Origin of the sequence: Trujillonella endophytica (assembly GCF_900110555.1) — a bacterium.
In the GTDB taxonomy this organism is placed as follows: Bacteria; Actinomycetota; Actinomycetes; order Mycobacteriales; family Geodermatophilaceae; genus Trujillonella; species Trujillonella endophytica.
This window is the reverse complement of sequence record NZ_FOEE01000001.1, coordinates 1-54669: the sequence shown is the minus strand read 5'-3', so window position 1 is coordinate 54669 and position 54669 is coordinate 1. Positions and strand designations below refer to the sequence as shown.

The following is a 54669-nucleotide window of genomic DNA, read 5'->3' as shown; positions in this document are numbered from 1 at the left end:
CCGACATCGGCACGCACCTGCACGTGCCCGCGGAGCGCATCGAGGTGATCCCGGTCGGGATCGACCCCGACACCTTCTCGCCCCCGCCGCCGGGCCGGCCGCGCGACCCGCAGTCGATCGTGGTCGTGACCAGCGCCGACGTGCCGCTCAAGGGCCTGGTCCACCTCCTGGAGGCCGTCGCCAAGCTGCGCACCGAGCGGGCGGTCCACCTGACCGTCGTCGGCAGCGCCCGGCCGGGCGGCCCGGCGCAGACCGCGCTGGAGCGCCTGGCGCTGCACGACGCCGTGACCTTCACCGGCTCCGTGCCCGAGACCGAGCTCGTCCGGCTGCTCCAGCAGGCCGCCGTCGTCGCCATCCCCTCGCTGTACGAGGGCTTCTCGCTGCCCGCGATCGAGGCGATGGCCTGCGGCACCCCGCTGGTCACCACCGACGCCGGCGCGCTGCCGGAGGTCGTCGGCACCCAGGCCGGCCTGCGGGTGAAGGCCGGCGACGTCGGTGAGCTGACCGCGGCCCTGGAGCTGGTGCTGGACTCCCCCGGCCTGCAGGAACAGCTGGGCCGGGCCGGGCGGCGGCGCGTGCTGGCCGCCTACACCTGGCGCTCGGCGGCCGAGCGGACCGCCGCCTGGTACGCCGAGGTGCTCGACCGGAAGAAGGCCGACTCGTGAGGACCGCTGCGTGCTGACCGTCGACTACGACCTCCTCGACCTGCGCCCGGGGATGACGCTGCTGGACCTCGGCTGCGGCGAGGGGCGGCACGCCTTCGAGGCCTACCGCCGCGGCGCGCGCGTGGTGGCCCTGGACTGGGGTGTGGACGAGGTCGCCACGACGCGGACGTGGCTCACCGCGATCGGCGAGGCCGGCGACGCGCCGGCCGGAGCCTCGGCGACGGCCGTCCGGGGCGACCTGCTGGCGCTGCCGGTGCCCGACGCCAGCGTCGACCGGATCATCGCCGCCGAGGTGCTGGAGCACATCCCCGACGACCGCGCGGCGATGGCCGAGATCGCCCGGGTGCTCAAGCCCGGCGGACGGGTCGCCGTGAGCGTGCCGCGCTGGCTGCCGGAGCGGATCTGCTGGGCGCTGTCCGACGCCTACCACGCCAACGAGGGCGGCCACCTGCGCATCTACCGCGGTGACGACCTGCGGTCCCGGCTCGCCGCCGAGGGGCTCCGGCCCGGCGCCGAGCACCACGCCCACTCGCTGCACGCGCCGTTCTGGTGGCTCAAGTGCGCCACGGGGGTGGAGCGGGACAACGCCGCCGTCCGCGCCTACCACCGGCTGCTCGTCTGGGACCTGACGACGCGACCGTGGGTCACCCGCACCGCGGAGCGGCTGCTCGACCCGGTCATCGGCAAGAGCCTGGTGGTCTACGCCGACAAGCCCGCCGTGCCCGGCGCCGCTGCGGCGCCCGCTGCCCCCGCCGCGCGCCGGTGGGCCGCCGGGCCGGGCCGGTCGGACAGGGAGCGGACCGCTGCGCGCTGAGCCGGTGCACCTCCCGGAGCTGCCCGGAGTGCTGTCCGGCGATCAGGTGCGCCAGACGGTCGGCTGGATCGCCGACCAGCAGGACGCCGACGGCGCGCTGCCCTGGTTCCGCGGCGGCCAGCTGGACCCGTGGGACTCGGTCGAGGCGGCGATGGCCCTCGACGTCGGCGGCCGGCACGACCGGGCTGCGGCGGCCTACCGCTGGCTGGCCGCGCGGCAGCGCCCCGACGGCTCCTGGTCCGCGGAGTACCGCGCCGTCGCCGGGACCTACACCGAGACCTCACCGGCGGTGGAGAGCAACCACGCCGGCTACCTCGCCGTCGGCCTGTGGCACAGCTGGCTGACCACCGGGGACCACGGCCTGGTGAGCGAGCTGTGGCCGATGGTCCGGCGGGGCCTGGACCTGGTCACCCGCATGCAGTTGCCCGGCGGCGCGATCGGCTGGGCGCTGCGGCCGGACGGCGCCCCGGACGACCTGGCGCTGCTCACCGGCAACGCCAGCCTGTTCCAGGCGCTGCGCTGCGGCGTCGCCCTCGCGGCCGCGGTCGGTGAGCCGCAGCCGGACTGGGAGCTCGCCGCCACCGACCTCGGCACTGCCCTGCGGACCCGCCCGGACGCCTTCGCCGACCGCTCCCGCTACTCGATGGACTGGTACTACCCGGTCCTCGGTGGCGCCCTCACCGGCGGCGCCGCGGACGACCGGCTGGCCGAGTACTGGGAGACCTTCGTCGTCCCCGGGCTGGGCATCCGGTGCGTGTCCGACCGGCCGTGGGTGACGGGCGCGGAGACCTGCGAGCTCGCGCTCGCCCTGACCGCCGCCGGCCGCCCGGACGACGCGCTCGAGCAGGTGGCCGCCATGCAGCACCTGCGCGACGACGACGGCGCCTACTGGACGGGCCTGGTCTTCGCCGACGGCAAGCGCTGGCCCATCGAGCGGACGACGTGGACCGCCGCCGCCGTCGTCCTGGCCGCGGACGCCCTCTGCGGCACGACCGGCGCCGCCGGCGTCTTCGCCGACCCGGCCGCCCTGCCGCCGGTGGACGCCGACGAGGAGTTCGAGCCCCGCCCGGGCTGAGACTCCCCCGCGGCCCGCGGCCTCCGGTGCGGGAGGCCGCCGGAGCACTGGGCGCGCACCATGGACGCGTGGCCTCGACGGCGTCCAGCGCCGCTCGTCGGCCCGCCGCTACGTCAGCTAGGGGCTCTCGCGCGCGAGATGCCTCTCAGCGGGCGCAGGTGATGCAGGTCCGCGCCGCCGGTCGGGCAGCCAGCCGCTCCTCGCCGATCGGGCGGCCGCAGGTCTCGCAGATCCCGTAGGAGCCCTCGGCCCGCCGGGCCAGCGCCGCCTCGGCGTCGGCCAGCCGGCGCCGGGCCGCCTCCAGCAGCGCGGCGACCTGCTGCCGCTCGAAGGCGATGGTCGCGCCCTCCGGATCGTGCTCGTCGTCGGCGTTGGACGCCTTCGAGGCCGCGACGACGGCGTCGAACACGCCGGTCAGCGCGGCGATCGAGGCGAGCGCCGCGTCCCGCTCCTCGACCAGCCGGTCAGCGGACACGGCGCAGGAGCCGCAGCGACCCGGCGCCGGGCACCTCCTCGAAGTCCCCGGAGCCGACGACCCGCTGGTAGACCCCGTACGGCGCCTGGCCGCCGTCGGCCGGGTCGGGGAAGACGTCGTGGATGGCCAGCGTGCCGCCGACGGCGAGCTTGGCGACCCAGGCGTCCTGGTCGCGGCGGGCCGACTCCTCGGTGTGGCTGCCGTCGAGGAAGAGCAGGGCGAGCGGGGCCGTCCACAGCGGCGCCAGCAGCTCCGAGCGCGTGACGATCGCGATGACGACGTCCTCGGCGCCGGCCTCGGCGATCTGCCGGCGGAACCGGGGCAGGGTGTCGACCAGCCCGACGTGCGGGTCGACCAGCGCCGGGTCGTGGTACTCCCAGCCCGGCTGGTGCTCCTCGGAGCCGCGGTGGTGGTCGACGGTCACGACGTGGCGGCCGGTCTCGCGGGCGGCGGCGGCCAGGTACAGCGCCGACTTCCCCATCCAGCTGCCCACCTCGAGCAGCGGGCCGGGCACGGCGACGACCCGGGCGGCCTCGTACAGGGCGCGCCCCTCGTCGGCGGGCATGAAGCCCTCCGCGGCCTCGGCGGCCGCCAGCAGCGCGGTGGCCACGGTCGACGGCGCGCTCATCGGGCGAGCCTCGACCGCAGCGCGGCCAGCCCGCGGCCCGGCGTCCCCTTGTCCGACATCGCGTCGTCCGACATCGCGTCCGTCTCCGTTCCCGAGGCCGTGGCGAAGAACGCCCCGACGGCTGTCGTCACCGGCACCGCCAGCACGAGCGCGACGCCGCCGACCAGCGTACGGATCACCTCCTCGGCCACCGCCGAGCTGGTGAGCGTGATGCCGGCCGGCCGGGAGTAGAGCTCGAACAGCAGCAGGAGGGGCAGCGCGGCGCCGGCGTAGGCGAACACGACGGTGTAGACGGTCGACGCGATGTGGTCCCGGCCGACCGTCATGCCCCGGCGGTAGAGCCGGCCCCAGCCCATCGCGGGGTCGACCTCGTGCAGCTGCCAGATCGCCGAGGCCTGCGTGATGGTGACGTCGTTGAGGACGCCGAGCCCGGCCACCACGATGCCGGCGATCACCAGGCCGGAGAAGTCCAGGCCCGGGTCGTAGCCCTGCAGCTGCACGGTCTCCTCGCTGGTGAGGCCGGTCAGCCGGGCGGTGCGCACCCCGATCTCGCCCAGCACGGCCACCAGCGCGAGGCCGAAGAGCGTGCCGACCAGCGCCGTCGTCGTCCGTGCCGAGAAGCCGTGGGCGAGGTAGAGGACGGCGAACATGATCGCCGCCGACCCGACGAGGGTGACCAGCAGCGGCGACTCCCCGGCGAGCAGCCCGGGCAGCATGAACTGCAGCAGGACGACGAAGGCGAAGGCCAGGCCCAGCAGCGCCGCCACGCCCCGGAGCCGGGCGACCGCGGCGACCACCACCGCGAAGAAGATCGCGAACAGCACCATCGGGGTGGTCCGCTCGTAGTCGGAGAACGAGTAGGTGGCCCCGCCCTCGGTGCCGCCGTCCCGGGTGAGCACGAAGACGTCGCCGACCTCGACGCCGGCTGCGTACACCTCCGGGAGGAGGTCGAGCTGCTCGTACTCGCCCGCCCCCTCGCCCTCCAGCACCTCGACCACGACCGAGGCGCAGGTCAGCTCCCGGACCTCGCCCTCGCCGGCGGGCTGCGAGCAGTCGTAGGGGTCGACCGAGACGACGCGGCCGTCGGCGTAGGTGGTGCCGGCCGGGAACTGCACCTCGACCGCCTCCTGCGCCGCGGAGGTCTCGCCCGAGGGCCACAGCACGACGAGGCCGACGATCGTGGCCAGGCCGACCGGCACCAGCAGGAACAGCATCAGCTGCACCGCGCGCCGACGACGGGCGAGGACCTCGGGCGGCGGTGGCGGCGCGTCCGGGTCCGTGCCGTGGGAGTGGCCGGCGGAGTGCGAGTGGCTGGGCGGCACCCGGTCAGAGTAGGGACCGCGTCCCCCCACCCCTCGCAAGCTCGCGGCGGTACCCGGACGGGGCCGGGCCGGTCAGTGCTCCGCGACCGTAAAGCGGTGCCAGAGCCCCGCCAGCTGGAGCGGGCGGGTGACCGTGGCGCGCGGGCCGACCAGCACGATCTCCACCCCGCGCGGGGCGGTCATCCTCAGCAGCTGCACCAGCACGGCCATGCCGGCGGAGTTCATGAACGTCACCTCGCCCAGGCGCAGCTCCACCCGGCGCAGCGTCGGAACCTCGAGCAGCGCGTCGGTCAGGGCCCGCACGAGGGGTCGCCGGGCCGCCTCCGTCAGCTCCCCGGCGAGGGTGAGGGTGCACGTCCTGCCGTTGCGCTGCTCCCGGACGTCCAGGGCGCCCGCGCCGGCGGGAGCTGCTGGGCTGGGGGTCTCCTCCACGTCCACCTCCTGCGCCAGTTCCTACCGCGCCGGAACCTGCCCTGACCAGTCCGACCGCCGCGGTGGAGCGCCGAGAAGAGAGTCCGCACGAGGATGTTTACAGACTCCACCGTGCGAGGTAATCTCTAGTTGCCACCAGAGGTTCTACCTCAGGCCGCGAACACCGGACACCGCACACCAGGAGGTTGACCAGCCATGATGCTGACCGCCTACGACCCGTTCGCCGCCACGTCCGCCGCCTTCCGGGCGCTGGACCAGCTGACCGGCCGCGGGGGCTCGACGACCGCCCGCCCGCTGTCGGGCATGCCGATGGACGCCTACCGCGTCGGCGACAACTTCGTCGCCCACTTCGACCTGCCGGGCGTCGACCCGGGGTCGATCGACCTGTCGGTCGAGGGCAACACCCTCACGATCTCCGCGGAGCGGTCGGTGCCGCAGGTCGAGGGCGCCGAGTGGTCCGTGGCCGAGCGTCCGTTCGGCAGCTACACCCGCCAGCTGGTCCTCGGCCGCAGCCTCGACACGGATCGGCTCGAGGCGCACTACCACGACGGCGTGCTCACGGTGAGCATCCCCGTGGCCGAGAAGGCCAAGGCCCGCAAGATCACGGTGACCCGCGCCGACACGCCCGCAGCCGTCGAGGCGCGCACCATCGAGGGCGAGCACGACGGCGAGCCGGCCGGCGAGCAGCGGGCCGTCGACGCCTGACGGCGAGGGCGGCTGCCGGACCCGGCGGCCGCACACAGGGACCGGGGGCCGGACCGCGAGGTCCGGCCCCCGTCGCCTATCCGAGGAGGGAGCACGGTGAGCACCAGCCACGGCGATCCAGGCCCGGGCGATCCGCTGCGCCGGCTCGACGACCCCGACTTCCCCGCCCTCACGATGAGCCAGGCCGCCGACCTGCTGGGGGTGCAGGCCGCCTTCCTGCGCAGCCTGGACGGCTCCGGCGTCCTGCAGCCGCACCGCTCCCCCGGCGGGCACCGCCGCTACTCCCGGGTGCAGCTCGCCCTCGCCGCGCGGCTGCGCGCCCTGCTCGACGAGGGGCACTCGCTCGCCTCGGCCGAGGTCATCACCGGCCTCGAGGACGAGCTCGCCGACGCACGGGCCGCCACGGCGCGGCTCCAGGGCATCCTCGACCGGCTGCGGTCGGACCGGCCCCGGCGCGACGGGGGCTGACCGCGCATACCCGTTGGGGGTATGCTCAGCACATGGACGACGGCACGGCGCACGCCCCCCACGGGTACATCTCCCGCAAGGACGACTACCTCAAGCGTCTGCGCCGCATCGAGGGCCAGGCCCGCGGCCTGCAGCGGATGGTCGAGGACGAGAAGTACTGCATCGACATCCTCACCCAGGTCTCGGCCATGACCAGCGCCCTGCAATCGGTGGCCCTGGGCCTGCTCGAGGAGCACATGTCGCACTGCGTCGTCGCCGCGGCGCAGGCCGGCGGCCCCGAGGCCGAGGAGAAGGTCCGCGAAGCCTCGGCCGCCATCGCCCGCCTCGTCCGCAGCTGACCCCGAACCCCCGCCTGGAGCGACGACCATGACCACCAGCACCTTCACCGTCACCGGCATGACCTGCGGCCACTGCGTCTCCGCGGTGTCCGAGGAGGTCGGCGACCTGCCCGGCGTCACCGCGGTCTCGGTGGACCTGCCCACCGGCGCCGTCACCGTCACCAGCCAGACCCCGATCGACGAGGCCGCCGTGGCCGCCGCCGTCGAGGAGGCCGGGTACCAGCTGGCCGGGCGCTGACCCCGCCGTGAACACCCCCGCCAAGGTCGCCGCCTTCGCCCTGGGGCTGGCCGCCGTGTTCGGCGCCAGCGTGGGCGTGGGCGCGGCGGTCGGCCCGGTGGACGCCGAGCCGGCACCCGCCGAGCACGCCGACGGCGGGCACGTCGACGAGGAGCACGCCGCGACTCCCGACCCGGAGACCACGACGGCCGACCCCGGCGTCGGCGGCCTGGCGGTCAGCGCCTCCGGGCACACCCTCGACCTGGTCGACGACGTCCTGCCCGCGGGGCGCGCGGTCCTCGCCTTCCGCGTGCTCGGCCCCGACGGCGCGCCGGTCACCGCCTTCGACGTCGTCCACGACGAGGACCTGCACCTCGTCGCCGTCCGCCGGGACCTCAGCGGGTACCAGCACGTGCACCCCGAGCCCTCGCCCGACGGCACCTGGAGCGTTCCCCTCGACCTCTCCCCCGGCAGCTGGCGGGTCGTCGCCGACACCACGCCCACGGCCCTCGGGGAGGCGCTGACGCTGGGCGCCGACCTGTCGGTCCCGGGCGAGTTCGTCCCGCAGGAGCTGCCGCCGCCCGCGGCCGTCGCGGAGGTCGACGGGTACACCGTCGTCCTGACCGGGTCCCTGACCGCCGGCGTGGAGAGCGAGCTGACCCTGAGCGTGAGCCGCGACGGCGTGCCGGTGACCGACCTCCAGCCCTACCTCGGCGCCTACGGACACCTCGTGGTGCTGCGCGCCGCCGACCTCGGCTACCTGCACGTGCACCCGGTCGAGGCGGTGCCCGGCGCGGCGCCCGAGCCCGGTCCGCACGTCGTCTTCGCCACCACTCCCCCCGCCGCCGGCACCCACCGGCTGTTCCTCGACTTCCGGCACGGCGACGTCGTCCGCACCGCGGAGTTCACCGTGGAGGTGTCCCGTGCCTGAGTCGGCCCCCGCCCGGCTGGAGCTGCTGATCGGCGGGATGACCTGTGCGTCCTGCGCGGCGCGGGTCGAGAAGAAGCTCAACCGGATGGACGGCGTGACCGCCACCGTCAACTACGCGACGGAGCGGGCGCGGGTGACCGTCGAGGGCGACGTCAGCGCCGACGACCTCATCGCCACGGTCGAGAGGACCGGCTACACCGCCGCGCTCCCCCGGCCCGAGCCCGAGGTGCCCACCGGGGCCGGCGACGATCCGGACGGGCCGCTGCGCACGCGACTGCTGGTCGCGATCGCGCTGAGCGTGCCGGTCGTGGCGATGGCGATGGTCCCGGCGCTGCAGGTGGAGTACTGGCAGTGGCTGTCGCTGACCCTGGCCGCACCGGTCGTCGTCTGGGGCGGGCTGCCGTTCCACCGCGCCGCGTGGACCAACCTGCGGCACGGCGCGGCCACCATGGACACCCTGGTCTCGCTCGGCACGCTGGCGGCCTTCGCCTGGTCGCTGTACGCGCTGTTCTGGGGCACCGCCGGGACGCCGGGCATGACGCACCCCTTCTCGTTCACCGTCGAGCGCGGCGACGGCGGCGCGAACATCTACCTCGAGGCCGCGGCCGGGGTGACCGCGTTCCTGCTGGCCGGCCGGTACGCCGAGGCGCGGTCCAAGCGGCGCGCGGGTGCGGCGCTGCGGGCACTGCTCGAGCTCGGCGCCAAGGAGGTCTCGGTGCTGCGCGGCGGCACCGAGCGCCGGGTCCCCGCCGCGGAGCTGGCCGCCGGCGACCTGTTCGTCGTCCGGCCCGGGGAGAAGGTCGCCGCCGACGGCGAGGTGACCGAGGGCTCGTCCGCCGTCGACGCCTCCATGCTCACCGGCGAGCCCGTGCCGGTCGAGGTGGCCGTCGGCGACCCCGTGACCGGTGGCACGGTCAACGCCGGCGGGCGCCTCGTCGTCCGGGCGACCCGCGTCGGCGCGGAGACCCAGCTCGCGCAGATGGCGCGACTGGTCGAGGAGGCGCAGAACGGCAAGGCCGACGTGCAGCGCCTGGCCGACCGCGTGTCGGCGGTGTTCGTGCCGATCGTGCTGGCGCTCGCGGTGGCCACGCTGGGCTTCTGGATCGGGGCGGGCGCCGGGCTGCCGGCGGCGTTCACCGCAGCCGTCGCCGTGCTGATCATCGCCTGCCCGTGCGCGCTCGGGCTGGCCACGCCGACCGCGCTCATGGTCGGCACCGGCCGGGGGGCGCAGCTGGGCATCCTGGTCAAGGGCCCCGAGGTGCTGGAGTCCACCCGCCGGGTCGACACCGTCGTCCTGGACAAGACCGGCACCGTCACCACCGGCCGGATGGCCCTGCACGACGTCGTCCCGGCCGCCGGGGAGGACGCCGGCACCGTGCTGCGGACGGCCGGGGCCCTGGAGGCGGCGTCGGAGCACCCGATCGCGGCCGCGGTGGCCCGGGCCGCCGCCGACCGGCACGGCCCGCTGCCCGCGGTCGAGGGGTTCGCGAACGTGGCGGGCCTGGGCGTCACCGGGGCCGTCGAGGGGCGAGCCGTCGTCGTCGGGCGGCCGCGGCTGCTGGCGGAGGGATCGATGCCGCTGCCCCCGGAGCTCGAGGCCGCGCGTGCCGCCGCCGAGTCCGCCGGGCGCACCGCTGTCGCGGTCGCCTGGGACGGCTCGGCCCGCGGGCTGCTGGTCGTCGCCGACACGGTCAAGCCGACGTCGGCCGCCGCCGTCCGGCAGCTGCGCGACCTCGGGCTGCGGCCGGTGCTGCTGACCGGCGACAACGAGCGGGCCGCCCGCGCGGTCGCCGGCGAGGTCGGCATCGACGAGGTGATCGCCGAGGTGCTGCCGGCCGACAAGGTCGACGTCGTCCGCCGGCTGCAGGCCGATGGCCGCGTGGTGGCCATGGTCGGCGACGGCGTGAACGACGCCGCCGCCCTCGCCCAGGCCGACCTCGGGCTGGCGATGGGGACCGGCACCGACGTCGCGATCGAGGCGAGCGACCTCACGCTCGTCCGCGGTGACCTGCGCGCCGCGGCGGACGCCATCCGGCTGGCCCGCCGCACGCTCGCCGTCATCAAGGGCAACCTGTTCTGGGCCTTCGCCTACAACGTGGCGGCGATCCCCCTGGCCGTGGCCGGGCTGCTGAACCCGATGATCGCCGGCGCCGCGATGGCCTTCAGCTCGGTGTTCGTGGTGACCAACAGCCTGCGGCTGCGCGGTTTCGTGCCGCTGCGGGAGAACCGGGACGCCGCTGCGCCGCTGCCCGAGGGGCGATCGGCCGGCGCCGCCTACGCTCGGTCGGCATGACGACCTCCTGGACGACGGCCGACATCCCCTCGCAGGCCGGCCGCACCGCGGTCGTCACCGGCGCCAACAGCGGTCTGGGGCTGGAGACCGCCCGCGCCCTGGCCGCCGCGGGAGCGCACGTCGTGCTGGCCGTGCGCGACGTCGCGAAGGGCGAGTCGGCGGCGGCCGGGCTGCCCGGCTCGACGGAGGTCCGCCGCCTCGACCTGGCCGACCTCGCCTCGGTGCGCGACTTCGCCGCCGGCTGGAGCGGTCCCCTGGACGTGCTGGTGAACAACGCCGGTGTCATGTGGGTGCCGGCCGGCGAGACCGTCGACGGGTTCGAGCGGCACATCGGCACCAACCACCTCGGCCCGTTCGCCCTCACGAACCTGCTGCTGCCGCACGTGACCGACCGCGTCGTCACCGTCTCCTCGGCGACCCACCGGGCCGGCGGCCTCGACGTCGACGACCTGCACTGGCGCACCCGGCCCTACTCCCCCATGGCCGCCTACTCCGCCTCCAAGCTCGCCAACCTGCTGTTCACGCTGACCCTGCAGCTGCGGCTGACCGCGGCGGGGTCCCGGGTGCGGGCGCTGGCCGCGCACCCCGGCTACTCGGCGACCAACCTGCAGGGCAACACCGGCAACCGCACCTGGAACGCGGTCATGGGCGTGGCCAACCGGGTGGTCGCCACCAGCAGCGAGCAGGGGGCGCTGCCCACGCTGTTCGCCGCGACGGTGGACCTCCCCGGCGGCGGCTACGCGGGCCCCAGCCGCCTCGGCGAGACCCGGGGCGCGCCCACGCTGGTCGGCCGGACGCCCGCCGCCAGCGACCCGGAGCTCGCCGCCCGGCTGTGGGCCGCGTCCGCCGAGCTCACCGGCGTCGACCTCCCCGCCGCGCTGTCGGCCTAGCGGGACCACCCCGCCGGCGGGTTCCGGACGTTGCCTGCGGGATCCCGCCCGCAACGTCGGGAAACGGCCGGCAGGGTCGGCGGCTGACCGGGCGGGACTCTCGCGCGCGACACGCCCTCGGGCGGCGACCCGGGCCTACGCGACGGCGGGGAGCAGCAGCAGCGCCGTCGGAACGGCGAGCAGCAGCCCGGCGGCGGCGAGCACGGCGGCCCGGACGGCGGGCGGCAGCGGCGCCGCGGGCCCCAGCAGCCGGCGCACCCGCGCGGTGACCGCACCGCCGCCGGCCGCGAGCGCCCCGGTGGGCACCCCGCCCCCGCCCGACGCGCCCGCGGCGACGATCGCCCGCGCCAGCGTCCGCCGCGGGTCGGGACCCGGCACCGCGGCGAGCGCGACGTCGTCGGCCCGCATCTCGACCAGCGTGCGTACCGCGGCGTGCGCGCGGGCCGCGGCGGGCAGCACCGGCAGCGCCGCCTCCCAGGCCACGAACGGCAACAGGTAGAGGTGGTGGTGCTCGCGCAGGTGGGCCCGCTCGTGGGCGACGACGGCGGCGAGCTGGGCGTCGTCGAGCTCGGCGACCATGCCGGCCGACAGCACCAGCAGCGGCCGGGCGCCGGGGATGCAGAAGGCCACCGGGGCGGGGGTGTCGAGCAGCCGCGCGTCGGGGACGGCGGCCGCCGGGCGGACGACGACCTCGAGCAGCGCGCGGTGGCGGCGGCGGGTCCGCGCGGTCCGCCACCAGGAGAGCGCGAGCACGCCGAGCAGCTCCGCGGCCAGGGCGCCGGCGAGGGTGAGGGTGACCCAGTGGTCGCCGCGGACCTCCCCGGTGGCCGGCTCCCCGGTCAGCACGTGCCAGGTGGCCTCCGGCAGGGAGTGGCCCCACGGCGCGAGCCCGTGCACCAGCAGCGCACCGATGATCGACAGGCCGCCGGCGAGGCCGATGGCCTGCCAGCAGACGAGCGCGGCGAGCGGATCGCGCCGAGGCCAGCGGGCGCGGCCGAGCAGCGCCGGCACCGGCCACGCCAGCAGGGCGGCCAGCACGGCGAGCGCGGCCGCCGTCGCGGGCAGCACGTCAGGCCGGCGGGGGCGACCCGACCCCGGGGGCGGGGCCGTCGAGCAGCCGGCGCAGCAGCGCGGCCTCCTCGGCGTCGACGCTGCCGACGAACCGGGCCAGCACCGCCTGCCGGTCGGCGGCCTGACCGAGCACCTCGTGCATGAGCCCGGCGGCGTGCTCCGCGCGGCCGGCGGTCGGCCGGAAGCGGCGCGGGCGGGCCTCGTCGTGCGTGACGAAGCCCTTCTGCTGCAGCCGCCCGAGCACCGTGTGCACGGTCGTCAGCGCCAGGCCGCGATCGGCCAGGGCGTCGCGCAGGTCGGTCGCCGCCAGCGGCCCGTCGGCGGACCACAGGTGGTCCATGACGACGCGCTCCAGGTCGCCCAGCGAGGCCATCCACCGCTCCTGTCCGGCATCTCACAGCCGCTTCTTCTACGTGTCGTAGAACTTTGTCTTCTACGTGACGTAGAAAGAATACGTCGCATCGACCGAGAAGAGGAGCCCCGGTGGACGTGGTGGCGCTGGACACGCTGGACGTGGCCCGCTGGCAGTTCGGGATCACGACCGTCTACCACTTCCTGATGGTCCCGCTGACCATCGGTCTGGGGATCCTGGTCGCGATCATGCACACGATGTGGGTGCGCACCGACAAGCCGGAATGGCTGCGCATGACCCGCTTCTGGGGTCGCATCTACCTCATCAACTTCGCCCTCGGCGTGGCCACCGGCCTCGTCCAGGAGTTCCAGTTCGGCCTGGCCTGGAGCGAGTACTCGCGCTTCGTCGGCGACGTCTTCGGCTCGCTGCTGGCGCTCGAGGCGCTGCTGGCCTTCTTCCTGGAGTCGACGTTCCTCGGCCTGTGGATCTTCGGCTGGGGCCGGATCCCGAAGAAGCTGCACCTGGCGGCGCTGTGGGCCGCGGTGATCGGCTCGATCGTCAGCGCCTACTTCATCATCGCCGCGAACTCCTGGATGCAGCACCCGGTCGGCGTCGAGGTGGGCGCGGACGGCCGGCCCGTGCAGGTCGACTTCCTCGCCGTCCTCACCAACAACACGGCGCTGGCGGCCTTCAGCCACGCGATCGTCGCCGCCCTCATGGTCGCCGGGGCCCTGCTCGTGGGGATCGGCCTGTGGCACCTGCGCAAGCGGAAGCTGGCCGGGCGGCCGACCGGCGAGGTCGATCACGGGGTGTGGCGCCGCTCGGTCCGGCTCGGCGGGTTCGTGTCGCTGGCCGCCTTCGTGCTCGTGGCCGTCACCGGCGACTGGCAGGCCAAGCTCATGTACGCCCAGCAGCCGCTGAAGATGAGCTCGGCCGAGGCGCTGTGCGAGACCGAGGCGCCGGCGCCCTTCTCGATCTTCGCCTTCGGCAAGCTGGGCTCCAACGAGTGCGACGACGTCCACTCGTGGACCGTGCCGGGCCTGCTGTCGTTCCTCGCGCACAGCGACTTCGAGTCCGCCGTGCCCGGCGTGAACGAGCTGCAGGAGGAGTACGCGGCCCTCTACGGCGAGACCTACCCCGACGACCCGTCGTTCGGCGAGAACGCCGGCGGCCGGATCGACTACAGCCCCCTGCTGGCGGTCACCTACTGGAGCTTCCGGCTGATGATCGGCATGGGCCTGGTCTCCGCCGCGGTCGCCGCCTACGCGTTGTGGGCGACCCGGAGGGGACGCGTGCCGACCTCGCGGATCGGCGTGTACGGCGCGCTGCTCGCCGTCGCCGCGCCGTTCGTGGCCAACGCCACCGGCTGGATCTTCACCGAGATGGGCCGCCAGCCCTTCGTCGTCTACCCGAATCCCGACGTGCCGGTGGGCGAGCAGGTCTACTTCTTCACCGCCCAGGCCGTCTCCCCCGGCATCAGCACCGGTGAGGTGTGGACCTCCCTGATCGGGCTGACGCTGGTCTACGGCGTGCTCGCGGTGATCGAGTTGTGGCTGATCACCCGCTTCGTCCGCCGTGGCGTCACGACCGGGGACGGCACGCCCACGCCCGGCTCGCCGCCCGAGGGCACACCGGACGACGACGGTGCCGCCGGTCGCGACCGCGACGACGTCCTCTCCTTCGCGTACTGATCGGGGTACCCACCATGGACCTGCAGACCGTCTGGTTCGCCGCCGTCGCCGTGCTCTGGATCGGCTTCCTCCTGCTGGAGGGCTTCGACTTCGGGGTGGCTGCGCTGCTGCCCGTCCTCGGGCGCCGGCGGGCCGACCGGCACGTCATGCTCCGCACGATCGGACCGCTCTGGGACGGCAACGAGGTGTGGCTGATCACCGCCGCCGGCGCCGTGTTCGCGGCCTTCCCCGGCTGGTACGCCACCTGGCTGCCGGCGCTGTACCTGCCGTTCGTGCTGGTGCTGTTCGGGCTGATCGTCCGGGCGGTCGCCTTCGAGTGGCGGCACTCCCACCACACCGAGCGGTGGGACGACACCTGGACGACGGTCATCACCGTCGGCTCCCTGGTCGCGGCCCTCGGCATCGGCGCGGCACTCGGCGCCACCACGCTGGGCCTGCCGATCGACGCCGACGGCAACCGGGTCGGCGGCCCGTTCGCCGGGCTGGGCTGGCCGGCGCTGCTGGGCGCGGTGTCGGTGCTGGCGTTCTCGACGGTGCACGGCGCGGTGTTCCTGGCACTCAAGACCGACGGGCCGATCCGGGTCGCGGCGCACGCCTTCGCGCTGCGCTGGGCGCCGGTGGCCGCGCTGCCCCTGCTGGCCTGGGCCGCGATCGTGCACCTGCGCCACGGCACTCCGGCGACCGCGGTGCTCTGGCTGGTCGCCGCGCTCTCGGTCGTCGCCGCCTGGGCGCGGCTCAGGGCGGGCCGCGAGGGGCAGGCGTTCGCCGCGTGGGGCGCGATGCTCGTCGCCGCGGCCGCGACGATCTTCGCGGCCGCCTACCCCGTCGTCGTCCCGTCGACGATCGACGCCGCCTTCGACGTCACCCTCGCCGACGCCTCGGTCAGCGACTACACGCTCACCGTCATGACGTGGGCGGCCGGGATCGGGCTCCCGGTCGTGCTCGGCTACCAGGCCTGGACCTACTGGGTGTTCCGGAAGCGGCTGAGCGCCGAGCCGCAGCACGCCGAGCCACAGCCCACCCAGCCCCAGCCCACCGAGCCACGGCACGCCGACGACGCGGGCGGGGCGCAGGTGCCGGCATGAGCGGCGTCCCCCGTGCGACGGGCCCCGCCCGCGGGCCGCTGGCGGCGCTCGACGGGGTGCCGGGGCTCCGCGGCACGCTGGTCCGGTCGGCGCTGGCCGCCCTCGCGCAGGCGGCGGGGCTGGTGCTGCTGGCCGCCGGGCTCGCGCACGCCGTCGGCCGGGCCGCGGGGTACGCCGAGGGCGCGGTGCTGCCGCCGCTGGCCGCGGCCGCGGCCGGTGCGGCGCTGCGGGCAGGCGCCGGGGCGGTCGGCGACCTGCTGGCCGCCCGGGACGCCCGGCGCGCCGAGGAGCAGTTGCGCGAGCGCCTGCTGGCGCGACTGGCCGTCTCCCCCGCCGCCGTCGAGGCCGCCGGGGGCGCCGGGCCGGCCGCCGTGCTGGCCACCACCCGGCTGGCCGACCTCGCGCCGGGGCTCGCGACGTACCTGCCGGCGCTCGCCTCCACGCTCGTCGTCCCCCCGGCGCTGCTGGTCGTGCTCGCGGCCACCGACCTGCTGTCAGCGGTGCTGGTCGCGGTCACGCTGCCGCTGGTGCCGCTGTTCATGGTCCTCGTCGGGCTCACCACCCGGGACGGGACGACGGCGTCGGCCCGCGCCCTGGACCGGATCGCCGCGCACGTGGCCGAGCTGGTCCGCGGCCTGCCCGTGCTCGTCGGGCTGGGCCGCGCCGCGGAGCAGGCGCACGCGCTGGCCGAGCTGGGCGACGCGGCCCGGCGGCGGACCCTGGCCACGCTGCGGCTGGCGTTCCTCTCCTCGCTGGTGCTGGAGCTCATCGCCACCCTGTCGGTGGCGCTGGTCGCGGTCACCGCCGGCCTGCGACTCGTGCACGGAGACCTGCCGCTCACGGTGGCCCTCACCGCGCTGCTGCTCGCCCCGGAGGCGTTCGCCCCGCTGCGCGCGCTGGGCGCGGCGCACCACGCCAACGAGGCGGCGACGCTGGCCGCCGCGGAGGCGCGCGCGGTGCTCGCCGCGGACGACGGTCCGGCGGTGCTCACCGCGGCAGGCCCCGACGACGACCCCCGCGGCGCCGACGTCGCCGTCCGCGGGCTGGCCGTGCACCACCCGGGCCGCGGCGTCCCGGCCCTGCCGCCGGTCGACCTCGAGGTGCGCCCCGGCGAGCTGGTCGCGCTGGCCGGCCGCAGCGGATCGGGCAAGTCCACGCTGCTGGCCGCCCTGGCCGGGGTGCTGCCGCCGTCCGCGACCGTCGGCGGCACGGTCTCCGGCGTGCCCGCGGGGGCCGTGGCCTGGGTGCCGCAGCACCCGCGCACGACCGGCCCCACCGTCGCCGACGAGCTGCGCCGGCACGCGGGCGCCGAGCCGGGGGTCGACGAGCTGGTCGCGGAGGCCTACGTCGTCGAGGCGCTGGCCAGGGTCGGCGCGAGCGGGCTGGCCGGGCGGGCCTGCGAGACGCTCTCGCCCGGCGAGCTCCAGCGGGTGGCGCTGGCCCGGGCGCTGGTGCGGGTGCGCCGCGGTGCCCGGCTGCTGCTGCTCGACGAGCCGACCGCCCACCTGGACGCCGCCGCCACCGATCGGGTCGCCGCGGTCCTGGCCTCGCTGCGCGGCGCCGTGACCGCGCTGCTGGTGACCCACGACCCGGCGCTCGCCACCCTGGCCGACCGGACGGTGGAGCTGCCCGCCCCGCCCGCCGCCGCCACCGCCGCCGCCGCCGAGGCCGCTCCCCCGCCGTCCCCCGCCTCTCCCGCTGCCCCGCCGTTCCCCGCCTCTCCCGCTGCCTCTGCTCCGCCGAGATCGGCGATCTCGGCGGCATCCGCCGCTCATCCCGCCGAGATCGCCGATCTCGGCGGGGAGGGACGCGCAGCGGGGTGGCCGCGGCGGGCACTGCTCCGGGCGGTGCTGGCCGGCACCGCGTCGTCCGGCGCGGGGGTCGCGCTGACCGCGGTGTCGGGCTACCTGATCGTCCGGGCCGCGGAGATGCCGCCGATCCTGACGCTGATGGTCGCGATCGTCGGCGTCCGCTTCTTCGGCATCGGCCGCGCCCTGCTGCGCTGGCTGGAGCGGATGTCCGCGCACGACGCGGCGCTCCGGCAGGCCGCGAGTCTGCGGGTCCGGGTGTGGCGGGCCCTGGCCGCGCAGGGCATCGCCGCCGATCGGACGCCGGGCACGGCCCTGGCCCGTGTCGTCGGCGACGTCGGCCTGGTGCAGGACCTGTCGGTGCGGGTGCTCCCGCCGGCGCTGGTGGCCGGGACCGTCACCGCCGGCACGCTCGCCGCGATGGCGCTGCTCTCCCCCGCCGCCGCGGCCGCCGCGGCCGCCGTCCTCGGGCTCGCCGTCGCCGGCGTGCTCGCCGCGCACCGCCGGGTGGACGCCGGTGCGGCCCGGACCGAGGGCGAGCTCCGGGTGGCGGCCCTGCGCGACGCGACGACGCTGCTGGCCGGGGCCGCGGACCTGCGCGCCCACGGCCTGGCCGCGCGCACCGCGACCGTCCTGGCCGCCGTCGGGCGCAGCCGCGGGCGCGCGTCGGCCACCGCGAGCCGCGCCGCCGCGCTCGGCACCGCGCTGATCGGCCTGGGTACCGGCGTCGCCGCGGTCGCCGCAACGGCCGTCGGGGCCTCCGCCGGGGTCGAGGGGCCGACGCTCGCCGTGCTCGCCCTCGCCCCGCTGGCCCTGGCCGACCCGCTCGGCGGCCTGGTCGGAGCGCTGCAGCGCCGGGGCGCGCTGACCGACGCCCACCGCCGCCTGGACGCGGTGCTGACCGCACCGGTGCCCGCCGACCCGACCGATCCCCGGCCCGCGCCGGCCCCGGTGCGGGAGGTGACCGTGGCGTCGCTGCGCGCCGGGTGGCCCGGCGGCCCCGACGTGCTCCGCGGCCTGGACGCCGCGGCCGCCGCCGACGGCGGGTGGCTGGTCGTGCGCGGGCCCTCGGGCTCGGGCAAGTCGACGCTGCTGGCCGTCCTCATGGCCGCGCTGCGTCCCCGGACCGGGCGCTACGCGATGGCCGACGTCGACACCGCGCACCTCACCGGCGACGCCGTCCGCTCCCGGCTGGCCTGGCTGCCGCAGGAGGCGCACGTCTTCTCCTCGACGATCCGCGCCAACCTGGCGCTGGCGGCCCCGCGCGGGGAGCTGGCCGGGCCGGCCGGGGAGGCGCGGATGCGCGCGGCACTGATCGCAGCCGGCCTCGGAGGCCTGCTCGCGTCGCTGCCGGACGGCCTCGACACCCCGGTCGGCGCCGGTGGCACCGCGCTCTCCGGTGGGGAGCGGCGGCGGCTGGCCGCGGCGCGGGCGATGCTGGCCGACCGCGACGTCGTCCTCCTCGACGAGCCGACCGCGCACCTCGACCCGCCGACCGCCGCCGCGCTCGTGCGCGACCTGCGCGAGGCGCTGGCCGGCCGGGTCGTGGTCTGCGTGACCCACGACGACGCGGTGGCCGCCCCCGGGGACCGCCTCGTCCGCCTGGGCGGCGCGGGGCGACCGGCACCCGGCGCTCCGGCTGTGGGCGACCGGGGCACCCCGGCCGACGGCACGTCGCCGTTCGCGCCCGTCCGGATCGCGGAGATGGTGCGCCGGCGGGGCCAGAACCAGGGCTAGGGCTAGGCGGCGGTCGCAGGCTCGCGGACGACCTCGAAGCCAGGGGACGCCGGGAGCGCCGGGTCGATGACCAGCGGCACCCCCGGCGCGGCTCCGATGCGGTGCCGATCCGTCACCGTCGGGCGGACGTCGGGCGGCAACTCCTCGACCATCCGCGCGTACAGCTCGGGTCGGATCCGGATCTCGCGTGGTGCGGCGGCTCCCGTGGCGAACGCGACGGCGACGAGGTCCCCGGCGATGTCCGGTCGGAGCCAGTGGACGCTGCTCATGGCGGCCCTCCTGCGGGGCTCTCCCGCGCACCAGGATCAACGTCGGGAGTCGCCCACTCGTGCCTTACCCGTGCCACTCGACGATGGCACCTCGGTACGACACTGTGGAGACCTTCCTACGCGCGCGCCGGCCCGAACACGAACGCCGCGGAGGTCACCGCCCGGTCGCCGTTGCCCTCGTCGAACATCGTCAGCTGGACGCCGATCCGGCCGCTCCCGTCCCGCCCGGTCGACGTCGTCCCGTCCACCCGGAACGGGCCGACCTTGCCGCGGGACAGGTGCATCACCGTCTTGCTCCACACCTGCAGGCGGTCGGTCCCGGCCCGCTCCGCGGCCAGCTCCACCGCGGCGGCCTCGAGGATCACGTGCTGCGGTCCGATGTGCAGGGCGGCGTCGGGCGAGGCCAGCTCGACGGTGAGCTCCGGCAGCACCCAGTGCCCGTCGTCGCGCCGGCTGCCGCCGAAGACCTGCCACAGCGGCGGCAGGTCCGGCGAGTCCTCGATGTGGTCGATCGGGTCGTCGTCGAACTTGCCGAGCCCGGGCGGGACGTCGCCGATGGAGGCTCCCTGGGACTCGATGAAGGCGATCACGCGGTCGGGGTCGTCGGCGTCGACGATCTTCGTCCGGGAGTACCCCATCCGGCGGCCCTCGTGCAGGCTCACCGAGTCGGTCACCAGCACGCGCCGGACGTCGACGGCGTCGTCGAGGATCTGCAGCGAGTGGATCACCGGGTTGGGCACGGCCTCGAGGTCGGACCGGGCGATGCCGCCGGGCGAGCAGATGGACAGCGGCGCGGCCATGATCCCGCCGGCGGCGTTGCGCATGTCGCGCCGCAGGGTGACCGAGGGGTCGGTGATGTTGGCGTTCATCGAGGAGAACTGCGCGCCGATGTAGCGGTAGCTGAGGAGCCCGCCCCAGCGCCGGCGCAGCTCGTCCCAGTACTCCTCGGCCGGTACCTCGCGGATGTCGCGCATCGGTGCCCACTCCCCTGTCCGCGCCCACCGGCCCGTGCCGATGGTGACGCCCCGCACATCTCTAGGGCATGGCGGGGTGGACGTCCAGGTCAGGCGGGCTTCGCCGGGACGTCGACGGGGACCTCGGGGCCGAGGGTCGCGCCCTGCAGGAGGGGCAGGTCGTCGCCGGACCAGAAGCTGCCCGGGTCGTACCAGTTGCGCGGCCGGTCGGCGGGCAGCAGCCCCATCGCGGTGTAGGTGGTGGCCACCAGCTCGGCGCAGAAGACCGTCTCGGCCGCCGTTCCCCGGCGCACCCGGCCGTTGAGCCACCCGGTGACCATGCCGCGGGTCGTCGGGAAGGGCCGGCCGTCGAAGCGGGCCACGGTGCGCAGGACGGCGTCCTCCATCTCCGCCGTCACCCCGCCGTCGTCGGCCGGGCCGACCAGTTGGCGCAGCCACGCGGACTGGCCGTACCTCTGCCGCCACGTGCGGACCGCGTCGGCCAGGTCGTGCAGCTGGACGCCGCGCTGGTGCTGACCGGTCCACACGTCGGGCAGCGAGCGGCCGAGCTCCGCGTGCCACAGCAGCGGCGGCAGGTCCTCGAGGACGACGGCCATGCCGACGTGGTTGACCGGCGCGTTGGTGACCGCCCGGATCGCCCGGTCGGCGAGCGAGGCGCCGCGGAAGACCCAGACGTCACCGGTGCGGGTGAGCTCGACGGCCTCGCTGAGCGGGAGCGCGCGGGGCGGGGGCACGCGGCTACGTTAGGCGACCGTGCGCACCCGCAAGCAGGTCAAGAAGCCGGTATTGAAGTTGCTCGGCCTGGCGGGCCTCGCCGGGGTGGCCGCGACCGGGGCGGTGCTGGCCCGCAACGAGCGCCAGCGCCGCGCCTACACCGCCGACGACGTCCGCTCCCGGCTGCACGAGCGGCACGCCGCCCTGGCCGCCGTCCCGGAGCCCGATCCCGACCTCGCGCGGGCGCCGTCCACCGGGCAGGCCGGAGGCGGCGCGCGCGGGCTGCTCGGCCGGCTGCCCTTCCTGCGCCGCCGCTGACCGGCCGGCGGTCGCGTCGCCGCCCAGCCACCGCCACGACGGCGCGGCGACCGACACGACGGCGCGACGAACCCGGACACGGCGCGTCAGAAGGGTGCCGGATCGTCGTCCGGTAGGTCGTCGGGTCCGCGGGGCTCGGGCTTCTTCCACCTCGTGATCAGTTCCCGGGTGCTCAGCGGGCGGGCCCTGCCTGGCGGTCGGCTCTCATCGCCGGTTTGTTGACCCTGCTCATCCCGTTCGGTCGCGGGATCGGCGGCGGGTGGTTCCGGTGGTGGTCGCATGGCCGGTGGGCGGGTAGTGCGGGTGATCCCGGTCGGGGTGGTCACCGTGAGCACCCCGTCGGGACTCATCTCGAACCGCCAGCCGCGGGCGAAGGTCTTGAGCCGGTGGTGGCTGCGGCACAGGCAGCACAGATTGGCGCAGTCGGTCGGTCCGTCGCAGTCGTGCGGGACCACGTGGTCCAGGTCGGACCAGCCGACCTGCTGACCGCAGTTGGGGAACCGGCAGGTGCGGTCGCGGGTGCGCACGAACCGGTCCTGCGCCGCGCCGGGCGTGTACCGGTCCACCGCCGCCGGCCGCCCCAGCACGGAGCACGAGCACTCCGCGTCGGCATGAAGAGAACAGCCGCGGCGGGCCAGCGTCCGAAGCTGGTCCAGCGTGGCGGTGGCCAGCAGCGCCCCCTCCTCGTCGGTCACCCCGACGGTGACCGATCCGCCTTCGGGCGGCCGCACGCCGAGCGCGTCCAACCGGCGGAGCAGCTCGCGCACGTGGCCGGCGGTGATCGCCGACCCGTTCACCTCCCCCGCCTGCGTCGACGTGCCGGCCAGCGCCGACAGCGCCGCCCACACGTGCAGCTGCGCGGTCACCGCCGGCCGGGAGGAATCCCACGGACGCAGCACCAGATCCGCCAGCACCCGGGTGCGCAGCTGCCCGATCGGCCGGTCGTCCCCGTCGGCCTTCAGCATCCGCGCCAGCTGATCGACCATCGCGTGCACCGCGGCCGCCTCGTCGGCCGGTAGCTCCACCGCCACCGTCGCCATCCCCTCCCGCGGCGAGGAATAGACCCGCACATCCGCGGCCTTCGCCGCCTGCTCCCGCCGTTCCTGCACCCCCGCGGCGTCGTGCGAGGCCAACGCCGCCTCCGCCCGCGCCCGCAGCCGGCGCAGCGACAGCTCCGGCGCCTCCTCCAGCAGCTCCGCTTCCACCGCCCGGCCCACCTCCGGCGACGCGTGCTCGCACACCTCGGCCAGCACCTTCGCCCGCGGCTCGTCCAGCACCCCCACCGCCAGCGCCCCCCACGTGCCCGGCAGCCGCGTCCGATAGGTGAACGCCCGGCCGATCAACGCCGCCGCCGACCCCCGCCCGCAGTTGAGCACCATCGACAACTCCGCCGGAAAGAACTCCGACACCCCTTCCGGCCGCGCCGCCGCGCCCCACGACCCGCGGCCACGCTTCGGCGGGTCCTCGGACTCCGGCGACAGATCCGCCAGCCCCAGCACCAGCTCCGCCTTGTACGCGGCCAGCTACGCCTCCTGCGCCACCACCCGCCCCAACTCCACCGCCAGCTGCGCCCGCGACAACAACTCCACCGGCAACCGCGGCAGGAACGCCGGCTCCCCGACCGCCCAGTCCACCAGCACGCCCTCCGCGAGCGACACCGAACCGGCGATCCGTGACATGACCCGAACATACGTTCGAGGTAAGACAGTTCCGGGCAATCTGCCGGAGCACAGGTTCCGGACCACCTGGAGAGCTGGGCCACGAGGGGAGCAATGGTCCGTCGAGCCCCGCCACTGACGGCTCGACCCTGGCCACTGACCGCTCGCCCCCGGCCGGGGACGGTCCGCCACCGCCACACCGGACGGGGTCCCGAGGCCGTTCCCGGCGCCGGTCGGCGGGTCGACCCTGACGCCCGCCACGGGGGACGACCCCTGAGGAGGAACCATGTCCGAGCACCCCAACGCCGCGCGGATCCGCGAGGGGTACGAGGCCTTCGGCAAGGGCGACCTGGCCGTGCTGGCCGAGCTCTGGCAGCCCGACATCGTCTGGCACGAGCCGGGCAACACCGCGCTGTCGGGGACCTACCGCGGCACGGAGGCGGTCTTCGCGCTGTTCGGCCGGATCATGGAGCTGACCGAGGGCAGCCTGCGCGGCGAGCCGCTGCTCATCTGCGCCGACGACGACTACGGAACGGCGCTGGTGCGGCTCACGGCGCACCGCGGCGACCGCTCCCTCTCGACCCTGGTCGCGCACGTCTTCCGGGTGGTGGACGGGCGCACGGCCGAGTTCTGGGAGGGCCCGACCGACCAGCCGGCGCTCGACGCGTTCTTCGGCTGACCGGTCACCCCGGCAGCGCGGGCCCCTCGTCCTTGAGCGCGACGCCCGAGGCGCCCAGCTCACGGGCGGCGGTGAGGAGCGCGGCCAGCGTTCCGGCCGCCGCCGCGTACGACAGCCCGTGCGGCGGGCGGACGTTGGAGACGCAGTTGCGCTCGGCGTCCACCCGTCCCGGGCGCGGGTCCCACGTCAGGTAGGCACCGAGCGAGTCGGCCGCCGACAGCCCCGGACGCTCGCCGATCAGCACCACGACCGCGCGGGCCCCGAGCGCGGCGCCGACCGCGTCGCCCAGCGCCACCCGCGCCTGGTGCGCGACCACCACCGGGGCCACCGACCAGCCGGGCAGCCGGTCCAGCAGCGCGAGGACCAAGGCCGGGCCGTGGGCCTGCACGGCCCCCGGGGACAGCCCGTCGGCGAGGACGACGGCGAGGTCCGCTCCGGTCGCCGGCAGCGACGTGCCGTCGGCGAGCTGCCGGCCGAGGTCCGGGCGCTGCAGGTACGTGGCCCGGTCCGGGGCCGCCGAGCGCACCTCCAGCACCTCCCGGCCGGGCAGGGCCGCGAGCAACACCCCGGGGTCCAGCGGCGCGTGGACGGCGTCGCGCGCGGCGGCGTGCGCGGCGCGGAACTCCAGCTCGCGACCGGTCGGCAGCGCGTCGCCGGCCCGGCCCAGCGCCACCCGGGCCCGGGTGAGCGAGCGCAGCGCCGCCCAGGGATCGAGGCCCCCGCTCACGGGGCGGCCGCAGCCAGCAGCGCCCGGGCGGCGGGGGCGTCGGGCGGCAGGGCGCGCACCCGGCCGTCGTCGTCCAGCAGGCCCATCCGCGCCAGCCACGCCTCGAACTCCGGCGCCGGGCGCAGGCCAAGCACCTGCCGGGCGGCGAGGACGTCGGTGAACGACAGCGACTGGTAGTGCAGCATCACGTCGTCGGCCCCGGGGACGGCGATGACGAACCCGCAGCCGGCGGCCCCGAGCAGCAGCGTCAGGGTGTCGGTGTCGTCGCCGTCGACCTCGGCGTGGTTGGTGTAGCAGACGTCCACCCCCATCGGCAGGCCGAGCAGCTTGCCGCAGAAGTGGTCCTCCAGCCCGGCCCGCAGCACCTGCTTGCCGTCGTAGAGGTACTCCGGGCCGATGAAGCCGACCACCGTGTTGACCAGCAGCGGGGCGAACTGCCGGGCCACCCCGTAGGCGCGCGCCTCCAGCGTCTGCTGGTCGACCGGTCGGCCGCCGACCCCGAGGTGCGCGCCGGCCGACAGCGCCGACCCCTGCCCGGTCTCGAAGTAGGTGACGTTGTCCCCGACCGTGCCGCGGCCGAGCTCCAGCGCGCCGGCACGGGCCTCGGCGAGCAGGTCGAGGGTCACGCCGAAGGCGCGGTTGGCCGCCTGCGTACCGGCCACCGACTGGAACACCAGGTCGACCGGCGCACCGGCGTCCAGGGCGCGCAGCGTCGTCGTGACGTGGGCGAGCACGCACGACTGGGTGGGGATCTCGTAGCGCCGGATCACCGCGTCGAGCAGTTCCAGCAGCTCGACCGTGCGCGCCGGGGAGTCGGTGGCCGGGTTGATGCCGATCACCGCGTCGCCGCAGCCGTGCAGCAGCCCGTCGAGCACGGAGGCGGTGACGCCGAGCGGGTCGTCGGTGGGGTGGTTGGGCTGCAGCCGCGTCGCCAGCCGGCCGGGCGATCCGATGGTGCTGCGCAGCCCGGTCACCACCGGGGACCGCCGGGCGACGGCGACCAGGTCGGCGGTGCGCATCAGCTTCGACACCGCCGCGACCATCTCCGGCGTCAGCCCGCGGGCCAGGCCGGTGATCGCGGCCTCGTCGCCGTCCGCCGTCCACTCCAGCAGCCGGTCGCGGAACCCACCCACGGTCAGCGACGCGACCGGGGCGAAGGCGGCCCGGTCGTGGGTGTCGAGGATCAGGCGGGTCACGTCGTCCTCGTCGTAGCCGACGACCTGCTCCTCCAGGAACACGGCCAGCGGCAGGTCGGCGAGCACCGTCTGCGCGGCCACCCGCTCGGCGGCGGACTCCGCGGCGCAGCCGGCGAGCACGTCCCCCGACCGCGCGGGCGTCGCCTTCGCCAGGAGCTCGACCAGCGACGGGAACTCGTACGTGTGCCCCGCCAGCGTCGCTCGGCGGGCCGTCACCGCAGCTCGTCCTCCGCGGCGGACAGCGCCGCGAACTCCTCCTCCGGCGCCGAGGCCACGAGGTGGTGGCGGCTGTAGACGGCGAAGTAGCCGAGGAACAGCGCGTAGGCCGCGAGGGTCAGCAGCGCCGCCGTCGGGTCGACCAGGAAGGTGGCGACCACCGCCAGCGCGGCCAGCACCAGCGCGACGCCGGTCGTCGCCGTCCCGCCGGGGGTGCGGTAGGGCCGCTCCAGACCGGGCTCGCGGCGGCGCAGCACGATGTGGCTGACCATCATCAGGACATAGGACACCGTGGCGCCGAAGACCGCCATGTTCAGCAGCACCGCCCCCTCCCCGGTGAGGGTGAGCAGGAACCCGATCACCCCGGGCACGACCAGCGCCAGCACCGGCGCCTTGCGGGCGTTGGTCACCGACAGCGCCCGCGGCAGGTAGCCGGCCCGGGAGAGCGCGAAGGTCTGCCGGCTGTAGGCGTAGACGATGGAGAAGAAGCTGGCGACCAGGCCCACCAGGCCCATGTAGTTCACGACGGTCCGCAGGCCCCCCTCGTCGAGGCCGTCCACCGGCGGGTTCGCGCTCTCCGAGATGACCTGGGCGCCGCCGGCGCCGGTGGTGAACACCAGCATGAGGACGGCCAGCGCGGCCAGCACGCCCATCGCCGCGACGATGCCGCGGGGCATGGACCGGGCCGGGTCCCGGGCCTCCTCGGCGGCGAGCGGCACGCACTCGACGGCGAGGAAGAACCAGATCGCGAACGGGAAGGCCGCCCAGATGCCGAGCACCCCGTACGGGAGGAACTCCGAGGCCCCGGCGGCGTCGGTGGGTGCGATGTCGGTGAGGTTGCCGGCGTCGAAGTCCGGGATCGCGCCCAGGAGGAACAGCACGAGGCCGACGACGGCGACCGCGGCGATCCCCAGCATGACCTTGAGCGCCTCCCCCACGCCCATGAGGTGGATGCCGATGAACAGCGCGTACACGGCGAGGTGGACCCACCAGCCGTCGGTGATGCCGAACAGCCCCAGCGACTCCACGTACCCGCCGATGAACGTCGCGATCGCTGCCGGGGCGATCGCGTACTCGATGAGCACGGCGATGCCCGCGGCGTAGCCGCCCCAGGGGCCCAGCGCCCGACGGGCGAAGGTGTACCCGCCACCCGCGGTCGGCAGCGCGGCACCCAGCTCCGCCAGGCCGAACACCATGGCCGTGTACATCACGCCCATCAGCACCGTGGCGATGAGCAGCCCGCCGAAGCCGCCCTCGGCCAGCCCGAAGTTCCAGCCGGCGTAGTCACCGGAGATGACGGCCGCCACGCCGAGCCCGGCCAGCAGGACCCAGCCGGCCGTGCCGGTCCGCAGCTGCCGCCGCTCCAGGTAGCCCTCGGGGACGGGCTCCGACCGGCTCCCGGGGAGGACCGGCGTGGGTGGGGGGATCTGCGGTTCGGCGGTCACGATGGCCTCCCGGTCGCGCCGGCCGCGGCCTGCGGCGGCTCGTCGCCAGCGTCCATTGGCGCCGTTTCCCAGGGGTTGCGGTCGTGCGACGTTCCCGCCCGGCCGCCCCGGCGCCGTGCCGCACGGCCCGACATCCCGCGGCACCGCCCGGCGGACGACGTAAGATCCTCCGGCGGTCCAAGGGTGGGCCACCCCCAGGATCCGGCCCAGGAGTTCTGCACGACCGTGGTGGACACCCTGCACGACGACCTCGTTCCCGACGACGGCGAGACCGCCCCCGAGGACGCCGACTTCCTCGCGCTGCTCGCCACGGCCGGCGACCTGAACGCCTTCCTCGAGGACCTGGTCCGCCTCGCCGCGCGGCAGACGCCGAGCGCCGAGGCGTGCGGGCTGACGCTGGCCCGCGGCTCCGGCGCGGTGACCGTGGCCTGCACCGACTCCCTCGCCGAGCAGGCCGACGAGCGGCAGTACCTGGTGGACGACGGCCCGTGCCTGCAGGCCATGCGCGAGCGGGTCGTCGTCCGCGTCGACGACATGACCACCGACGAGCGCTGGGGTCCCTACCCGTCGCTGGCCGCGCAGGTCGGCGTCCGGTCCTCGCTGTCGCTGCCGCTGGTCGTGGAAGGGCGCAGCCGGGGCGCGCTGAACCTCTACGCAACGGCCGTCAAGGCCTTCACCGACGACGACGAGCGGGTGGCCACCCGGTGGGCGGGGCAGGCGGCGGGTGCCCTGGCCGTGGCCCTGCGGCTGGCCGACAGCGACGACCGGGCCACGCAGCTCCAGGGCGGGCTGGACAGCCGCACGATGATCGGCCAGGCCGTGGGCCTGGTCATGGCCCAGGAGCGGTGCACCGCCGAGGAGGCGTTCCGGCTGCTCACGCTGGCCTCGCAGCGCCGGAACGTGAAGCTGCGCGAGATCGCCGCGGGGATCGTGCAGGCCTTCGAGGCCGCTCTCCCGGAGAGCGGCCCGCGCCGCTGGTGAGGCGCGTCAGAAGCTGCGCCAGGGGCCGTCGGTGCCGTTGCCCTCCGGCTGCGACCGGAAGACGTTGCCCTCCGAGGCGCCGCGCCGCTCGCCGGACAGCGCGAGGGTGCGGAACAGCGGACCGACCAGCGCGTCGTAGACCGGCGGCAGCAGCCGGAACCCGGCGACGATCACCGGGTTGACCAGGCCGGCGTGCACCAGCCGGCGCGGCCGCTCCAGCACGCCGAGCACCTTCCGGGCGACCCGGTCCGCGGAGTACACCGGGAACGGCGGGCGACCCGGGTGCCCGGCGTAGGTGGCGCCCTGGGAGTAGATGGGGGTGTTCACGCCGCCCGGCGCGACCGCGCTGACGTGCACCCCGGGCGCGTCCCGGACCTCCTGCTGCAGCGTGCGGACGAGGCCCAGCTGCCCCCACTTGGCCGCGGCATAGGTGCCCATGAGCGGCGCGGTGATCTCGCCCAGGAGCGAGTTGACGACGACGAGGTGGCCGGCGCCCTGCCGGCGCAGCACCGGCAGCGCCGCGCGGGCGACGTTCGCGGTGCCGTGCAGCGAGGTGTCGACGACGGCCTCGAAGACCTCCCGGGGCACGTCCTCCAGCCGCCCGTAGGCCATGACCTGTGCGGCGTGGACGACGACGTCGAGCCGGCCGAACCGCGCGACCGCGGTCCGGACCGCGTTCTCGACCGCGGCGGCGTCCTTCACGTCGGCGGGGCAGACCAGCACCTCGCCGGCGCCGGCCTCGCGCGCCTCGCGGGCGGTCTCCTCCAGCGACTCGCGGCCCCGGGCCACGAGCAGCAGCGCGCTGCCGCGGCGGGCGAAGCGGAGGGCGGTGGCCCGGCCGATCCCGCTGGAGGCACCGGTGACGAGGACGGACGGGGGTGCGGCCTGCTCCGCGGTGCCGGTCATGGGTCGTGCCCTACCCGGTCGGAGCGGCTCCACTCGGCAGCTGCGCGAGCAGCCAGCCGGGCCCGGCGACCGGCGTTCCGGCGGGCAGCCGGGCCCGCAGCCCGCGGTCGGCGGTGACGACGAGCAGCCCGGCACCCCCGGCCTCCACCGCCGCCGCGACCAGGGCGTCGTCCCCGCTGCCGGGTGCCCGGACCAGCCGCACGCCGGCGGGCCCGGCGACGTCCCGCGCCGCGCCCTCGACGACCGCGACCAGGGCGGTGCAGGCCAGGGGCGACCCTCCCGGGCCGGGCATCTCCCGCCCGGGGAGGGTCGCCAGCCGCTCGAGCAGCCGCGCCGTCGCGCCGGCCCGGTCCCGCCACCAGCCGTCCGGGCGCGAGCCCAGCACGTTGGCGACGTCGACCAGCAGCACCGTCACGCGCGCGATCCTCCCGTCCTCCGGCCGGGGCCCCGACGGGCACCTCCCCATCCGGGCGCAGCGCTCCTACAGTCGCAGGGCATGTGCCGCAACATCCGCCCGCTGTCGAACTTCGCGCCCCCCGCGACGGAGGAGGAGGTCGACGCGGCAGCCCTGCAGTACGTCCGCAAGATCAGCGGGACCACCAAGCCCGCCCGGGTCAACGCCGACGCCTTCGACCGGGCCGTCGCCGAGGTGGCGGCGGCCTCCGCGCGGCTGCTGGACGCCCTCGTCAGCACCGCGCCGCCCAAGGACCGCGAGGTCGAGGCCGCCAAGGCGAAGGCACGCTCGGCGGCTCGCTTCGGCTGATCGGAGTGCGAGGGCGCAGGAAACCTGCACTCCCGCCCTCCGCTCAGCGCGGGATGGTGAGGACGACGGGGCCCTCGTCGGTCACCGCGACGGTGTGCTCGACGTGCGCTGCGCGCCGGCCGTCGGCGGTGACGACGGCCCAGCCGTCCTTCTTGTGCTTGTAGCGCTCGTCGCCGGCCAGGAGCATCGGCTCGATCGCGAGCGTGCTGCCGGCCTGCAGGCGCACCCTGTCCAGCCCCGCCACCGGCCGGTTGGGCACGAAGGGCGGCTCGTGCATCGAGCGCCCGATGCCGTGCCCGCCGTGGTCGGGCAGGTGCGCGAAGCCGTACCGGCGCGCCACCGCGTCGATCGCCGTCGCGACGTCGAGCAGGGTCGCGCCGGGCACCGACGCGGCCACGCCGGCCGCGAGCGCCTCCTCGGTGGCCCGCACGAGGCGGGCGTCGTCCTCGGCCACCTCCCGGCCGATGAGCAGGGTGATCGCGGCGTCGCCGTTCCAGCCGTCGACGATCGCCCCGCAGTCGATGCTCAGCACGTCGCCCTCGTGCAGCCGGCGGCCGCTGGGCCGGCCGTGCACCACGACCTCGTTCGGCGACAGGCACAGGGCGCCGTTGTAGGCCGTCGGCGCCCAGGCGGGCTTGTAGCCGAGGAAGGACGACGTCGCGCCCGCCTCGCGGATGCAGGTCTGCGCCAGGTCGTCGAGGTCGCGCAGCTTCACGCCCGGGGCCGCCGCGGCCCGCACCGCCGCCAGGGTCTCGGCGACCACCCGGCCGGCGTCGCGCATGGCGTCGAGCTCGAGGGCCGTGCGGGCGGGCAGGGTCGTCGTCTCCACGCGTCCACGGTACGAGCCGCCGCTCGAGCCCCGTCCGGGCGAGGAGGTGACGGGCGGGCGCCGTCCGGGCATAAGCCTCTCCAGGGCCGGCCCGGCGCGGGCTCGGGGGCGGCGAGCAGAGGAGGAGCGCGATGACGACGACAGGTCCTCCCCGCGATCGGCAGCCCGACGACGACCGGGACGAGACCGGGGCCGAACGCGTGGACCGCGAGCTGCTGGAACTGCTGAACGAGTTGCGCGTCGCCCTTCCCGGAGTGCAGTTCCTCTTCGCGTTCCTGCTCGTCGTCCCCTTCCAGCAGGGCGGCGCGCGGATGACCGACCTCCAGCGCGACGTCTACTTCGTGACGCTCCTCGCCGCCGTGGTGGCGACCGCGCTGCTCATCGCGCCCGCCGCGCAGCACCGGGTGCTGTTCCGCCAGCACGACAAGGAGGCACTCCTGCGCCGGAGCAACCGCAACGCCTCCCTCGGGCTCACGGTCCTGGCCCTGGCGCTGGTCTCGGCGGTGTTCCTGGTGACCGACGTCCTGTTCAGCCTCACCCAGGCGGTCGTGGCCGCGATCGTGGTGGCGGTGCTGCTGGGCTGGCTGTGGATCGCCGGCCCGGTCGTCCAGCGCGCCCGGGGGTCACGCACCGGCTGACGCCCGGCGCCTCGCCGGCGCCCGCCGGCGGCTCGCCTACCCTCGCTCCGTGGCGACGACGGCCCTGGCGGGGCACGCAGGGGCGACCCCGCCGTCCCCCGCCCCGTGGCGCCACGCCTGGGCCGCGGAACTGCTCCCGCCCATGGTGCTGATCACCCTCGGGACGGTCCTGCTCTCGGCCGGGCACGGCCTGTGGTTCGACGAGCTCTTCACCGCCGAGATCGCCCGGCTGCCGCTCGCCGACATCCTGCACGCGGCCGTCAGCGGCGAGGCGACGGCGAGCTACCTCGCCGGCATCCCGCCGTCCTACAACGCGCCCTACTACCTCGTCGTCCACCTCTGGACGGCCCTGCCCGGCGCGGACGGCGACACCTCGCTGCGGGTGTTCTCCCTGCTGGCGACCGCGGGCGGCGTCGGCCTGGTCGTCCGCGCGGTCGGCCGCCTGGCCGGCCGGGCGACCGGCGTCCTCGCGGGCCTCGCCCTCGCCGCCAACCCCCTGCTGCTCGAGCAGACGGTCGAGGCCCGCAGCTACGGGCCGGCCGTGCTGGCCACCGGCGCCGCCCTCCTCGGCCTGGCGCGCTGGCTGCAGGACCCGCCCCGCGGCCTCCTGCTCCTCGGCCTCGCCGGCGCCGGCATGGGCCTCATGCACTGGTACGCGGTCACGGTGCTGGTCGCGTTCGTCGCGGCGGCGCTGCTGCTGCGCGGCCGGCGCGCCGTCCCGGTGGTCCTCGTCGGCGCGGCCGCCGCCGCCCCGACCGCGCTCCTCGTGGGCATGAACCTGCTGAACGGCACCGGCGGGCGCAACGCCGAGCACCTGCGCGACACCGGCGGCACCCTGGCCGACCTCGCCGTCGAGGCGTGGGCCGGGGGCCGCACCCCCCTGCTGTACCTGACCGTCGGGCTGGCCGTGCTGGGCGCGGTCCGCGGCCGGGGCGTGCGCGTCCTGGGCGCGTGCTGGGTGCTGGTGCCGCTGCTGCTCCTGCTGCTGGCCGAGCAGGTCCGGCCCGTCTACCTGCCCCGCTACCTGCTCGCCGGCCTGCTCGGGCTCGGGGTGCTCGCGGCGGCCGGCGCGCTGGCCGTTCCGCGGGGCGCCCGCTCCCCCGTCGCCGCCCTGCTCGTCGCGTTCTCGCTGCTGGCCGCCGCGCCGCTGGCCGACCGCGAGCCCCGGGAGGGGTCCGACCGGCTGGTCGAGGCCCTGGCCGCGATGCACCGTGCCGGGGAGCCCGTCGTCGGCGCCGACCTCCGATCGGCCATGGGCCTGGACCACTACGTGCGCACCCGCGCCCCCGCGCTGCGCGCGGACCTGCTGCTGCCGCCGGACGACGCCCCGCCCGGCGCCGACCGGGTGTGGCTGGTCCGCCGGCAGCTGCCCGGCGGCTTCTCCTCGACCGACGACGTCGACCTGCTGACCGCCGCGGGCCTGTCCATCGACCGGGAGTGGGCGTTCCCGGGCAGCAAGACCGACCTGGTCCTCCAGCTCTGGACCCGGTGAGCGCCGCGGACCGATGAGTCCGCGGTCCTCCTGCCGTCTCCCTGTCGTACCCGCCGGGCGTCCCGCCGGGTCGGACCCGGAGGTGGGCTCGTGGCGGGTGACGTCCCCCGGAGGCCCCCGGTCCGACCGCGGAGGGCCGGCGGCACGGGCCCGGCCGTCGAGACCGAGGGCCTCGTCGTGGTCCTCGGCGGGATCCGGGCGCTGGACGGCGTGGACCTGCGCGTCCCTCTCGGGAGCATCCACGGCGTGGTCGGGGCGGGCGGCGCGGGCAAGACGACGCTGCTGCGCGTCCTGGCCGGCGTGCTGCGCCCGGACGGCGGATCGGCGCGGGTGCTCGGCTCCGACGTCGGCACCGAGGCGGACGCGCTGGGCGCCCGCGTCGGCCGCACCGGATGGTCGGCCGGGTTCGACGAGCAGCGCACCGGCGGGGCGAACCTGCTCCAGCTCGCCCGCCTGCTCGGCTACTCCCGCGCCGCCGCGCTCCTGCGGACCGACCAGCTGCTCGCCGGCTTCGGCCTCACCGCCGCGGCCGGGCAGCCGATCGCCACGTACTCGGCGGCCGCGCGGCGACGCCTCGACCTCGCCGCCAGCATCGTCGTCCGGCCGGAGCTCGTGCTGCTCGACGAGCCGACGGCCGACCTGGACCCGCACTGCCGCGCCGAGGTCGCGGCGGTGCTGCGTGCTCTGGTCCGCGCCGGGACGACGGTCCTGCTCGCCACCCGGGACCTCGACGAGGCGGGCCGGCTCGCCGACCGCCTGTCGGTGCTGGCCTCCGGCCGCGTCGTCGCCGAGGGGACGGCGAGCGAGGTGCGCGCCCGGGCCTCGGCCCTCAGGAGCGGCGGTGGCGCAGGGCCCAGCCCAGCGAGCGCGCCGACTGGACCAGCCGCGCCCGCGAGGTCCAGGCCGAGTCGCCGCTGTCCCGGCGCTCCCGGACCACCGGCAGGCTCGTGACCGGCCGGCCGGCCACGCCCACCGCGAGCACGATGCTGGGGGCGCGCTCGGCAAGCACGGCGTCCCGCACGCGGGGGCCCATCGCCAGGAACGCCCCGGCATCCGGCGGGAGCCCGGTGAGGCGGGTGGCCACCCGGCGGTGCAGGCCGCCGGTCACCCGCCGCAGCGGCGAGGTGTAGGCCCCGCGCCGGCCGGCGAACACGGCCTCGACGTCACCGGCGGCCAGCCGGTCCACGAGCACCGGCACCGCCTCGGGCGGATCCTGCAGATCGGCGTCCAGGCAGATCCAGGCGTCGGCCGCGGGCTCGGCGGCGAGGCCCGCGTGCAGGGCGCGGTGCTGGCCGACGTTCTGCGGCAGGATCGTCGCTGCGATCCGCGCGTCCCCGCGGGCCAGCTCGGAGGCGACGCGCGCGCTGTCGTCCGGCGAGGCGTCGACGACGAACCGCAACCGCCAGTTCCGGCCCGCCAGCGCCGCTGCGAGGCGCGCGGCCAGGGGCTCGAGCGTCCCGGCGTTGCGGTACACGGGGACGACGACGGCGAGCCGCGGGCCGGTCACGCCGTGCCCTGGTCGGCCGCCCAGGTGCGGGCCAGCCCCTCCTCCAGCGCCACCGTGGGGCGCCAGCCGAGGAGGTCGGCGGCCGCGCGGGGGTCGCACACCCAGTCGGCGGTGTCCCAGGACCGGCCCGGGTGCGCCCCGGGGGCGGTGGCGATCGGGCGGCCGGTGGCGCGGACCGCCGCGGCCACCAGCTCCTCGGTGCCGGTCTGCACGCCGGTGCCGATGTTGAGCACCTGCCCGGGGGGCAGCGTGTCGCTGGTGGCCGCCCGGACGCAGGCGTCCACCACGTCGCCGACCCAGACCCAGTCCCGCCGGCTCACGTCCGCGGGCAGCGGCACCGTGCCGCCGTCGCGGGCGGCGGCGAGCACCACGGGCACCAGCCGGGTGGGGTGGTCCCCCGGCCCGTACACCTGGAAGGCCCGCAGCACGGCCGCGCGGACGCCGCGTTCGGCGGCCGCGGCCTGCAGCAGCAGCGAGCCGGCCGCCTTGGTCGCGCCGAAGAACCCGCGCGGGTGCAGCGGCGCGTCCTCGGCCAGCGGCCGCGGCCCGGCCGCGTACTCGGTCGAGGACCCCAGCCGGACGACGGCCCGGCAGCGGTCCGGCAGGGCGTCGACCAGCCAGGGGCTGGTGTTCACCGCCGTGGTGGCGGCGCGCTCGGCCGCCGTCGCCCTGCCCCGACCGGCGGCCAGCGCGAAGACCACGTCCGGATCGGCGGCGCGCACCGCCGCCGCACCGGCGACGGGGTCGGCGAGGTCGACGGCGGAGCGGGTCAGCGGGACGACGTCCCAGCCGTCGGTCTCCAGCCGCCGCACGAGGTGCCGGCCGACGAACCCACCGGCCCCGGTGACCAGCGCCCTCACCGGCGACCGGGCCTCACGCCGGCGCGGCGACGGCGACCGGCGCCGGCGCACGCCCCCCGGCCTCGCCGTCGGCCCCGGGAGCGCGCGCGACGGCGGGCTCGGCCGCGGGCCGGCCGGCGGCCTCGACCGCGGCGACGAACGCCGCGCGGCGGGCGGCGGCGGTCGAGGCGTCGGCGGCCCGCAGCCGGTCCAGACCGGCGAGCAGGCGCGGGACCTCGACGAAGGGGTCGCGGCCGGCCATGTCGGCGGTGAACGAGCGGCGCAGGAAGGTGAAGTCCGTGCGGGCCCGCACCAGGTCGGCGGCCAGCAGCAGGCCGGGCACCGGGGAGCCGCCCTCGAGCAGCGTCATCCCGCCGACCCCGAAGGGCTGGGCGACCTCGGCGCGGACGGCATCGACCGTGCCGTCGACGAGCGGCCGGAACAGCTCGGTGCTGCGGCGGTCGATGCGCAGGTCGTTGAGCCCGACGTAGATCCGCGACAGCGGCCGGCGGGCCAGGGCCGCGGCGCGGTCGACGGCGTCCTGCGTCTCGACGAGGATGCCGAGCCCGCACCGGCCGTCGACCAGGTCGAGGGTGCGGTCGACCTCGTCGGTGCCGCGGACCATCGGCAGGAACAGCTCGTCGGCGCCGGCCGCCAGCGCGTCGGCGACCTCGCCGGCGGTCCAGGGCCCGAAGCCGTTGATCCGGCAGAGCAGCCGCCCGTCGGTGGCGCCGCGCATGCGGGCCAGGTCCTCGACGGTGTCGGCGTTGATCTGGGTGCCCTCGCCCCGCTGCCGCCGTGCCTTTCCGCGACGTTCCCAGTCGACGACGATCCCGGCGGCGCCGGCGGCCACCACGTCGCGACCCCAGGCCGCGTCCACGGTGAAGAGGAGCAGATCCACGGCGGTGAGCCTAGGCACACCTAACGTGCAGCGGGCGTCCAGGTGGTGGTGTCCAGGTCCGACGGCGCGCCGTCCGGCCCGCCGAACGGCTCCCCCGCCAGGCCGAACACCCCGGCGGCCGGTCCGGTCGGCGGCTCGGCGGCCGGCTCCTCGAGCGGGAACGGCAGGGCGGCGCCCCGGACCTCGATCCCGACCCGGTCCCCCGCCTCGGGCAGCTGCCGGCCGTCCAGCCGGGCCGCGACCACCCGGCCGGAGGCCAGCTCCAGCGACACCCGCGCGTCGTGCCCGAAGAAGTCCACGGCGCTCACCCGGGCGACGGGCACCTCGGGGCCCGGCTCGGTGAGCCGCAGCTGCTCGGGCCGCAGCAGCACCCGGGCCGGCCCGTCGCCGGTGCGCGGCTCCAGGTCGAGGACGCCCACCTCGGAATGCGCCCGGCCGTCGCGGACGTCGGCGGGCAGGACCACCGCCTCCCCGACGAACGTCGCCACGTCGAGGTCGCGCGGGCGGCGGTAGAGCGTCCGCGGATCGGCCAGCTGCACCAGCCGCCCGCCCCGCAGCACCGCCACCTGCGACGCCGTCGACAGCGCCTCGGCCTGGTCGTGCGTGACGAGGACCGCGGTGGCCTCCGTGACCGCCAGCGCCCGGGTGACCGCGCGGCGGGTCTCCTCGCGCAGCGAGGCGTCGAGGGAGGAGAACGGCTCGTCCAGGAGCACCAGGGACGGCTCGGGCGCCAGCGCGCGGGCGAGCGCGACGCGCTGCTGCTGCCCGCCGGAGAGCTGGTGGGGGGAGCGGCCGGCGAGGTCGGCGTCCAGCCCGACGAGCGCCAGCAGCTCGGCGACGCGGGCGCGGTCGCGCCGCTGCCGCCGGGGCAGGCCGAACATGACGTTGGCGGCCACCGTCAGGTGCGGGAACAGGCCGCCCTCCTGCGGGACGAAGCCGATGCCGCGCCGGCGGGCGGGCACCCCCCGGCCGTTGCCGGCGACGACCCGGCCGCCGAGCTCGACGGTGCCCGAGTCCGGGTCGTCGAAGCCCGCGACGATGCGCAGCAGCGTGGTCTTGCCGCAGCCCGAGGGGCCGAGCAGCGCGGTCGTCGTCCCCGCCGGCACGTGCAGGTCGATGCCGGTCAGCACCGGGGTGGTGCCGTAGGACTTCGTCACGTCCAGGACGGTCAGGGCACTCATGTCGTCATACCTCGTCGGGCATCGCGGGAGAGCAGCACGGTAGCCGGGGCCGACAGCAGCACCATCACCACGGCGTAGGGAGCGGCGGCGCCGTACTCCAGGGCGCTGCTGGACGACCAGAACGCCGTCGCGAGCGTCGTCGTCCCGGTGGGCGCCAGCAGCAGGGTCGCGGTCAGCTCGGTGACGACCGCGAGGAAGACCAGCGCCGCGCCCGCGCCGATGCCCGGGGCCAGCAGCGGCAGCGTGACCCGGCGGAGGCGGTCCGGCGCGGAGGCCCCCAGCGAGGCCGCCACGTCGTCGTAGAGCCGCGGCGACTGCTCGACCGCCGCCCGCACGGTGACGATCGCCCGCGGGAGGAAGAGGATCGCGTACGCCGCCAGCAGCACCGGCACGGTCTGGTAGAGCCACGGGGTGGCCCGGATGCTCACCGTGACCAGCGCGAGGGCGATGACGATGGCCGGCACGGCGCTGCCCAGGTAGGTGCTGCGCTCGAGCAGGGTGGCGATCGGCCCCCGGCGGCGGACCGCCAGCCAGCCCGTGGGCAGGGCCATCGCCGTGGTGATCACCGCGGCGGCCGCGGCCAGGCCCAGCGTCGAGCCCGTGGTGGTGAGCAGCTCCGGCACGTCGAGCTCGGTGGAGGCGCCGCGGACCAGCCAGGTGGCGAGGCTGCCCAGGGGGACGGCGAGGGCCAGCCCGACCAGGCCGGTGAGGCCGAGCAGCGCCGGCGCCGTCAGGGCGCCCAGCCGGACGGGCCGCACCGGGCGGGCCGCCCCCGCGCCGGTGCGGGCGTACTGGCGCCGGCCGCGCAGCCGCAGCTCCGCGAGCAGCAGCCCCAGGCACAGCAGCACGAGGACGCCGGCCAGAGCGGTCGCGCCGGGGCCGTTGAAGGTCGCCCGGTACTGGTCGTAGATGGCGGTCGTGAACGTCGGGTAGCGCAGCATCGCGAGGGCACCGAACTCGGCGAGCACGTGCAGGGCGATGAGCAGGCTGCCGCCCAGCACCGCCACCCGCAGCTGCGGGAGCTGCACGCGCCGGAACACCGCCCAGGTCGACAGGCCCAGGCCGCGGGCGGTCTCCTCCAGCGCCGGGTCCAGCCCGCGGAACGCGGCGACGGCGGGCAGGTAGACGAACGGGAAGTACGACAGCGACACCACCAGCAGCGCGCCGCCGTAGGTGTCCAGGCCGGGCAGCAGCGAGATCCACGCGTAGCTGTTGACGAACGCCGGCACGGCCAGCGGCGCCACGAGCAGCACGTGCCACACGCGGCGGCCGGGGACCGCCGAGCGCTCCACCAGCCACGCCGCGCCCACGCCCAGGACCGCGCAGACGGCGACGGTGCCGCCCAGGAGGCGGACGGTGTTCCACAGCAGCTCGGCGACCCGGTCGCGGAAGACCAGCTCGGAGATGCCGCTCCAGCCCAGGTCGGCGGAGTACCGGACGATGTAGCCCAGCGGCAGCAGGGCCAGCGCCGCCACCGCCGTCGCCAGCAGCACGGTGACCGGTGAGCGGCGCAGCTCGCGCAGGCCCCCGGACGCGCGCCGGCTGCGGGGCGCCGGCGCGGCCGGCGTCCCGGAGCTCGGGCGCTGCGTCCCGGGGGACGCCGAGGAGACGCTCAGAGCAACCCCACCTCCTGCATCAGCTCGGTGACGCGGTCCTGCTCCAGGGAGCCGGGATCGACGGGCGGGGCTCCGAGGGTGTCCAGCGGCGGCAGCGCCTCGGCCGAGGCCACCCCGACGCCGACCGCGTACTCCAGGGCGGTGCTCTCCGACAGCCGCTCCTGGGCCCCGCGGCCGGTCAGGTAGGCGACGAGCTGCTCGGCCTCGTCCTGCTGGTCGGAGGAGGCGAGGACACCGGCACCGGAGACGCTGAGGAAGGCGCCGGGGTCGGCGTTGCGGAAGAAGTGCAGCGCGGCGTCGTCGCCCCGCAGGGCGTTCTCCGCCTGGTCCCGGTACCAGTAGTAGTGGTACATGATCCCGGCGTCGATCTCGCCCTCGTCCGCCGCGGTCATCACCGCGGTGTTGCTCTGGTAGACGTCGGCATTGCGCTCCAGGCCCTCCAGCCAGGCGCGTGTCTCGTCCTCGCCGCGCAGCGCGAGGACGGCGCTCACGATGGCCTGGAAGTCGGCGCCGCCCGCGGCGATGCCGATGCGGCCCTCCCACTCGGGATCGGCCAGATCCATGATCGACACCGGCAGTTCCGACTCCGGCAGCTGCGCCGGGTTGTAGACCAGCACGGTGGACCGCGCGGCGAACCCGGTCCAGGTGCCCGACGCGGGGCGGAACTGCTCGCCGACCTGGTCCAGCGTCGCCTGCTCCAGCGGCGCCAGCAGGCCCTCGCGGTCGAGGATCTCGATGGACGGGCTGTTCTCGGTCAGGAAGACGTCGGCCGGCGAGGCGTCCCCCTCCTGCACGATCTGGTTGGCCAGCTCCGCGTCGTTGCCCTCGCGGAACTCCAGCTCGATGCCGGTCTCCTCCGTGAAGCCCTCCAGCATCGTCCGCACGAGGCTCTCGTGCTGCGCGCTGTAGACGGTCAGGGTGTCGCCGTCCCCCCCGCCCGACCCGCCGCAGGCAGCCAGCGTCCCGGTGACGGTCAGGGCGGTGAGAACGGCGGCGGTGGCGCGCCCGGGGGGGTTCACGGATCCTCCAGATGGTGTAGGCGAGGCACACCTAAACACGAGTGTGCCCGAGGCGGAGGTTCCCGGCGGACGCGGAGGGGTTACAACTGGCCGGTGCCCGACCCGACCGCCGCCCCGCCGGCCCCGGCGCTCCGCACGGCGCGCTTCGCCGACCTGACCCCCTTCGAGGTCTACGCCCTGTGCCGGCTGCGGGTCGACGTGTTCGTCGTCGAGCAGGAGTGCCCCTATCCCGAACTCGACGGCCGGGACGTCGAACCCGCCACGGTGCACCTGTGGGCGGAGGTCGGCGGCGAGGTCGCGGCCACCGTCCGCGTGCTCGACGACGGCGCCACCCGGGCGATCGGGCGGGTGGCCACCGCCGCGGCGCACCGCGGGCACGGGCTCGCGGCCCGGCTGGTCGAGGCGGGGATCGCGCTGTGCGCCGGGCACCCCGTCACGCTGGGCGCCCAGGCCCACCTGGAGGGCTGGTACGAGCGCTTCGGCTTCCGGCGCAGCGGCACCGGGTACGTCGAGGACGGCATCCCGCACGTGCCGATGCGCCGCGAGCCGGGCTGAATCCGCGGTCCTCCGCCCGCGGGCGGGCACCATCTGCGGCGTGGACACCACCGCCGAGGACCCCGCCGACCTCCTCCGCCGCGCCGCCGACCGGCTCGAGGCCCTCGCCGCGCGGACGACGGCCGGGGACTGGCGCAGCGGCGGCCTGCTGGCCAGCCGCCCCGAGGTCGTCGCCGTCCGACCCGACGGCAGCACCGAGCACGTCGCCGAGGCCCGCGCCGGCTCCGGGGCGTGGATCACCGCCCTCTCCCCCGAGGTCGCGCCGCCGCTGGCCGCGGCGCTGCGGGCCGCCGCGGACCGCCCGCACCCGGACGACACGCTCGTCACCCTGGCCCGGGTGCTGCTCGACCGGCTCGGCTCCAGCGCCCATCGTTCGACGTCGAACCCTTAGGTCTCTAAGGTCACTCCCGTGAGCGAACCGCAGGTCGGCGACCTGGTCCTCGGCGCCGCCCGCGGTCTGGGCCGCGCCCTGGACGCCGCCCTGGTGGCCGCGGGCGGGAGCACCTCGACCTGGCACGTGCTGCGCGCCGTCCGCACCACCGAGGCCCGCAGCCAGGCGGAGCTGGCCGCGACCGTCGGCGTCCGTCAGCCCACCCTCACCCACCACCTGGACGGGCTGGAGCGGTCGGGACTGGTCACCCGATGGCGCGATCCGGACAACCGGCGGGTGCAGCGGGTGCTGCTCACGCCGGCGGGCGAGGAGCTGTTCGTCCGCCTCCGGCGCGCCGCGGCCGCGTTCGAGGGACGGCTGACCGCGGGTCTGGAGGACGGCGACGTGCGGACGCTGCGCCGACTGCTGGCCCTGCTCGTGGAGAACAGCGCGGAGTGAGCCGGCGTCAGGCGGCGGCCGGCGCGAGGTCGGCCGCGCCGAAGGCCGCGTCGAACCGGTCGCACCAGATCACCACGCTGGTGTAGCCGGTGGCGTCCACCCCCTCGGGGACGACGTAGTTCTGGTCGCCGACGTTGCCCTTGAGCGCGCCCAGGTCCACGAAGTCGTCGTCGAAGGCGGCCTCGGTCCCCTCGGCCGGGTTCTGCGACAGGTAGACGTAGAGCGCGGGACCGTTCGAGGTCTCGAAGCCCTCCAGCCGCACGATGACCTGACCGTCGGCCAGTTGCACGATCCGGGCCGTGCCGGTCGTCTCGTGCTCGCGGGAGACGAAGCTGCCGGTGGCCAGGTCGACCGGGGCCGGCGGCGGCTCCGGGGTCTGCTCGCCGGCCCCGCCTCCCGCCTGCTCGTCGGCCGGCGGCGCGGCGACCGAGGGCAGCGCCTCGGACACCTCGTCGTCGTAGAAGAGCTTCTGCGGCTGGAACCAGACGAGCACGAAGGCCGCGAGGGCGATCACCACCAGTGCCGCCGCCAGCCAGATCCAGGTCCTGCGCCGCATCGCCACGGCCGGGCAATCTAGACCGGCGGGCGACCGCCCGGGGGCTTCCGCGACGCCGCGCCCGGGACCGCGCGACCAGGCACGATCGGGGGCATGACCACCGCCACCTGGAACGGCACCGTGATCGCCGAGTCCGACGACATCGTCCTCGTCGAGGGCAACGCGTACTTCCCCCGCGCCTCCGTGCGCGAGGACGTGCTGCGCCCGTCGACCACCTCGACCACCTGCCCCTGGAAGGGCCGGGCGTCGTACTTCACGATCGAGGTCGGCGGGCGGACCAACCCTGACGCCGCCTGGTACTACCCCCAGCCGAAGGCGGCCGCGGCGGAGATCACCGGTCGCGTGGCGTTCTGGAAGGGCGTCGAGGTCCGCTGACGGCAGCCCTCAGCCGGCGGGTTGCGCCCCGGCGAGGCTCCGCGCGGACGCGGCCTCCCCCGGGTCGAGGACGCCGGCGCGCTCCTGCCGCTCGATGAGGCGGTGGTAGGCCGCCCACGCCTCCCCGGGGGCCACGTCGAGGGCGGCGGCGATCTCGTCCCAGCCGGCGCCCCCGCGCAGCGCGGCCCGGATGCCGATCAGCTGGCTGTCCCGAGCCTTGCGGGCGATCACCTCGCCCAGGGCGAGCAGCTCCAGGGACTCGGGGACGTCGAGGGTGGTGCCCGTGTCGCGGATGGCACTCCAGTCGTCGGGGTCCGCCTCGGCCGCGGTGTCGAGCGTCGCGGCGCCGCTGTCCCGACGGCTGAGGAAGTCCAGGCGGGTGGCGGCCGTGCTGAGGGAGAACTCCCGCTCCAGCGTGTCGGGCGTGATGTGCATGGGCTCCACCATGCCCCCGGGCGCGCGCCCGCGCCGGACCGGAGCGGTGCGACGCCGGACACGCGGCGGCGTCGGCACCCTGCGCTCGTCCTACGCTGCGTGCCGTGCGGAGCGGCCGGGAACTGCTCGTGCACCTGCGGGGCGGCGGACGGCGGATCGTCCGGGAGCTGTCCGGCTTCGGCCTCGTGGGCGGCTGCTGCTTCGTGCTGGACCTGGTCCTGTTCCAGCTCCTCTACGCGCGCCTCGGGGTGGACGCCGTCGCGGCAAAGGCGCTCACGACGCTGACCACGACGACGGTCGCCTTCGCCGGGCACCGCCTGATCACCTACCGCGGGCGGTCGCGCGCCCGGCCGGGCCGCGGCTACCTGCTGTTCGCCGCCGTCAACGGGGCGACCCTCCTGCTCGGGCTCGCGATCATCGGGTTCGTGCGCCACGGGCTCGGCCAGGAGGACGCGCTGGTCCTGCAGGCCGCCAACCTCGCCTCGATCGCGGCGGGGACCGCGGTGCGCTTCGTCGTCTACCGCCGGTGGGTCTTCCCGGAGACCGTTCCCGGCTGACCCCGCGGGCCGCGGACGAGCGGGGGCCCGCACCGGCATCCGGTGCGGGCCCCCTGCGGGCGGTGCGTCAGGCGTCGACGCCGACGGCCTCCTTGGCGACCGCGGCCAGGGCGACCTGGGCGGCGCTGATCACGCTCGACCGGTTCTTGTGCGTCTCCTCGTACCGGATGATCACGTTGATGTCGTGCGGCGAGCGCAGGGCCTTGGCGGCCTTCGCGGCGTCCGCGATCGACAGCGAGTCGTAGGCCTCGACGGGCAGCTCGTCGGCGGTGACGTCGCCGAGCTCCTCGCGGGCGGCCTTCGCGGCGTCGGCGGCGTCGCGGTTGCCCTCGCGCCGGGCGATCCCCTCGGCCCGGCGCAGCGCGGCGGCGCGCCCGACGGTCAGGGTCTCGCGGACGGCGCCGGCGAACGAGCCGGCCTTGCCCGCCACCTCGCCCAGCTCCTCGCCGGCCTTCGCGCGGAGCTGGCCGGCGCCGTCGACCACGTCGTTGACCCGGTTGGCCGCGAAGCGGACCGGGGCGTTGGCCGCGCGGGCGGCGGTGCCGGCGACGCGCTGCAGCGGCGTGGGCACGAGTGCCGCGGGGCCGCCGAGCGCCTCCTCGGCGAGGACGACGGTGAGCCACTCCACGGTCGCCTCGTGCGCGGTGATCAGCCGCTCGGCCAGCTGCTGCACCTCCCGGAGCCCGGCGGTGGAGGCGAGCACCTTGACGTAGGTGGCGCGGTCGAGGAGCTGGTGCTCGAGCTGCAGGTCGGTCAGCAGCGCCTCCTCCAGCGGGGCGGCCTGCTCGACGGTGGCCTTGAGGAGGGCGGACAGCCGTCCCACCAGCGGGGTGACGACGTCGGGTACGCCGCCCAGGGCGCGCAGCTGCTCGGTGAGGAGCCGGGACCGCTCGGCGGCGTTGTCGGCGTTCTGGGCCAGCTCGCGGCGCACGGCATCGGTACGGGCCTGGGAGACCCGGGTGCGGGCCACCTGCTCCTCGGTGCGGGTGAGCAGCACGAGGGCGCGGAGCTGGTTGACGATCTTGGTGTTGTCGGTCATGACGGGGAACTCCAGACATCGGGGTTGACCTGACGTCCGGAACATGCCCACCCACCCGCGCTTGCTAACTAGAGCAAGCACATTGCTAGCGGTGACCCGCACCACGCCGTGCCGGGTCGACCGCCGTCAGCGCACGCGCGCCGCCACCGGGGGGACGGCGGGCTTGCGGCGGGTCTCCAGGCGGAGCACCGGCTGGGTCAGCGCCAGCAGCTCGGTGCCGCAGGAGACGCAGTAGGCGCCACGCTGGTCGTGGGTGCCGCAGGTGGGGCAGGGCACGGGCTCTCCTCGTTCCGGGGAGTCCATCGGGACTCGGCGCGCAGACGATGCCAGTCGGGACGCGCGCCGTGCGCCGGGTGGGGCGGATGGGACGACACGTCAGCGAACCGTCACGAACCGGCCGTGGACACGCGTCGGCCGCGCCGTCGCGGGAGGCGACGGCGCGGCCGGCCGAGGCGGGACCTCAGGCGGCGCCGAGCGAGCGCCAGTAGTCGTTGAGGGCGCCGTTGGTCTTCACGAACCAGACGATCGGGCCGACGACGAGGAAGATGCCCGGGAAGTACCACAGGCCGGTGGAGCCGCTGACCGGCTTCGGACGGCCGGCCCGCTCGTACATGTTCCCGACCTCGCCGCTGGTGATGTAGGGCGACGCGATGCCGAAGACCACGGCGATGACCAGCGCGAGCCCGCCCCCGAGCCCGTTGCCGGTGTGCCGCTTCATCTCCTCGTGCACCTGGAAGAACCAGACGAGGGAGTAGATCCCGAGGGTCACGATGCACAGCAGGATGCAGGTGCCGGTGCTGCGGACCTTCCCGATCGGCCCGGACGTCAGCCCGTAGCCGCCCGCGGGCGCCGACGGCATCGGCGCGGGGTAGCTCCCCGGGGCCGCGTAGCCCTGCGGAGGCTGCGGCGCCGGGTAGGACGGCCCGGTCGGGTACTGGGAGGTGGACATGGTCCCCGCTTCCTGCTGCGGCCGGCGGACCCTCCGCCGGCTCGCCGCAAGCTAGACCGACTCCACCGCCGCGGACAGGACCTCCGGAGCGGCGGCCTGCGAGATCGCCCCACGGGCAGCCGCCGTCACGGGCACCCCAGGGGCCCCCGGCCGCGCCGGATCAGCCCAGCAGCCCGGCCAGCCGGTCGAGGAACGGCACCTGCCCCTTCACCAGCTTCTCCCGCGCCGCGACGAGGTCGAACCAGCCGGCCCGGTCGATCTCCGGGAACTCCTGCATCCGGCCCGACCGCGGCGGCCACTCGAGCGCGAAGGTGTTGCTCGTGCAGGCGTCGGCGTCCAGGTCGCCCTCGGCGGCCCACACCGTCAGCACCTTGCCCGAGGCGCGCACCTCCCCCAGCGGCGCGAGCTCGGCGGCCGGCACCGGGCTGCCCAGCTCCTCCGCGAACTCGCGGCGGGCGGCGGCCTCCGGATCCTCGCCGTCGACGTACTCGCCCTTGGGGATGGACCAGGCGGCGGCGTCCTTGCGGGCCCAGAACGGCCCGCCCATGTGGCCGAGCAGCACCTCGACGCCCGCGGGGCCGCGCCGGTGCAGCAGCACGCCCGCGCTCCGCTTCGCCACGACCCCACCCTGGCACGGGCGCCCGGGGCTCAGCGCGCGGCGCCGCGGCCCCGGCGGGTCCAGCTGGAGCGCACCCGCACGATGGTCGTGATGCGGGCCCGCCGGCACGTGGCGCAGGGGCGGGTCGGGGTACAGGACGGACAGGACATCGGGGACCTCCACGGGCGTCGGTGCCGGGCACCGTGGCAGCACTCCGCCGCGGGCGGCGCCGCCGACGCGCCGATGGGACGGGACGTCATGCGCGCGTCACAACCCGTTCCCCCGGTCCGGGGTCAGGGGCAGTTCGCCGAGCCCCGCCCGTTGCCGTTGCCGGCGCCGCGGCCGCCCTCGGCCCGGCCGGGACGGCCGCACCCCGGCGCCGGGGCGGGCGCCTCCGGCGCGACCGCGGGAACGACCGGCGGGGTCGTCGCGGCGGGGATCTCCCCCGGGCCGCCGGAGCCGTCCCCGACGATCGGCGGCGCGGCGGCCGGGGCCGGAGGCGTCGCCGGCGTGGACGGATCCACGGGAGTCGACGAGGTCCGCGCCGGGGCGGTCCTCCCCGGCCCGGGAGTGCTCGGCGCCGCCGTGGCCTGCGTGGGGGGTGCCGCGGCGGAGCCGGCCCCGTCCACCGCCGGGGCGACGACGAGGGCGAGCCCGACGACCGCGGGCACGAGGGCGGCCACGGCGAGCGCCACCCGACGCCGGGCGACCGGCCCGCCGGGCGCCCGGTGTCGGGACCGGAGCGCCATGGGCGCGGTCTCGACGTCGGCGTCGGCGAGCGGGTCGGCGGTCGGCACTGCTGGGATCTCCGCCATCGGCCGACGGTAGGCAGACCCCGCCCGGAGGCCGGACCGATCGCCGGCGAAACGCCGCGCTCGGCAACGATTGTCCCCGCGAGCCACACCCGCCACAGACGCCGCCCCCGCCTGACCGGACCGGTCCGTCCGGACCGGTAGACAGGACGCCATGAGCACCACTCCGGTCCGCCCGGCGCCCGCCGCTGCCGGCAGCGCGCGGCCCGCCGTGGCGATCTCCGCGACGAGCACACCGGTGCTGTCCTACGCCCTGGCGCACAACCGGGTGCCGGTGGTGTCGCGCCTGGCGCTGACCAACCACGGCGGCCCCGCCCGCGCGGCCACCGTGCGCATCCGCGTGGTCGACGCCGAGGGCCCGATCGGCGGCACGGTCGAGCGGCTGGTCGACCTCGACGCCGGCCGGACGACGGTCCTGGGCGACGTCGGCCTGGCCATGGACCCCGCGGTCATGCTGCAGATCGAGGAGCAGCGGCCCGGCGTCATCGAGGTCGACGTGCTGGTCGACGGCGAGGACGTCGGCGGCGCCGCGCTGCCGGTGCAGGTCCTGGCCGCCGGACAGTGGCTGGCCGCCCCCGCGACGCTGGCGCTGGAGATGCTCGCCGCGCACGTCCTGCCCCACCACCCCGCGATCGCCCCCCTGCTCGACGAGGCCGCGGCGCTGCTCGCCGAGCGCACCGGGGACCCCACCCTGCAGGGCGCGCACGCAGCCCCCGACCGCGTCGACGCGATCGTCGCCGCGCTCGCCGGCGCCCTGGCCGCGCGCGCCGTCCGCCACAGCGAGCCGCCCGCCGACTGGGCCGACGTCGGCCAGAAGATCCGCACCCCCGGTGACGTGCTCGACGGCCGCGTCGGCTCGAGCCTGGACACCGTCGTCGTCCTGGCCGCCGCGCTGGAGCAGGTCGGCATCCGGCCCCTGATCTGGATCGCCGAGGGCATCGGGAGCACCGGGGCGGGGCACGCGTTCCTCGGGTACTGGCGGGAGGAGCGCGGCACCGACAGCGCGGCCACCACCGACGTCGCGCCGCTGGTCAACCTCGTGGATCTCGGCTACATCGGGCTGCTGGAGGCGACCCTGCTGACCGGCTCGGAGAACGGGACCCCGGCCCCCGACCTCGGTGAGCTGCACCGGGCGGCCTACTCCGCGTGGCTGGCCGGCGGCGACGCCGCGGGCGCGGGGCTGGACCGCATCGTCGGCGTCACCGACGTCCACCGGGCCCGGCGCGACGGGATCGTGCCGCTTCCGGCGCGCACCCGCGGGGTCGACGGCGCCGTGCAGGTCGTCGAGTACCGGCCGGCGGCACCCCGCTCCGGCGGCCCGGTCCAGCCGACCCGCGGCGAGCACGACCGCACCCCCGCCAGCCGGCACGGCCGCCCCGAGGCCCCCGCCCGGGTGCAGCAGTGGAAGAACGCGCTGCTGGACCTGTCGCTGCGCAACCGGCTGATCAACTACACCGAGCGGTCCGGCCTGCCGCTGACGGTCCCGGCCAGCTCGCTGGGCACGCTCGAGGACCTGCTGTCCGGCGGGACCGCGGTCTCGCTGCTGGCGTCGGACCGGCTGGCCGCCGTCCACCGGGAGCGCGGCGCCGCCACCGCCCGCGACCTGCCCGAGGAACTGCTCGCCGAGACGCTCACCGAGCGGCGGTCGGTGCACGCCGACGTCACCGAGGGCGGCTACCTGCCCCGGCTGCGCGGCCTGGCCTACAAGGCCAAGACCGTGCGCGAGGAGACCGGCGCGAACAACCTGTACCTCGCGCTGGGCAGCCTGGTCTGGGAGCTCGACGGCCGGCCGCTGCGCTCGCCGCTGGTCCTGGTCCCGGTCGTGCTCACCCCCGCCTCGCGCGGCGGCGGCTACCGGCTGACCCTCGACGACACGGGCACCAGCACCCCCAACTACTGCCTGCTGGAGAAGCTGCGCCAGGTGCACGGCCTCGTCGTGCCGGGCCTGGCCGAGCCCGACGGCGACGGCGCGGGCATCGGCCTGGACCGCGCGCTGCAGGCCATGCGGCTGGCGCTGGCCGAGGCGGGGCTCCCCCACCGCGTCGAGGCGACCGCCGACCTCGCCGTCCTCCAGTTCGCGAAGTACCGGCTGTGGCGCGACCTCGACGAGCACTGGGCCGACTTCGCCGACAACCCGCTGGTCGGCCACCTGCTGCACCGGCCCACCGAGGCCTTCGCCGACCCCGCCCCCGACACCGCCGACGGCGCGGACCTCGACGAGCTCGCCGCGGCCTGCCCCGTGCCGGCCGACGCCTCGCAGCTGCGCGCGATCGCGGAGGCCTCGGCCGGCCGCACCTTCGTGCTCGAGGGCCCGCCCGGCACCGGCAAGTCGCAGACCATCACCAACCTGCTCACCCGGGCCGTCGCCGACGGCAAGCGGGTGCTGTTCGTCGCCGAGAAGCGGGCCGCGCTCGACGTGGTCGCCCGCCGGCTCGACGCCGTCGGCATGGGGCCGTTCGCACTCGACCTGCACGACAAGGGCAGCAAGGCGGCGGCGGTGCGGGCGCAGGTGAAGGCCGCGCTGGAGCACGCGGTCGCCGTCGACCGGCAGGGGCTGGCGACCGACGCGGAGGACCTGCGCGCCGCCCGCCGCACCCTGGCCCGCTACGCCGAGCGGCTGCACGCGCCCAACGCCGCCGGCCTGTCCTACTACTCGGCGCGGACGGCGCTGCTGGCCGCCGGCGACGACGCCCCCGTGCTGGCCGTCCCCGCGACGGTCGTGGCCGCCGCCTCCGCCGACGACCTGACGGCGGTCCGGCACGCGCTGGCGCTGCTGCCCGACGTCGCCGACCTGGCCCGCCCCTCCCCGCGGCACGCCTGGGCCTTCGTCGACGTCCCGCAGGTCGACCTCCTCGCCGCCCAGCAGGCCGCCGCCGCCGTCGACACGGCGATCCGCGCGCTGCCCACGGAGGAGCACCTGGCCCGCGCGCTGCGCGAGGTGCGCACGCCGGCCGACCTGGACGGCCTGGCCCACCTGCTCTCCGGCCCGGCCACCTCGCTGGACGTGCTCGACGAGGTCCCGACCGGGCGGTGGACGGCGGCCACCGGGCACGCGCTCGCCGAGGCCGCGGCCTTCGCCACCGGCGTGCACCCCGGGCTCGACGTCGCCACGCCGGAGGCACTCGCCCTCCCCCTGGCCGACATGTACGTCGCGGCCCAGACCGCCCAGGCGGCCACCTGGCCCGCGCGCCGCCGGGGCCTGGCCGCCGTCCGCGAGCAGCTGGAGCCGGTGCTGCGGCCCGGCGTCAAGCTCCGGCTGCGCGACGTCCCGGAGCTGACCGCCACGCTGTGGCGGCTGCAGACCGCGGCCGCCGCGCTCGCCGCCCGGGCCGCGGTCATCCCGGGGCTCTCGGTGCCGGCGGGCTGGAACCCGATCCTCGAGCCGGGCCTACTGGAGGGCCAGGTCGCATGGCTGCGCCGGTCGGGCGCGCTCGCCGACAGCGCCAGCGAGTTCGCGGTGCAGCTGCGCCGCTACGTCGTCGCCGGGCCGGGCCCCGATCCCGCCGCCGCGGCGGCGGTCGCCCGGCTGCGCGACTCCCTGACCGCGCTGCTGACCGTGTGCGGCAGCGACGGCCGGCGGCTCGCGGCGTGGTGCGCCGACGACGGCCTGGTGTTCCGCTGGACCATGACCCGCCCGGAGCGCGGGGTCGAGCACACCGGCCTCATGTCGCTGCGCCGGTGGGTCAGCTTCCTGGACACCCTGGAGCCGCTGCGCGCCGCCGGCCTGACCGACGCGCGGACGACGCTGGTCCGCGGCGAGCTGTCCGCCGACGACGCGCTGCGGGCGTTCGAGCACGGCGTCGCGCGGGCCTCGGTGGCCGAACGCCGGGACGCCTCTGGACTGGACGCCTTCGACCCCGACGTGCACGAGGTGGCGATCGGCCGGTTCTCGGCCGCCTCCCGCGCCGTCCGCCGCCACCTCGCCGCGGCGCTGCCCGCGCAGCTGCTGGCCAGGCGGCCGTTCGACGCGCACTCCGGCGACGGCCGGGTCGGTGCCCTGCAGCGGGAGCTGTCGCGGTCCCGCCGCGGGCTGGGCGTGCGCGGCCTGCTGGAGCAGTACGCCGACCTCGTCACCGCCGTCACCCCGTGCGTGCTGGTCAGCCCCGACTCGGTGGCCCGCTTCTTCCCCGCCCGCGCCGGCCTGTTCGACCTGGTCGTGTTCGACGAGGCCTCGCAGATCCGGGTGGCCGACGCCGTGGGCGCGCTCGGCCGGGCCCGCGCCGCCGTCGTCGTCGGGGACAGCCGGCAGATGCCGCCCACCTCGTTCGCCGAGCCCGCCACCGGCGACGACGACCCGGCCGACCTGATCGGCACCGCCGTGGAGGACGAGGAATCGATCCTCTCCGAGTGCGTGCAGGCGCGCGTTCCCCGGCAGTGGCTGTCGTGGCACTACCGCAGCCAGGACGAGTCGCTCATCGCCTTCAGCAACACCAACTACTACGAGAACCGGCTGTCGTCGTTCCCCGCGCCGACCCACGGGCGGCCCTCGGCCGAGCCGGACGGGCGGGGCGTCTCGCTGGTGCGGGTCAACGGCACCTTCCACCGGTCGGGCGCCGGCCGGCTGCTGCGCACCAATCCCATGGAGGCCAAGGCGATCGTCGCGGAGATCCGCCGGCGGTTCGATGCGTGGGCGGGCGGGGAGGCCACCGACCGCACGCCGTCCATCGGCGTGGTCACCTTCAACGCCCAGCAGCGCTCCTACATCGAGGCCCTGCTGCGCGACGCCGGCGACGAGCGGCTGGTCGAGGCGCTGGACCGCACCGACGGCGAGGGCCTGTTCGTCAAGAACCTGGAGAACGTGCAGGGCGACGAGCGCGACGTCGTCTTCTTCTCGACGGCGTTCAGCCCCGACGACCGGGGGGTGCTGCCGCTGAACTTCGGGCCGCTCAACCGGGTCGGCGGGGAGCGGCGGCTCAACGTCGCGGTCACCCGGGCCCGCCGGCAGGTCGTCGTCTTCACCTCCTTCGACCCGACCCAGCTGCGCGCCGAGCAGACCGCCTCCGTCGGCGTGAAGCACCTGCGCGCCTACCTGGACCTGGCCGCGCTCGGCACCGACGCCCTGCCGCGCGAGGCCCGGCCGCTGACCACCGTGGACCGGCACCGCGAGGAGATCGCCGACGCCCTGCGCGGGCGCGGCCTGGACGTGCGCACCGACGTGGGCCTGTCGGAGTTCCGGATCGACCTGTCGGTCGCCACGGCGGACGCGCCGGACTCGCCGGTGATGGCCGTGCTGCTCGACGGGCCCGCGTGGGCCGGCCGGCGCACCGTCGGGGACCGCGACGGCCTGCCCGTGGAGGTGCTCGCGGGCATGCTGCGCTGGCCCGCGGTGGAGCGGGTGTGGCTGCGCCCTCCTGGCTGCGCGACCGGGACGCGGTCCTGGACCGGCTCGTCGCCGCGGTGGACGCCGCCGTGCCCGCCGCCCCGGTGGCAGCTCCCCGCGCCCTGGTGGCTCCCCCCGAGCCGCCGTCCGCCCCCGAGCCCGTGGCTGCGCACGCGCGTCCGGTGCTGGTCCTCGTCGACGACGGCCCGAACACCCCGCCGGCCGCCGCTCCCCCGGTGTCCGCGCTGCGGTCGGGGCCGTACGGGGCCGTCGCCTCGGCGATCGACCCGGAGCCCGCGCCGGTGCGTGCGGAGCTGACCGTGCTCGCGCCCCTCCCCGCCGAGGAGCCCGTGGCCCCGGCCGTGGTCTCGGAGGAGCCCGTGGCGGAGCCCGTTGCAGAGGAGACCGCGGCGGAGGAGCCGCCGCCCGCTGCCCGGTCCGCGCGCCGACCGGCCGCCCGCGCCGCGGCCCCGCGCCTGGACGGCCAGCAGTTCTTCGTCGGCTGGGCGCCGAAGCCGGCCGGCGAGCGCAAGGTGCTCGACCAGCTGGCCGACGCCCCGACCGCCCGCGCCGTGCGCCGCCTGCTGCTGGCCGGCGTCAAGGCGGAGGGCCCGGTGCACCGCGACCGGCTCGCCCGGCTCGCCGCCGGCGCCTACGGGCTCACCCGGGTGACCGAGGCCCGCCGGGACGCCCTGCTCGGGCTGCTGCCCGCGGAGGTCCTCGTCGGGGACGTCGTCTGGCCGCAGGGCACCGCTCCCGCGGACTACACCGGCTTCCGGCGGCAGATCTCCGGGGCCGACCGCCCGCTGGAGCACGTGGCGCCCGAGGAGATCGGCAACGCGATGGTGGCGCTGTGCCGCGCCGGGGCAGGCGTCGCGCAGGAGGAGCTGTTCCTGCGCACCGCCGAGGTGTTCGGCTACCGCCGCCGGACGCCGTCGCTGGCCCCGCTCCTCGAGCGCGCCCTCGGCCTCGTGCTGGCGAGCGGCCGCCTCGTCCGCACCGACGACGGGGCCCTGGCCGCGGCGACCACCGACTGAATCCCGGCCCCGGCACCAGCTCGTCGTCGTCGTGCTCTGCGTCCACGGGTACGCAGAGCACGAGGCGCGCCGGACGCCGCACCCCGCCCGATGGCGAGCTCCCGCCGAACCCTCGGGGAGGATGGGCGCGTGAGTTTCTCCGCGGAGGTCGCCGACGCCGTCGCCCGGCTGGCCGGCGTCGCGCACCGGACGCCCCTCCAGCGCAACGCCCGGCTGTCCGCCGCCACCGGCGCCGACGTCTGGCTCAAGCGCGAGGACCTCCAGATCGGCCGCTCGTACAAGGTCCGCGGTGCGTACACGACCATCAGCCGGCTGGACGCCACCGGCCGCGCGGCCGGCGTCGTCTGCGCCAGCGCCGGCAACCACGGCCAGGGCGTGGCGCACGCCTGCGCCGTGCTCGGCGTCCGTGGCTACGTCTTCGTCCCCGGCACCACGCCCCGGCAGAAGCGCCAGCGGATCACCGCCCTCGGCGAGGGGATGGTGGAGCTGGTCATCTCCGGCGACACCTACGACGACGCGGCCGCCGCCGCCGCCCGGCACGCCGACGCGACGGGGGCGACGCTCGTCCCCGCGTTCGACGCCCCCGGGACGATCGCCGGCCAGGCCACCGTCGCCGTCGAGCTGCTCGAGCAGCTGCCCGCACCGCCGGACGTCGTCGTCCTGCCCGTCGGCGGCGGCGGCCTGCTCGCCGGTGCCGGCACCTGGCTGGCCGAGCACAGCCCGGCCACCCGGCTCGTCGGCGTCGAGCCGGCTGGGGCGGCGAACATGACCGCGGCCCTGGCGGCCGGGCACCCGGTCGAGCTGCCCGAGATCGACACCTTCGTCGACGGCGCGGCGGTGCGCCGGGCCGGGGACCTGACCTTCCCCATGGTGCGCGACTGCGGCGCGGAGCTGGTCGCCGTTCCGGAGGGGCAGATCTGCACCGAGATGCTCGACCTCTACCAGGTCGACGGCGTCATCGCCGAGCCCGCCGGGGCGATGGCGAGCTCCGCGCTCACCGGCGGCCAGGTGACCGTCGCGCCGGGGCAGACCGTCGTCTGCCTGCTCTCCGGTGGCAACAACGACGTCAGCCGCTACGCCGAGGTGGTGGAGCGCTCGCTGGTGCACCGCGGCCTCAAGCACTACTTCCTGGTCGAGTTCCCGCAGGAGCCGGGCGCGTTGCGGCGTTTCCTCGACGAGGTGCTCGGCGCCGACGACGACATCGTGCTGTTCGAGTACGTCAAGCGCGACAACCGCGAGACCGGCGCCGCGCTGACCGGGATCGAGGTCGGCAACGCCGCCGACCTCGCCGCGCTGCTGGCCCGCATCGAGGCCAGCCCGCTGCGCATCCAGCACCTCGCCCCGGGCACGACGGCCTACCGCTTCCTCGTCTGAACGGAGTGCCGGAGCGCAGGAAACCTGCGTGTCGTGTCTCCGGACCTCTGTCGCAGCGATGTCTGAGGACATGTGTCGCACTTCGGTTAGGCCGCGCAGAGTGTGGCGTAACGCTTGGCCGGGTTCAGGGTCAGTTGGCCGATCAGGTCGCCGCTGAGGGCGTGGAAGCTGACCTGGGGGCCGTTGACCAGGGCGGTGACCTGGGCGCCGCCGTAGGCGGCGCCCAGGCGGATCAGGTGCCGGCCGAGGGTCACGGTGCCGTGCGGGATGACGGTGAGCCGGTGCACGGTGGCGTCGGTCTGCAGCGGTAGCTGCGCCGGCCCACCGTGCGCCGGCGCGCGGTCCCAGGCTCGCTGTGGGGTGCTGTT

General features: G+C 76.4%; 58 protein-coding genes and 1 pseudogene (1 of these 59 only partly in view). 28 read left to right on the top strand and 31 right to left on the bottom strand.

Annotated features, from left to right (window positions below; all coding sequences use genetic code 11):
• The 3 genes in view from BMY88_RS00285 to BMY88_RS00275 are tightly spaced (at most 10 nt apart) and all read left to right on the top strand, a layout consistent with a single transcriptional unit that may run on beyond the window.
• On the top strand, window positions 1-665 hold the 3' portion of the coding sequence (locus tag BMY88_RS00285; RefSeq protein ID WP_091938971.1) for a glycosyltransferase family 4 protein. Its footprint begins 604 nt before the window's first position; the window shows 665 of its 1269 coding nt (coding positions 605-1269); its start codon lies beyond the left edge, outside the window; its stop codon occupies window positions 663-665.
• Between the two features lie 10 nt (window positions 666-675).
• Window positions 676-1479 carry a class I SAM-dependent methyltransferase gene (locus BMY88_RS00280; RefSeq protein ID WP_091938969.1) on the top strand — a complete coding sequence of 268 codons (804 nt, stop codon included), beginning with the start codon at window positions 676-678 and terminating at the stop codon, window positions 1477-1479.
• A 4-nt stretch (window positions 1480-1483) separates the two neighbouring features.
• On the top strand, window positions 1484-2554 hold the full coding sequence (locus BMY88_RS00275; RefSeq protein WP_091938967.1) for a prenyltransferase: 1071 nt from the start codon (window positions 1484-1486) through the stop codon (window positions 2552-2554).
• Between the two features lie 145 nt (window positions 2555-2699).
• Here the strand turns inward: BMY88_RS00275 and BMY88_RS00270 are convergent, their stop codons facing one another.
• The 4 genes from BMY88_RS00270 to BMY88_RS00255 all read right to left on the bottom strand — a co-directional run bounded on the left by BMY88_RS00270 (window position 2700) and on the right by BMY88_RS00255 (window position 5411).
• A complete protein-coding gene (locus tag BMY88_RS00270; protein WP_091938965.1) occupies window positions 2700-3029 on the bottom strand; it encodes a TraR/DksA family transcriptional regulator in 330 nt (109 codons plus the stop codon).
• A complete protein-coding gene (locus tag BMY88_RS00265; RefSeq protein WP_091938963.1) occupies window positions 3019-3657 on the bottom strand; it encodes a class I SAM-dependent methyltransferase in 639 nt (212 codons plus the stop codon). Before BMY88_RS00265 ends, BMY88_RS00270 begins: the two co-directional genes overlap by 11 nt.
• Window positions 3654-4979 (bottom strand): YibE/F family protein, encoded by a 1326-nt coding sequence (locus BMY88_RS00260; protein WP_091938961.1) that lies wholly within the window; start codon window positions 4977-4979, stop codon window positions 3654-3656. Before BMY88_RS00260 ends, BMY88_RS00265 begins: the two co-directional genes overlap by 4 nt.
• Window positions 4980-5051: 72 nt before the next feature.
• On the bottom strand, window positions 5052-5411 hold the full coding sequence (locus BMY88_RS00255) for an STAS domain-containing protein (RefSeq protein WP_244524377.1): 360 nt from the start codon (window positions 5409-5411) through the stop codon (window positions 5052-5054).
• Window positions 5412-5606: 195 nt separating this feature from the next.
• On the opposite strand from BMY88_RS00255, the gene BMY88_RS00250 reads away from it, so the two are divergent.
• The 7 genes from BMY88_RS00250 (at window position 5607) to BMY88_RS00220 (ending at window position 11253) form a co-directional block, all read left to right on the top strand.
• Window positions 5607-6116 (top strand): Hsp20/alpha crystallin family protein, encoded by a 510-nt coding sequence (locus tag BMY88_RS00250; RefSeq protein ID WP_091938957.1) that lies wholly within the window; start codon window positions 5607-5609, stop codon window positions 6114-6116.
• Between the two features lie 96 nt (window positions 6117-6212).
• Complete coding sequence (locus BMY88_RS00245) at window positions 6213-6584, top strand: MerR family transcriptional regulator (RefSeq protein ID WP_244524376.1); 372 nt, start codon at window positions 6213-6215, stop codon at window positions 6582-6584.
• Window positions 6585-6616: 32 nt separating this feature from the next.
• Entirely contained in the window at window positions 6617-6922 is a 306-nt protein-coding gene (locus BMY88_RS00240; RefSeq protein ID WP_091938955.1) for a metal-sensitive transcriptional regulator, read from the top strand.
• 28 nt (window positions 6923-6950) lie between these two features.
• On the top strand, window positions 6951-7160 hold the full coding sequence (locus BMY88_RS00235; RefSeq protein ID WP_091938953.1) for a heavy-metal-associated domain-containing protein: 210 nt from the start codon (window positions 6951-6953) through the stop codon (window positions 7158-7160).
• A gap of 7 nt (window positions 7161-7167) precedes the next feature.
• Window positions 7168-8070 (top strand): hypothetical protein, encoded by a 903-nt coding sequence (locus tag BMY88_RS00230; RefSeq protein ID WP_091938951.1) that lies wholly within the window; start codon window positions 7168-7170, stop codon window positions 8068-8070.
• A gap of 37 nt (window positions 8071-8107) precedes the next feature.
• Entirely contained in the window at window positions 8108-10363 is a 2256-nt protein-coding gene (locus BMY88_RS00225; RefSeq protein ID WP_091939883.1) for a heavy metal translocating P-type ATPase, read from the top strand.
• Window positions 10360-11253: an oxidoreductase gene (locus tag BMY88_RS00220; RefSeq protein WP_091938949.1), complete on the top strand. Its 894-nt coding sequence runs from the start codon at window positions 10360-10362 to the stop codon at window positions 11251-11253. The genes BMY88_RS00225 and BMY88_RS00220 overlap by 4 nt, the downstream gene beginning before the upstream one ends.
• Window positions 11254-11388: 135 nt before the next feature.
• Here BMY88_RS00220 and BMY88_RS00215 read toward each other — a convergent pair whose 3' ends face one another.
• The gene (locus BMY88_RS00215; RefSeq protein ID WP_091938947.1) at window positions 11389-12321 is read right to left on the bottom strand and encodes a M56 family metallopeptidase; all 933 of its coding nucleotides are present in this window, start codon (window positions 12319-12321) and stop codon (window positions 11389-11391) included.
• Between the two features lies 1 nt (window position 12322).
• On the bottom strand, window positions 12323-12697 hold the full coding sequence (locus tag BMY88_RS00210; RefSeq protein ID WP_091938944.1) for a BlaI/MecI/CopY family transcriptional regulator: 375 nt from the start codon (window positions 12695-12697) through the stop codon (window positions 12323-12325).
• A 110-nt stretch (window positions 12698-12807) separates the two neighbouring features.
• Between BMY88_RS00210 and BMY88_RS00205 the strand changes: the two genes are divergently transcribed.
• From BMY88_RS00205 to cydC, 3 genes are read left to right on the top strand one after another with little or no spacing between them, the layout of a single operon-like run.
• Entirely contained in the window at window positions 12808-14367 is a 1560-nt protein-coding gene (locus BMY88_RS00205; RefSeq protein WP_244524375.1) for a cytochrome ubiquinol oxidase subunit I, read from the top strand.
• Between the two features lie 14 nt (window positions 14368-14381).
• Complete coding sequence (cydB, locus tag BMY88_RS00200; protein WP_091938942.1) at window positions 14382-15452, top strand: cytochrome d ubiquinol oxidase subunit II; 1071 nt, start codon at window positions 14382-14384, stop codon at window positions 15450-15452.
• A complete protein-coding gene (cydC, locus tag BMY88_RS00195; RefSeq protein WP_091938940.1) occupies window positions 15449-18997 on the top strand; it encodes a thiol reductant ABC exporter subunit CydC in 3549 nt (1182 codons plus the stop codon). Before cydB ends, cydC begins: the two co-directional genes overlap by 4 nt.
• A 2-nt stretch (window positions 18998-18999) precedes the next feature.
• Here the strand turns inward: cydC and BMY88_RS00190 are convergent, their stop codons facing one another.
• The 3 genes from BMY88_RS00190 to BMY88_RS00180 all read right to left on the bottom strand — a co-directional run bounded on the left by BMY88_RS00190 (window position 19000) and on the right by BMY88_RS00180 (window position 20974).
• Window positions 19000-19266: a hypothetical protein gene (locus BMY88_RS00190; protein WP_091938938.1), complete on the bottom strand. Its 267-nt coding sequence runs from the start codon at window positions 19264-19266 to the stop codon at window positions 19000-19002.
• Window positions 19267-19382: 116 nt separating this feature from the next.
• Window positions 19383-20240 carry a hypothetical protein gene (locus BMY88_RS00185; protein ID WP_091938936.1) on the bottom strand — a complete coding sequence of 286 codons (858 nt, stop codon included), beginning with the start codon at window positions 20238-20240 and terminating at the stop codon, window positions 19383-19385.
• Between the two features lie 89 nt (window positions 20241-20329).
• Entirely contained in the window at window positions 20330-20974 is a 645-nt protein-coding gene (locus tag BMY88_RS00180; protein ID WP_091938933.1) for a hypothetical protein, read from the bottom strand.
• Between the two features lie 19 nt (window positions 20975-20993).
• Between BMY88_RS00180 and BMY88_RS00175 the strand changes: the two genes are divergently transcribed.
• Entirely contained in the window at window positions 20994-21272 is a 279-nt protein-coding gene (locus BMY88_RS00175) for a hypothetical protein (RefSeq protein WP_139220361.1), read from the top strand.
• An 86-nt stretch (window positions 21273-21358) separates the two neighbouring features.
• Here the strand turns inward: BMY88_RS00175 and BMY88_RS00170 are convergent, their stop codons facing one another.
• Together BMY88_RS00170 and BMY88_RS24245 are read right to left on the bottom strand one after the other, a co-directional pair.
• Entirely contained in the window at window positions 21359-22771 is a 1413-nt protein-coding gene (locus tag BMY88_RS00170) for an HNH endonuclease signature motif containing protein (RefSeq protein WP_244524374.1), read from the bottom strand.
• A gap of 24 nt (window positions 22772-22795) precedes the next feature.
• Window positions 22796-22951, bottom strand: coding sequence for a hypothetical protein (locus BMY88_RS24245; RefSeq protein ID WP_244524373.1), 156 nt, complete (start codon window positions 22949-22951; stop codon window positions 22796-22798).
• A gap of 265 nt (window positions 22952-23216) precedes the next feature.
• Between BMY88_RS24245 and BMY88_RS00165 the strand changes: the two genes are divergently transcribed.
• The gene (locus tag BMY88_RS00165) at window positions 23217-23609 is read left to right on the top strand and encodes a nuclear transport factor 2 family protein (RefSeq protein WP_091938929.1); all 393 of its coding nucleotides are present in this window, start codon (window positions 23217-23219) and stop codon (window positions 23607-23609) included.
• Window positions 23610-23613: 4 nt separating this feature from the next.
• On the opposite strand, the gene eutC is transcribed toward BMY88_RS00165, so the two are convergent.
• From eutC to eat, 3 genes are read right to left on the bottom strand one after another with little or no spacing between them, the layout of a single operon-like run.
• Entirely contained in the window at window positions 23614-24336 is a 723-nt protein-coding gene (gene eutC / locus BMY88_RS00160; RefSeq protein WP_091938927.1) for an ethanolamine ammonia-lyase subunit EutC, read from the bottom strand.
• Window positions 24333-25748 (bottom strand): ethanolamine ammonia-lyase subunit EutB, encoded by a 1416-nt coding sequence (locus tag BMY88_RS00155; RefSeq protein ID WP_091938926.1) that lies wholly within the window; start codon window positions 25746-25748, stop codon window positions 24333-24335. The genes eutC and BMY88_RS00155 overlap by 4 nt, the downstream gene beginning before the upstream one ends.
• Window positions 25745-27193 carry an ethanolamine permease gene (eat, locus tag BMY88_RS00150; RefSeq protein WP_211435400.1) on the bottom strand — a complete coding sequence of 483 codons (1449 nt, stop codon included), beginning with the start codon at window positions 27191-27193 and terminating at the stop codon, window positions 25745-25747. Before eat ends, BMY88_RS00155 begins: the two co-directional genes overlap by 4 nt.
• Before the next feature lie 183 nt (window positions 27194-27376).
• Between eat and BMY88_RS23165 the strand changes: the two genes are divergently transcribed.
• Window positions 27377-28174, top strand: coding sequence for a GAF and ANTAR domain-containing protein (locus BMY88_RS23165; RefSeq protein ID WP_139220360.1), 798 nt, complete (start codon window positions 27377-27379; stop codon window positions 28172-28174).
• Window positions 28175-28180: 6 nt separating this feature from the next.
• On the opposite strand, the gene BMY88_RS00135 is transcribed toward BMY88_RS23165, so the two are convergent.
• Both BMY88_RS00135 and BMY88_RS00130 read right to left on the bottom strand, forming a co-directional pair.
• A complete protein-coding gene (locus tag BMY88_RS00135; RefSeq protein ID WP_091938923.1) occupies window positions 28181-29080 on the bottom strand; it encodes an SDR family NAD(P)-dependent oxidoreductase in 900 nt (299 codons plus the stop codon).
• A 10-nt stretch (window positions 29081-29090) separates the two neighbouring features.
• Window positions 29091-29495 (bottom strand): hypothetical protein, encoded by a 405-nt coding sequence (locus BMY88_RS00130; RefSeq protein ID WP_244524372.1) that lies wholly within the window; start codon window positions 29493-29495, stop codon window positions 29091-29093.
• Window positions 29496-29576: 81 nt separating this feature from the next.
• Here BMY88_RS00130 and BMY88_RS00125 point away from each other — a divergent pair, with 81 nt between their 5' ends.
• Window positions 29577-29843, top strand: a complete 267-nt coding sequence (locus BMY88_RS00125; protein WP_091938920.1) for a DUF2277 domain-containing protein — start codon at window positions 29577-29579, stop codon at window positions 29841-29843.
• Between the two features lie 43 nt (window positions 29844-29886).
• Here the strand turns inward: BMY88_RS00125 and map are convergent, their stop codons facing one another.
• Entirely contained in the window at window positions 29887-30672 is a 786-nt protein-coding gene (gene map, locus BMY88_RS00120) for a type I methionyl aminopeptidase (protein ID WP_244524371.1), read from the bottom strand.
• 131 nt (window positions 30673-30803) lie between these two features.
• On the opposite strand from map, the gene BMY88_RS00115 reads away from it, so the two are divergent.
• The 3 genes and pseudogenes from BMY88_RS00115 to BMY88_RS24240 all read left to right on the top strand — a co-directional run.
• Window positions 30804-31310 carry a DUF6328 family protein gene (locus tag BMY88_RS00115; RefSeq protein WP_091938916.1) on the top strand — a complete coding sequence of 169 codons (507 nt, stop codon included), beginning with the start codon at window positions 30804-30806 and terminating at the stop codon, window positions 31308-31310.
• Between the two features lie 49 nt (window positions 31311-31359).
• Window positions 31360-32802 (top strand): glycosyltransferase family 39 protein, encoded by a 1443-nt coding sequence (locus BMY88_RS00110; RefSeq protein ID WP_244524370.1) that lies wholly within the window; start codon window positions 31360-31362, stop codon window positions 32800-32802.
• 90 nt (window positions 32803-32892) lie between these two features.
• A pseudogene (locus BMY88_RS24240) lies at window positions 32893-33426 on the top strand (ATP-binding cassette domain-containing protein); the annotation flags it as partial.
• A 205-nt stretch (window positions 33427-33631) separates the two neighbouring features.
• On the opposite strand, the gene BMY88_RS00100 reads toward BMY88_RS24240, so the two are convergent.
• The 6 genes from BMY88_RS00100 to BMY88_RS00075 all read right to left on the bottom strand — a co-directional run bounded on the left by BMY88_RS00100 (window position 33632) and on the right by BMY88_RS00075 (window position 39865).
• On the bottom strand, window positions 33632-34309 hold the full coding sequence (locus BMY88_RS00100; protein ID WP_091938910.1) for a glycosyltransferase: 678 nt from the start codon (window positions 34307-34309) through the stop codon (window positions 33632-33634).
• Window positions 34306-35169 carry an NAD-dependent epimerase/dehydratase family protein gene (locus tag BMY88_RS00095; RefSeq protein ID WP_091939874.1) on the bottom strand — a complete coding sequence of 288 codons (864 nt, stop codon included), beginning with the start codon at window positions 35167-35169 and terminating at the stop codon, window positions 34306-34308. Before BMY88_RS00095 ends, BMY88_RS00100 begins: the two co-directional genes overlap by 4 nt.
• Before the next feature lie 13 nt (window positions 35170-35182).
• Window positions 35183-36049: an aldolase gene (locus tag BMY88_RS00090; RefSeq protein WP_244524369.1), complete on the bottom strand. Its 867-nt coding sequence runs from the start codon at window positions 36047-36049 to the stop codon at window positions 35183-35185.
• Window positions 36050-36069: 20 nt separating this feature from the next.
• Window positions 36070-37230, bottom strand: a complete 1161-nt coding sequence (locus BMY88_RS00085; RefSeq protein ID WP_091938908.1) for an ABC transporter ATP-binding protein — start codon at window positions 37228-37230, stop codon at window positions 36070-36072.
• Window positions 37227-38723 (bottom strand): ABC transporter permease, encoded by a 1497-nt coding sequence (locus BMY88_RS00080; protein WP_244524368.1) that lies wholly within the window; start codon window positions 38721-38723, stop codon window positions 37227-37229. The genes BMY88_RS00085 and BMY88_RS00080 overlap by 4 nt, the downstream gene beginning before the upstream one ends.
• 119 nt (window positions 38724-38842) lie before the next feature.
• Window positions 38843-39865, bottom strand: a complete 1023-nt coding sequence (locus BMY88_RS00075; protein WP_091938906.1) for an iron ABC transporter substrate-binding protein — start codon at window positions 39863-39865, stop codon at window positions 38843-38845.
• 93 nt (window positions 39866-39958) lie between these two features.
• Here BMY88_RS00075 and BMY88_RS00070 point away from each other — a divergent pair, with 93 nt between their 5' ends.
• Genes BMY88_RS00070 through BMY88_RS00060 form a run of 3 tightly spaced genes read left to right on the top strand, consistent with a single transcriptional unit; the run spans window position 39959 to window position 41249 of the window.
• Window positions 39959-40420 (top strand): GNAT family N-acetyltransferase, encoded by a 462-nt coding sequence (locus BMY88_RS00070; protein WP_091938904.1) that lies wholly within the window; start codon window positions 39959-39961, stop codon window positions 40418-40420.
• A gap of 40 nt (window positions 40421-40460) precedes the next feature.
• Window positions 40461-40811: a hypothetical protein gene (locus BMY88_RS00065; RefSeq protein WP_091938902.1), complete on the top strand. Its 351-nt coding sequence runs from the start codon at window positions 40461-40463 to the stop codon at window positions 40809-40811.
• An 18-nt stretch (window positions 40812-40829) separates the two neighbouring features.
• Window positions 40830-41249, top strand: a complete 420-nt coding sequence (locus BMY88_RS00060; protein ID WP_091938900.1) for a MarR family winged helix-turn-helix transcriptional regulator — start codon at window positions 40830-40832, stop codon at window positions 41247-41249.
• Window positions 41250-41256: 7 nt separating this feature from the next.
• Here BMY88_RS00060 and BMY88_RS00055 read toward each other — a convergent pair whose 3' ends face one another.
• Window positions 41257-41805, bottom strand: coding sequence for a DM13 domain-containing protein (locus tag BMY88_RS00055; protein WP_091939870.1), 549 nt, complete (start codon window positions 41803-41805; stop codon window positions 41257-41259).
• Window positions 41806-41898: 93 nt separating this feature from the next.
• Between BMY88_RS00055 and BMY88_RS00050 the strand changes: the two genes are divergently transcribed.
• On the top strand, window positions 41899-42180 hold the full coding sequence (locus BMY88_RS00050) for a DUF427 domain-containing protein (RefSeq protein ID WP_091938898.1): 282 nt from the start codon (window positions 41899-41901) through the stop codon (window positions 42178-42180).
• Window positions 42181-42189: 9 nt separating this feature from the next.
• Here BMY88_RS00050 and BMY88_RS00045 read toward each other — a convergent pair whose 3' ends face one another.
• A complete protein-coding gene (locus tag BMY88_RS00045; protein ID WP_091938896.1) occupies window positions 42190-42615 on the bottom strand; it encodes a hypothetical protein in 426 nt (141 codons plus the stop codon).
• Window positions 42616-42719: 104 nt separating this feature from the next.
• Between BMY88_RS00045 and BMY88_RS00040 the strand changes: the two genes are divergently transcribed.
• Window positions 42720-43172: a GtrA family protein gene (locus BMY88_RS00040; protein ID WP_244524367.1), complete on the top strand. Its 453-nt coding sequence runs from the start codon at window positions 42720-42722 to the stop codon at window positions 43170-43172.
• A 67-nt stretch (window positions 43173-43239) separates the two neighbouring features.
• On the opposite strand, the gene BMY88_RS00035 is transcribed toward BMY88_RS00040, so the two are convergent.
• The 5 genes from BMY88_RS00035 to BMY88_RS00020 form a co-directional block, all read right to left on the bottom strand.
• Window positions 43240-44211, bottom strand: coding sequence for a hypothetical protein (locus BMY88_RS00035; protein ID WP_091938894.1), 972 nt, complete (start codon window positions 44209-44211; stop codon window positions 43240-43242).
• Between the two features lie 126 nt (window positions 44212-44337).
• Window positions 44338-44487, bottom strand: a complete 150-nt coding sequence (locus BMY88_RS23615; protein ID WP_170860892.1) for a hypothetical protein — start codon at window positions 44485-44487, stop codon at window positions 44338-44340.
• A 184-nt stretch (window positions 44488-44671) separates the two neighbouring features.
• Window positions 44672-45160, bottom strand: coding sequence for a DUF4234 domain-containing protein (locus BMY88_RS00030; protein ID WP_244524366.1), 489 nt, complete (start codon window positions 45158-45160; stop codon window positions 44672-44674).
• Window positions 45161-45320: 160 nt separating this feature from the next.
• A complete protein-coding gene (locus BMY88_RS00025) occupies window positions 45321-45779 on the bottom strand; it encodes an NUDIX hydrolase (protein WP_091939864.1) in 459 nt (152 codons plus the stop codon).
• Window positions 45780-46051: 272 nt separating this feature from the next.
• Window positions 46052-46573, bottom strand: coding sequence for a hypothetical protein (locus tag BMY88_RS00020; RefSeq protein ID WP_139220359.1), 522 nt, complete (start codon window positions 46571-46573; stop codon window positions 46052-46054).
• Window positions 46574-46724: 151 nt separating this feature from the next.
• Here BMY88_RS00020 and proA point away from each other — a divergent pair, with 151 nt between their 5' ends.
• From proA to ilvA, 3 genes are all read left to right on the top strand, one after another.
• Window positions 46725-52208, top strand: coding sequence for an anti-phage protein ProA (gene proA, locus BMY88_RS00015; RefSeq protein WP_244524365.1), 5484 nt, complete (start codon window positions 46725-46727; stop codon window positions 52206-52208).
• 2 nt (window positions 52209-52210) lie between these two features.
• On the top strand, window positions 52211-52927 hold the full coding sequence (locus BMY88_RS24235; RefSeq protein WP_244524364.1) for a DUF3320 domain-containing protein: 717 nt from the start codon (window positions 52211-52213) through the stop codon (window positions 52925-52927).
• 129 nt (window positions 52928-53056) lie between these two features.
• The gene (gene ilvA / locus BMY88_RS00010) at window positions 53057-54301 is read left to right on the top strand and encodes a threonine ammonia-lyase IlvA (RefSeq protein ID WP_244524363.1); all 1245 of its coding nucleotides are present in this window, start codon (window positions 53057-53059) and stop codon (window positions 54299-54301) included.
• Window positions 54302-54387: 86 nt separating this feature from the next.
• Here the strand turns inward: ilvA and BMY88_RS00005 are convergent.
• Window positions 54388-54669 (bottom strand): hypothetical protein (locus tag BMY88_RS00005; protein ID WP_428978299.1); only part of this gene is annotated, 282 nt, incomplete at its 5' end.

What these genes read in the sequence shown, in the direction of transcription:
- BMY88_RS00085 (WP_091938908.1), bottom strand. Translation starts at nt 37,230, where the DNA reads ATGAGTGCCCTGACCGTCCTGGACGTGACGAAGTCCTACGGCACCACC.
- BMY88_RS00020 (WP_139220359.1), bottom strand. Translation starts at nt 46,573, where the DNA reads ATGGCGGAGATCCCAGCAGTGCCGACCGCCGACCCGCTCGCCGACGCC.
- BMY88_RS00050 (WP_091938898.1), top strand. Translation starts at nt 41,899, where the DNA reads ATGACCACCGCCACCTGGAACGGCACCGTGATCGCCGAGTCCGACGAC.
- BMY88_RS00185 (WP_091938936.1), bottom strand. Translation starts at nt 20,240, where the DNA reads ATGCGCGACATCCGCGAGGTACCGGCCGAGGAGTACTGGGACGAGCTG.
- BMY88_RS00045 (WP_091938896.1), bottom strand. Translation starts at nt 42,615, where the DNA reads ATGCACATCACGCCCGACACGCTGGAGCGGGAGTTCTCCCTCAGCACG.
- BMY88_RS00190 (WP_091938938.1), bottom strand. Translation starts at nt 19,266, where the DNA reads ATGAGCAGCGTCCACTGGCTCCGACCGGACATCGCCGGGGACCTCGTC.
- BMY88_RS00220 (WP_091938949.1), top strand. Translation starts at nt 10,360, where the DNA reads ATGACGACCTCCTGGACGACGGCCGACATCCCCTCGCAGGCCGGCCGC.
- BMY88_RS00165 (WP_091938929.1), top strand. Translation starts at nt 23,217, where the DNA reads ATGTCCGAGCACCCCAACGCCGCGCGGATCCGCGAGGGGTACGAGGCC.
- BMY88_RS00055 (WP_091939870.1), bottom strand. Translation starts at nt 41,805, where the DNA reads ATGCGGCGCAGGACCTGGATCTGGCTGGCGGCGGCACTGGTGGTGATC.
- BMY88_RS00115 (WP_091938916.1), top strand. Translation starts at nt 30,804, where the DNA reads ATGACGACGACAGGTCCTCCCCGCGATCGGCAGCCCGACGACGACCGG.
- BMY88_RS00035 (WP_091938894.1), bottom strand. Translation starts at nt 44,211, where the DNA reads ATGACCGACAACACCAAGATCGTCAACCAGCTCCGCGCCCTCGTGCTG.
- BMY88_RS00225 (WP_091939883.1), top strand. Translation starts at nt 8,108, where the DNA reads ATGACCTGTGCGTCCTGCGCGGCGCGGGTCGAGAAGAAGCTCAACCGG.
- BMY88_RS24245 (WP_244524373.1), bottom strand. Translation starts at nt 22,951, where the DNA reads ATGTCACGGATCGCCGGTTCGGTGTCGCTCGCGGAGGGCGTGCTGGTG.
- cydB (WP_091938942.1), top strand. Translation starts at nt 14,382, where the DNA reads ATGGACCTGCAGACCGTCTGGTTCGCCGCCGTCGCCGTGCTCTGGATC.
- BMY88_RS00235 (WP_091938953.1), top strand. Translation starts at nt 6,951, where the DNA reads ATGACCACCAGCACCTTCACCGTCACCGGCATGACCTGCGGCCACTGC.
- BMY88_RS00265 (WP_091938963.1), bottom strand. Translation starts at nt 3,657, where the DNA reads ATGAGCGCGCCGTCGACCGTGGCCACCGCGCTGCTGGCGGCCGCCGAG.
- BMY88_RS00210 (WP_091938944.1), bottom strand. Translation starts at nt 12,697, where the DNA reads ATGGCCTCGCTGGGCGACCTGGAGCGCGTCGTCATGGACCACCTGTGG.
- BMY88_RS00030 (WP_244524366.1), bottom strand. Translation starts at nt 45,160, where the DNA reads ATGTCCACCTCCCAGTACCCGACCGGGCCGTCCTACCCGGCGCCGCAG.
- cydC (WP_091938940.1), top strand. Translation starts at nt 15,449, where the DNA reads ATGAGCGGCGTCCCCCGTGCGACGGGCCCCGCCCGCGGGCCGCTGGCG.
- BMY88_RS00125 (WP_091938920.1), top strand. Translation starts at nt 29,577, where the DNA reads ATGTGCCGCAACATCCGCCCGCTGTCGAACTTCGCGCCCCCCGCGACG.
- proA (WP_244524365.1), top strand. Translation starts at nt 46,725, where the DNA reads ATGAGCACCACTCCGGTCCGCCCGGCGCCCGCCGCTGCCGGCAGCGCG.
- BMY88_RS00250 (WP_091938957.1), top strand. Translation starts at nt 5,607, where the DNA reads ATGATGCTGACCGCCTACGACCCGTTCGCCGCCACGTCCGCCGCCTTC.
- BMY88_RS00240 (WP_091938955.1), top strand. Translation starts at nt 6,617, where the DNA reads ATGGACGACGGCACGGCGCACGCCCCCCACGGGTACATCTCCCGCAAG.
- BMY88_RS00135 (WP_091938923.1), bottom strand. Translation starts at nt 29,080, where the DNA reads ATGACCGGCACCGCGGAGCAGGCCGCACCCCCGTCCGTCCTCGTCACC.